The 46,565-nt window shown below is 40.5% G+C and carries 44 protein-coding genes and 6 pseudogenes; 22 read left to right on the top strand and 28 right to left on the bottom strand.

Features of this window, described 5'->3' with window-relative positions:
- The coding region (locus LC033_RS17305) for an IS3 family transposase (RefSeq protein ID WP_326847912.1) at positions 1–83 on the top strand (83 nt) is incomplete at its 5' end.
- Positions 84–145: 62 nt separating this feature from the next.
- Here the strand turns inward: LC033_RS17305 and LC033_RS11615 are convergent.
- The gene (locus tag LC033_RS11615; protein ID WP_226568583.1) at positions 146–733 is read right to left on the bottom strand and encodes a nitroreductase family protein; all 588 of its coding nucleotides are present in this window, start codon (positions 731–733) and stop codon (positions 146–148) included.
- A 265-nt stretch (positions 734–998) separates the two neighbouring features.
- On the opposite strand from LC033_RS11615, the gene LC033_RS11610 reads away from it, so the two are divergent.
- On the top strand, positions 999–2,243 hold the full coding sequence (locus LC033_RS11610) for a helix-turn-helix domain-containing protein (protein ID WP_226568574.1): 1,245 nt from the start codon (positions 999–1,001) through the stop codon (positions 2,241–2,243).
- Positions 2,244–2,289: 46 nt separating this feature from the next.
- Here LC033_RS11610 and LC033_RS11605 read toward each other — a convergent pair whose 3' ends face one another.
- The 3 genes from LC033_RS11605 to mprF form a co-directional block, all read right to left on the bottom strand.
- The gene (locus LC033_RS11605; RefSeq protein WP_226568572.1) at positions 2,290–2,757 is read right to left on the bottom strand and encodes a DCC1-like thiol-disulfide oxidoreductase family protein; all 468 of its coding nucleotides are present in this window, start codon (positions 2,755–2,757) and stop codon (positions 2,290–2,292) included.
- 316 nt (positions 2,758–3,073) lie between these two features.
- Positions 3,074–3,622, bottom strand: a complete 549-nt coding sequence (locus LC033_RS11600) for a thioredoxin family protein (RefSeq protein WP_226568569.1) — start codon at positions 3,620–3,622, stop codon at positions 3,074–3,076.
- Positions 3,623–3,723: 101 nt separating this feature from the next.
- Positions 3,724–6,285, bottom strand: coding sequence for a bifunctional lysylphosphatidylglycerol flippase/synthetase MprF (gene mprF, locus LC033_RS11595; RefSeq protein ID WP_226568567.1), 2,562 nt, complete (start codon positions 6,283–6,285; stop codon positions 3,724–3,726).
- Positions 6,286–6,453: 168 nt separating this feature from the next.
- On the opposite strand from mprF, the gene LC033_RS11590 reads away from it, so the two are divergent.
- Positions 6,454–6,933 (top strand): MarR family transcriptional regulator, encoded by a 480-nt coding sequence (locus LC033_RS11590; protein ID WP_226568565.1) that lies wholly within the window; start codon positions 6,454–6,456, stop codon positions 6,931–6,933.
- 66 nt (positions 6,934–6,999) lie between these two features.
- Here LC033_RS11590 and LC033_RS11585 read toward each other — a convergent pair.
- From LC033_RS11585 to LC033_RS11545, 9 genes and pseudogenes are all read right to left on the bottom strand, one after another.
- Positions 7,000–8,112 (bottom strand): annotated as a pseudogene (locus LC033_RS11585) (IS3 family transposase).
- A 79-nt stretch (positions 8,113–8,191) separates the two neighbouring features.
- Positions 8,192–8,482, bottom strand: a complete 291-nt coding sequence (locus tag LC033_RS11580) for a hypothetical protein (RefSeq protein ID WP_226568543.1) — start codon at positions 8,480–8,482, stop codon at positions 8,192–8,194.
- 39 nt (positions 8,483–8,521) lie between these two features.
- Entirely contained in the window at positions 8,522–8,836 is a 315-nt protein-coding gene (locus LC033_RS11575) for a DinB family protein (protein ID WP_312887869.1), read from the bottom strand.
- Between the two features lie 71 nt (positions 8,837–8,907).
- Positions 8,908–9,915 carry a zinc-binding alcohol dehydrogenase family protein gene (locus LC033_RS11570; protein ID WP_226568538.1) on the bottom strand — a complete coding sequence of 336 codons (1,008 nt, stop codon included), beginning with the start codon at positions 9,913–9,915 and terminating at the stop codon, positions 8,908–8,910.
- A 577-nt stretch (positions 9,916–10,492) separates the two neighbouring features.
- Positions 10,493–11,008 (bottom strand): hypothetical protein, encoded by a 516-nt coding sequence (locus tag LC033_RS11565; RefSeq protein WP_226568535.1) that lies wholly within the window; start codon positions 11,006–11,008, stop codon positions 10,493–10,495.
- Between the two features lie 97 nt (positions 11,009–11,105).
- Positions 11,106–11,273: pseudogene (locus LC033_RS11560) on the bottom strand (thioredoxin reductase); the annotation flags it as partial.
- A 140-nt stretch (positions 11,274–11,413) separates the two neighbouring features.
- Entirely contained in the window at positions 11,414–12,043 is a 630-nt protein-coding gene (locus tag LC033_RS11555; protein ID WP_226568533.1) for a rhamnogalacturonan acetylesterase, read from the bottom strand.
- Positions 12,044–12,337: 294 nt separating this feature from the next.
- On the bottom strand, positions 12,338–12,514 hold the full coding sequence (locus tag LC033_RS11550) for a hypothetical protein (protein ID WP_226568531.1): 177 nt from the start codon (positions 12,512–12,514) through the stop codon (positions 12,338–12,340).
- Positions 12,511–13,059, bottom strand: coding sequence for a VanZ family protein (locus LC033_RS11545; protein ID WP_226568519.1), 549 nt, complete (start codon positions 13,057–13,059; stop codon positions 12,511–12,513). Before LC033_RS11545 ends, LC033_RS11550 begins: the two co-directional genes overlap by 4 nt.
- Positions 13,060–13,228: 169 nt before the next feature.
- On the opposite strand from LC033_RS11545, the gene LC033_RS11540 reads away from it, so the two are divergent.
- The 4 genes and pseudogenes from LC033_RS11540 to LC033_RS11525 form a co-directional block, all read left to right on the top strand.
- Positions 13,229–13,807, top strand: a complete 579-nt coding sequence (locus LC033_RS11540; RefSeq protein ID WP_226568517.1) for a TetR/AcrR family transcriptional regulator — start codon at positions 13,229–13,231, stop codon at positions 13,805–13,807.
- A 75-nt stretch (positions 13,808–13,882) separates the two neighbouring features.
- Positions 13,883–14,227: a DMT family transporter gene (locus LC033_RS11535; protein ID WP_226568515.1), complete on the top strand. Its 345-nt coding sequence runs from the start codon at positions 13,883–13,885 to the stop codon at positions 14,225–14,227.
- A gap of 1 nt (position 14,228) precedes the next feature.
- Positions 14,229–14,543 carry a DMT family transporter gene (locus LC033_RS11530; RefSeq protein ID WP_226568513.1) on the top strand — a complete coding sequence of 105 codons (315 nt, stop codon included), beginning with the start codon at positions 14,229–14,231 and terminating at the stop codon, positions 14,541–14,543.
- A 55-nt stretch (positions 14,544–14,598) separates the two neighbouring features.
- Positions 14,599–14,908: pseudogene (locus tag LC033_RS11525) on the top strand (trypsin-like serine peptidase); the annotation flags it as partial.
- A gap of 95 nt (positions 14,909–15,003) precedes the next feature.
- Here LC033_RS11525 and LC033_RS11520 read toward each other — a convergent pair.
- The 4 genes from LC033_RS11520 to LC033_RS11505 form a co-directional block, all read right to left on the bottom strand.
- Positions 15,004–17,094, bottom strand: coding sequence for a glycosyl hydrolase family 18 protein (locus tag LC033_RS11520; RefSeq protein WP_226568511.1), 2,091 nt, complete (start codon positions 17,092–17,094; stop codon positions 15,004–15,006).
- Positions 17,095–17,147: 53 nt separating this feature from the next.
- On the bottom strand, positions 17,148–18,893 hold the full coding sequence (locus LC033_RS11515) for a glycosyl hydrolase family 18 protein (protein ID WP_226568589.1): 1,746 nt from the start codon (positions 18,891–18,893) through the stop codon (positions 17,148–17,150).
- Between the two features lie 413 nt (positions 18,894–19,306).
- The gene (gene chbG / locus LC033_RS11510; RefSeq protein WP_226568509.1) at positions 19,307–20,041 is read right to left on the bottom strand and encodes a chitin disaccharide deacetylase; all 735 of its coding nucleotides are present in this window, start codon (positions 20,039–20,041) and stop codon (positions 19,307–19,309) included.
- Positions 20,038–20,772 (bottom strand): GntR family transcriptional regulator, encoded by a 735-nt coding sequence (locus LC033_RS11505; protein ID WP_226568507.1) that lies wholly within the window; start codon positions 20,770–20,772, stop codon positions 20,038–20,040. The genes chbG and LC033_RS11505 overlap by 4 nt, the downstream gene beginning before the upstream one ends.
- Positions 20,773–20,934: 162 nt before the next feature.
- Here LC033_RS11505 and LC033_RS11500 point away from each other — a divergent pair, with 162 nt between their 5' ends.
- The 4 genes and pseudogenes from LC033_RS11500 to LC033_RS11485 all read left to right on the top strand — a co-directional run bounded on the left by LC033_RS11500 (position 20,935) and on the right by LC033_RS11485 (position 24,131).
- Entirely contained in the window at positions 20,935–22,272 is a 1,338-nt protein-coding gene (locus tag LC033_RS11500) for a 6-phospho-beta-glucosidase (RefSeq protein ID WP_226568505.1), read from the top strand.
- Positions 22,259–23,542 carry a PTS cellobiose transporter subunit IIC gene (gene celB / locus LC033_RS11495; protein WP_226568503.1) on the top strand — a complete coding sequence of 428 codons (1,284 nt, stop codon included), beginning with the start codon at positions 22,259–22,261 and terminating at the stop codon, positions 23,540–23,542. The genes LC033_RS11500 and celB overlap by 14 nt, the downstream gene beginning before the upstream one ends.
- 19 nt (positions 23,543–23,561) lie before the next feature.
- Positions 23,562–23,826, top strand: a pseudogene (locus LC033_RS11490) (PTS lactose/cellobiose transporter subunit IIA).
- 2 nt (positions 23,827–23,828) lie between these two features.
- Positions 23,829–24,131, top strand: coding sequence for a PTS sugar transporter subunit IIB (locus tag LC033_RS11485; protein ID WP_226568501.1), 303 nt, complete (start codon positions 23,829–23,831; stop codon positions 24,129–24,131).
- A gap of 111 nt (positions 24,132–24,242) precedes the next feature.
- Here the strand turns inward: LC033_RS11485 and LC033_RS11480 are convergent, their stop codons facing one another.
- From LC033_RS11480 to LC033_RS11465, 4 genes are all read right to left on the bottom strand, one after another.
- Positions 24,243–24,485 carry a hypothetical protein gene (locus LC033_RS11480; RefSeq protein ID WP_226568499.1) on the bottom strand — a complete coding sequence of 81 codons (243 nt, stop codon included), beginning with the start codon at positions 24,483–24,485 and terminating at the stop codon, positions 24,243–24,245.
- A gap of 783 nt (positions 24,486–25,268) precedes the next feature.
- A complete protein-coding gene (gene rlmD, locus LC033_RS11475; RefSeq protein ID WP_226568497.1) occupies positions 25,269–26,666 on the bottom strand; it encodes a 23S rRNA (uracil(1939)-C(5))-methyltransferase RlmD in 1,398 nt (465 codons plus the stop codon).
- Positions 26,667–27,432: 766 nt separating this feature from the next.
- Positions 27,433–28,224 (bottom strand): delta-lactam-biosynthetic de-N-acetylase, encoded by a 792-nt coding sequence (gene pdaA, locus LC033_RS11470; RefSeq protein WP_226568495.1) that lies wholly within the window; start codon positions 28,222–28,224, stop codon positions 27,433–27,435.
- A gap of 107 nt (positions 28,225–28,331) precedes the next feature.
- On the bottom strand, positions 28,332–28,523 hold the full coding sequence (locus LC033_RS11465; protein WP_226568493.1) for an SE1561 family protein: 192 nt from the start codon (positions 28,521–28,523) through the stop codon (positions 28,332–28,334).
- A 144-nt stretch (positions 28,524–28,667) separates the two neighbouring features.
- On the opposite strand from LC033_RS11465, the gene yfkAB reads away from it, so the two are divergent.
- From yfkAB to LC033_RS11435, 7 genes and pseudogenes are all read left to right on the top strand, one after another.
- Positions 28,668–29,789, top strand: coding sequence for a radical SAM/CxCxxxxC motif protein YfkAB (yfkAB, locus tag LC033_RS11460; RefSeq protein WP_226568485.1), 1,122 nt, complete (start codon positions 28,668–28,670; stop codon positions 29,787–29,789).
- Positions 29,790–29,796: 7 nt separating this feature from the next.
- Positions 29,797–30,642, top strand: a complete 846-nt coding sequence (locus LC033_RS11455) for a mechanosensitive ion channel family protein (protein WP_226568483.1) — start codon at positions 29,797–29,799, stop codon at positions 30,640–30,642.
- A gap of 161 nt (positions 30,643–30,803) precedes the next feature.
- Positions 30,804–31,523, top strand: coding sequence for a YebC/PmpR family DNA-binding transcriptional regulator (locus LC033_RS11450; protein ID WP_226568480.1), 720 nt, complete (start codon positions 30,804–30,806; stop codon positions 31,521–31,523).
- A gap of 484 nt (positions 31,524–32,007) precedes the next feature.
- Entirely contained in the window at positions 32,008–32,181 is a 174-nt protein-coding gene (locus tag LC033_RS17605) for an uberolysin/carnocyclin family circular bacteriocin (protein WP_512699440.1), read from the top strand.
- A 141-nt stretch (positions 32,182–32,322) separates the two neighbouring features.
- Positions 32,323–32,808 (top strand): annotated as a pseudogene (locus LC033_RS17295) (YIP1 family protein); the annotation flags it as partial.
- A 473-nt stretch (positions 32,809–33,281) separates the two neighbouring features.
- Entirely contained in the window at positions 33,282–33,542 is a 261-nt protein-coding gene (locus tag LC033_RS11440; RefSeq protein ID WP_226568478.1) for a P-loop NTPase family protein, read from the top strand.
- A complete protein-coding gene (locus LC033_RS11435) occupies positions 33,535–34,101 on the top strand; it encodes a stage II sporulation protein M (RefSeq protein ID WP_226568476.1) in 567 nt (188 codons plus the stop codon). The genes LC033_RS11440 and LC033_RS11435 overlap by 8 nt, the downstream gene beginning before the upstream one ends.
- 38 nt (positions 34,102–34,139) lie before the next feature.
- Here LC033_RS11435 and LC033_RS11430 read toward each other — a convergent pair whose 3' ends face one another.
- The 3 genes from LC033_RS11430 to LC033_RS11420 form a co-directional block, all read right to left on the bottom strand.
- On the bottom strand, positions 34,140–34,922 hold the full coding sequence (locus tag LC033_RS11430) for a YfkD family protein (protein WP_376776443.1): 783 nt from the start codon (positions 34,920–34,922) through the stop codon (positions 34,140–34,142).
- A gap of 67 nt (positions 34,923–34,989) precedes the next feature.
- Complete coding sequence (gene cax / locus LC033_RS11425) at positions 34,990–36,057, bottom strand: calcium/proton exchanger (RefSeq protein ID WP_226568474.1); 1,068 nt, start codon at positions 36,055–36,057, stop codon at positions 34,990–34,992.
- A gap of 65 nt (positions 36,058–36,122) precedes the next feature.
- Entirely contained in the window at positions 36,123–36,500 is a 378-nt protein-coding gene (locus tag LC033_RS11420; RefSeq protein WP_226568465.1) for an OsmC family protein, read from the bottom strand.
- Positions 36,501–36,575: 75 nt separating this feature from the next.
- On the opposite strand from LC033_RS11420, the gene LC033_RS11415 reads away from it, so the two are divergent.
- Positions 36,576–37,739 carry an MFS transporter gene (locus LC033_RS11415; protein ID WP_226568463.1) on the top strand — a complete coding sequence of 388 codons (1,164 nt, stop codon included), beginning with the start codon at positions 36,576–36,578 and terminating at the stop codon, positions 37,737–37,739.
- A 588-nt stretch (positions 37,740–38,327) separates the two neighbouring features.
- Here LC033_RS11415 and LC033_RS11410 read toward each other — a convergent pair.
- The 3 genes from LC033_RS11410 to LC033_RS11400 are packed head-to-tail and all read right to left on the bottom strand — an operon-like array spanning position 38,328 to position 39,693.
- Entirely contained in the window at positions 38,328–39,146 is an 819-nt protein-coding gene (locus tag LC033_RS11410) for a YihY/virulence factor BrkB family protein (protein WP_226568461.1), read from the bottom strand.
- Positions 39,147–39,164: 18 nt separating this feature from the next.
- Positions 39,165–39,497, bottom strand: a complete 333-nt coding sequence (locus tag LC033_RS11405; protein ID WP_226568459.1) for a YtxH domain-containing protein — start codon at positions 39,495–39,497, stop codon at positions 39,165–39,167.
- A 49-nt stretch (positions 39,498–39,546) separates the two neighbouring features.
- The gene (locus LC033_RS11400) at positions 39,547–39,693 is read right to left on the bottom strand and encodes a hypothetical protein (protein ID WP_226568457.1); all 147 of its coding nucleotides are present in this window, start codon (positions 39,691–39,693) and stop codon (positions 39,547–39,549) included.
- A gap of 218 nt (positions 39,694–39,911) precedes the next feature.
- Between LC033_RS11400 and LC033_RS11395 the strand changes: the two genes are divergently transcribed.
- Positions 39,912–41,267, top strand: coding sequence for an alanine/glycine:cation symporter family protein (locus LC033_RS11395; RefSeq protein WP_226568455.1), 1,356 nt, complete (start codon positions 39,912–39,914; stop codon positions 41,265–41,267).
- Between the two features lie 77 nt (positions 41,268–41,344).
- Complete coding sequence (locus LC033_RS11390) at positions 41,345–41,560, top strand: DUF1128 domain-containing protein (RefSeq protein WP_226568445.1); 216 nt, start codon at positions 41,345–41,347, stop codon at positions 41,558–41,560.
- 109 nt (positions 41,561–41,669) lie between these two features.
- Here the strand turns inward: LC033_RS11390 and LC033_RS11385 are convergent.
- Positions 41,670–41,927, bottom strand: a pseudogene (locus LC033_RS11385) (DJ-1/PfpI family protein); the annotation flags it as partial.
- Positions 41,928–42,136: 209 nt separating this feature from the next.
- Between LC033_RS11385 and LC033_RS11380 the strand changes: the two are divergent.
- Positions 42,137–46,417, top strand: coding sequence for a multifunctional 2',3'-cyclic-nucleotide 2'-phosphodiesterase/3'-nucleotidase/5'-nucleotidase (locus LC033_RS11380; protein WP_226568443.1), 4,281 nt, complete (start codon positions 42,137–42,139; stop codon positions 46,415–46,417).
- Positions 46,418–46,565: the final 148 nt, after the last annotated feature.

The following is a 46,565-nucleotide window of genomic DNA, read 5'->3' as shown; positions in this document are numbered from 1 at the left end:
ACATTTATTATTATAACAACATTCGTATTCAAACAAAACTAAACAACCAATCACCGATAAACTATCGGCAATTGGCTGTATAAAGGTGTTTTGATCCCTGTCTCAAAAACGGGGGTCAGACCCTTTTAAAAGGTCTGTTTTTCTTTTATTTGATTTCAGTAAGCAGACTTGATGCCTTCTGACGTGATTTTTCCTCAGGCACTTCTTCTGGGTAACCAATGTGAAGGATCGCTGCAAAACGCTCGTTTTCCTTTAATCCCATCTCTTGTTGAAAGTCTTTGTCGTACAAAATGCGACCGCTCTTCCATACCATCCCGATTCCTTGATCCCAAGCGAGTAGCTGAAGGTTTTGAATCAAAGCGCTCACTGCGGCAAAATCATCATTTCTCACCACTGGGTTCTCGTCTTCCTTTAAAACGACAAGTAAAAGCGCTGGTACTTTTGAAAAGTATTCTCTGTATTGATTGATTTTTTCTTCTTTTGCATTTGGGTTGTTTCGTTTAAAGAAAGCAATGAACCGCTCAACAAATGTCGCTTTTGCTTCATCTGTCGTGGCATAAAGAAAGCGCCAAGGTTCAGTAATTTTATGATTCGGTGCATAGACCGCATCCTCTAATAATGGCTGAAGCTGCTCAATGGTCACCACAGTTTCTTTGAATTTGCGAATCGATCGTCTATATCTGACAGCATCTCGAACCGTTAAGGCTTCTGTTTGTGGTTTTATTTCTGGCATATATGTCATCCTTTCAATCAATTTTAATTGATATTGATTCTCATTATAAACATCATATCGTGTTGTTGCAAATAGAGGATCCTCTTCATCTGCTAAAAAGTTGTTTGATTTTTTCAAGTAATGTTACAATCATATTACGTTTTAAACAAATTATGAGAAAATAGCCAATATGATGAAATTATTTAAGGTATTCCCATTTCGTCTCATTTGGCCATCTTTTCAAAAAGCTTTCAACCCATGATTGGAAGGGAGGCTTCTGAATGGAATGAAAATCAATATTGGGCAAATTATCAAGCTATATCGTTATAAACAAAATATGACCCAATCTGAATTGGCAGACGGGATTTGTTCTGTCTCTCATTTAAGTAAAATTGAAAATGGCTCAAAAGAGGCCAATCAAGATACGATCAATCTACTGCTTGAACGGCTTGGCATCAGCCAAGAAACGCTGTCGCAAAAGGCGCGTCACTTGCTGTCGTTGTTGGATGAATTTCAAATGAACATGTATTTCTATGCACTCGATCAGGCTGAACAAAATGCCGAAATGATCATTCATCACGAGGAACAGTTCTTTTCGCTAGATTTAGGGATTCAGTATCACTTGTCCTTATTTCAATTTTATTTATTAACGGAAAAACAGCCACTTGCCTTAGACACACACCGCGTGCTCAAAAAGTTTGAAAAAACCTTTATTGAAACGGAAAAAGAAATTTTTGAATATCTAGATGGAATTTATCAGATAAAAAATGGTCAGCTCGTAGAAGGACTGAAAAGACTTGAAAGCTGCTTTTCTTACGCTTCTGTTGAACAGAGTGACCTGTATTATCACTATGCAAAAGCACTTGGAAACATGGGCCATCTTGGGGACGCGCTTGAGGCGACTCATCAAGCGATGGATTTATATAGACAAAAGAACAATTTCAAACGAATCATTCATTGTACACTGATTCATGGGGTGATCTCGCTGGAATTAAAGGCCTTTCAAACAGCCAAAAAATATTTAAAAGAAGTGATTTTGCACACTTCGCTTCACCCTGATGCCTATATTAAAATGACTGCTTATTTTTATTATGGGGTTCTCTTAAAACGTGAAGGTGATTTCTCATCCGCTGTGCCTTATTTACTAGATTCACTCAATTACTTTAATCAAGAACAAATAGAAGATCATTACTGTGAGACACTATATGAAATTGCCACATTATATGCTGAATATGATCGTAAGAAGGCACTTCCCTACATACACGAGCTGTTAAAACAGCCTCGTATTCAGCCAAACTGTGTATATATGATTAAAATTTATAAATTGATGATTGAGGAGAATCCTCATGATTTGAAAACATATTTAGTCGAAGCGGCCATTCCTTACTTTGAACACAATCAGCTACACAGTGAGTACTTGTTTGCTCTTAGAACCTTGCTTTCTTATACGGCTTCTGAGCTTGACGAGCATGAGTATATGTCCTACACCGAGAAGCTTCTTGATCACTTAGCCTCATATGTTCCCTATTAAAAAAAGCATGACCTTCTGCCGATCGAAGGTCATGCTTTTTTATTGATTAGATGGTATTTTGTTGATCTGTATCAGGACGGGTGACTTGTTGGACAGAATGAATAGACCGTTTTCTCATAAAATAATCGTACGCATGTTGGCCAAAGCCTAGCCAAATGCTGAGCAAAATGAATGGGACCGTTCCCCATAAGACAGGGATGTTGCAAGCAATTCGCAACCAAGTATAAATCCCTGAATTTTTCTGATTTTTGGCTAAGGATATAGACACGATTCGTTTTTCTGCTTTTTTCTTACTTATTTTATTCAGTCTAAGCAGTTGTGAACGTCTAAATGATTCAAAGTGAATACGGTTTTTCCAATCGAGTGATTTTAACAGATCAATCGCTTTTGCACACGAAGGACTTTGTCCGTCATAAAACACAAGCAGCCTAAGTGATTTGATGGAACGCTGTTCTCTTTTTTTTGATTCAGAGAGCTTCTTTTTTTCTTGATCGAGATAAATGATTTTTTTCATAGATTGATCGTCAGTCCTTTTCTGTCATTGTTTTTTTAGTTCGTTCAAAGGAGATTACAACTAGATTACTATAGTTGCTAGGCCTCTTGTATTGGGAAAAAGTAAACCAACGTGCGTTATATGAGCCTTTAGATAAGAGCAAAATGGATGATTTCATGGCATATATGAGGTTTTTCAACTAAAAGTGGTTGGGAAAATCGTGGTGCTTTGCGGTTTTCTGCGGTTTTTCTACATCTTTATGCGGTGTTTTGTAGGTGAAACGCAAAAACAAGATAAAAAAAGACTACTTCCCATTGCGGCGAAGTAGTCTTTTGGTTTATATTTCTGCCAAAACTTCTACTATTTCTTTCTCAATATCTTTCCATAAGTAACGATCTGTCGTATAGTAATGTGCGGCTTCTTTCGCAAATACCTTAAATTCTTCTTCAAAATTTGGTGCATCTTTATCCGGTTTTTTCTCATCGACAAAGCGCTGGGCTTCTATTGAGCGAGGTCCCCATTTTCCCACTTCTTTCCCGTCCTGATCAATGATCACGATAATCGGAATTGATCTTGCGGTCCCGTTCGTTAAATACTGATCCATCAGGTCTAGATGCTCGTCCCGAATAAAATAGCGCGCATCAATAAGTGCTTCACTCGCGATACGCATGAAAATAGGTACATTGACCATCGCATCCCCGCACCAATCCGCTGTGATGACAAGCGCTTTTAGCTTTTTCTTTTGCAACCGTTGAAGCAGCTCTTTTTCCCTTTGGTGGATTGCGTACTGGTTGTACACCGTGAGTAAGTTTACACGGTTTTTCTCCATATTGTGTACATATGTACGTTCAGTTAATCCCTTTGTAAACCATTCATTTAATGTCATCCTAATATCCCCCTTACCCTTCAACCTTACCACTTCTGCTGTTCTTTTGTCTAAAAAAACCTTCACCTAGTGAAAGGTAAAAGTTTTTGAACTTATGGACGTCAGTTTCGATTTGGGTCCATCCCGATTAGTTTGGTAACAAGCACCATCGTGACGGGCAATGACGTATTCTTTTTATATGCCAGATATTTCCCGCGCCATTCGGGTTTGTATTTTTGTTTAAACGACCGTAAGCCGCTGAAACTATACATATATCTGACATTGTTGAAGATGACACTCGCCAAACGTTCTGTAAGAAATGACTGATGGAACGTCCCCACATTCGATAGAGGCGCCATCCCCATGTTAAAGAATTTGTATCCTTTTTCTTTCGCCCATTGAAACAGGTGAATAAACAGCGCATCCATCATCCCGTTTGGTGCATGATGCATATGACGCATTAAGTCGATGGATATCTCTCCTTCTTGATACATCGGCATTAACGATACAAAGGAAATGATCTGTCCTCGTTCATTTTTTAAGATCGCAATCGGTGCTTTTTGCAAGTATTCTTCATGAAAGTAGCCGAGAGAAAACCCTTTTTCTTTTTTCTTTCCAAGCCAGCTGTCGGAGATATGTTTTAAGGTAGAGATCAACTCATCTGAAAAAGGCGGTTCCACCACCTCAAAGGTATAGCCTTCTCGTTCAAACTTATTGGCAATAGCTCGTAAATTCGATTTTTTCTTTCCCGACAGAGAAAATGTTTCTAAATCGACCACTGCTTCTTCCCCAAGTTTAAAGAAGTGAAAACCTAAGTCATGATAGAGAGCCATTCCCTCACGTTCTACTTGGTAAAATGCAACACGATAGCCTGCTTTTTCGGTCTGCTGCAAAAACTCTTCAAGTACAAGCGGATAAGACGCTTGACATCCAGATGGATCACCGAGCACAATGACGCAGCGGCCAATTCGGCCAAACTGGAGCATCGCCTCTCCATCACTTGAGAAAAACAACTTTTTATCTCCTAAAAAGCCAAGATGACTGAGGGCATTTCCTCCCTTTCCTTCTAAAAATGCCTTTAATTTTTGTTTATCTGCTTCTTCTCCAATAGGAAATGCCTTTTTATTAAATATTAATTTACTAACGAAAAAGAAAAGCGGTACCCCGATTAAAGCAATCATGCTTATCATCGTGATATGCCGTTCATTATGCACCAAATAGTCTTTACTTAGGAAATAACCGATTTTCAACCAGATAAATTTACCAATGACATGATAGTTAAACAAAACGAGTAAGTATCCGGCGCCTGCTGCCACAAACTGATACAAGGAATAAGGCGCCTGCTGCTTCACAAATTGATTTCTTAGAGAGAAAAATACCGCCATGATGACTGGCAACATAAAGATCGAACTCAGATTAAACCCTTTTAGCAGGGTAAACACAAAGCCACCAGCTAGAGCAATCATCGTCAACACGTAAGACCTTTTTGTTCTTTTGTACACTTCAATGGACAAAATCATTAGAATGATCCCGAACATTAAAGAAAGACCATTAAATCCTGATAACAGAAAGCGCGGAATGCTTGTAATTACACCTAAACGATCGACAGGAAGCACAACGGAAGCCATAATTAATAGGCCGCTTCCAAACGTTAAAATGGATAAAGAACCATACAATAAACGGATTAATAGGGCTCGATGCAAGACTATTAACACGTTCGTTGTTTCAATGGCAGGTGCCATTTTGGGGTTACCTTCAAAACGTCTAAGAGTCGTCCCGGTTAAATCATATGCTGCAAGACATAGTCCAAGGATAAACGGGAAGATCGAGTACACGAAGCGATATAATACAAGCGCCGTCAGCACCATCTCTTTATCAAAACCAATGTATTGCATACTGAGTAAAAAGATCAGATCAAATGAACCAAACCCGCCTGGAACCATACTGATTAAACCGCCAATTGACGCAATGGCAAACACACCTAATACAATACGGACATCGACGTTCATTCCCATCGAGACGACAGCCATGTACATGACAAGACCAGCTGCCAGCCATTCCAAAAAGGATGCGCCGATATATGCATAGACCGGATGCTTCAGCCCATTTTCACCGCTCTCAATTGAGCTTTTTCGAATCGAGGCCATGATGATGTATATCGGTACAATACAGGCAAAGATAATCACAAATACCCACAGCCATGGCTCCTGACTGATAATACTTTCAACAGGCAGAACTCTAACCAAAATCAAATCACTGAAAATAGATAAACCCAAAAGGACAGAGGATGTCAAAAGGGCAATGCCTTTCAGCAGTTTTTTCGTATCTGATATGTATTCCTTGTATAAAAGTGTTCTGAGCCCTGCCCCAGATAAACCACCGAAGCCAAGTACACTGTTAAAGGAGTTGGCAATCCAAGAAATGCGAATCGTTTTCCATCCGCTGATGGGCATATCAAGGCTTCTTCTTAAAATAAAATCATATAAGGACATCGATAAAACAGCCACAAGTCCAAGAAAGACAAGAATAAACAAATCCATTCGATTCAAGCTGTCGATAATATAAAACGTCTTTTTAATGGAAAGGCCGCTCAGCTCCTGCTTGGCGACAAAAATCAAGACTAGGATGATCACGATCGGAAAAAGCATTTTTAAGATCGTCATACCCGTTTTTTTGTTCCACATGATTTTCCCAACTTTCTAGGTTACTTCATTTATTTCAACTGAACATTATTATACAACAAATTCCACTTGATTCTTGCAATTTCACAATCAAAAGCTTCGTGATACTTTCAATTAGAAGTAAAAATAAGTAACATAAAGAAAAGAGCCCCTTAAAGGAAGTGAACAAGCGTGGAATATAATATTCATGACACCACCGTACTAAAAGAGGAAATCCTATCTCCTGAGGAAAAAAAGACATGGGTGCTTTATATGAAAGTGCTCACTGCTGCAGGACTTGGAGATGTTTCTGAATGGATGAAGCTTGATATGAGTATGCCTCAAATGAAGGTGCTCATGCTGCTCAATAACCATGGCTCTCTCAAGGTATCCGTAATTGCTGAAAAAATGGGGGCTTCTTTGTCCAATATGACAGGCCTGCTTGATCGTTTAGAGCAGTCCAACTTTGTCGAGCGAAAACATTCTGAGCGAGACAGACGAATCATTGTCGTAGAATTAACAGAGGAAGCCAAAAATATTTTTCGAAGCATTTATCAAAAAGGACACGAAAAAATTAAAAATTCCCTGCAACGGCTAAATGATGAGGAAAAAGAAAAAGTAAATGAAGGTCTAGCCATATTAGAAAAGGCACTTCGTCCCGAACGTGGATAAAAGGAGGAAAGGAAAAAGACGGTCACTTGTGGTCTTACCCCTGTCAAGTAGACACATATAAACAGCCTACGCTGCCAGTGTGTGACGGTATTCTACCGGCGCACACTGGTTTAATTTTTTCTGGAATCGATCGTGATTATAGAATTGAATGCATTCTTCTATGCTTATGAAGCTCTTCTTTAGTTTGACACGAAGAAAAGTAAGTGTTCTCTGTTTTGAGATGAGAGAAAAATGATTCGATACATGCATTATCTAGGCAGTTTCCTCTTCGAGAATGAACTGCCCTTTAAACGTTTTCTAGTCGCTTTTGATATGCTTTTTTGTGTATTGGAAGCCCCTTCATGACCAGTTCAAGATGACAGTTTCCAAGCGACGATTTCATTGTTGTACAGATCTTGTATAGCAGAAAAATAATAGAAACGGTGCTGGCAAGCAATATAGGGAATATCAGTTACATATAACTGATTGTATTGATTGGTTTTGAATTCCCGGTTTAGTCTGTTTGGTTGGACAACAGAAACCTTCCTTCCAAAATAACGACGTTTTTTTCGAATGATTGATTGGATGTTCATCTCTTTCATCAACTTGTAGACACGCTTATGGTTGATGTGAAATCCTTCTTTCTTTAAAGCGACTGTGATCCGAGGATAGCCATAGAAGGGATGTGAATGATGAATGGCCATCATGTGCTCTTTTAAGAGTGGTTCATTCTTTTCCGTTCCATTCGAATCCTTTTATTCTTAAACCATTTATAATACCCCGATCGTGATACTTTGGCGATACAAACGAGCCATGTCAACGGATAAAGATTCTTTAATGCATGAACAGCTTCAAACCGTGCAGTCTTCAAAATCCGTCCTCCCCGTGCAGATTTGGAAAACGCTTTTTTAAGTATTCTACCTGTGCCTTTAAGTAGTCCCTCTCTTCTTCAACACTTTTAAATCTGGATTTAGGGCGTCCTCTAAAAGGATTTTCTGACTTTGTCTATTTTCCTCTTTGGTTTTCAAAAGATTGTCCCTCACGATGTTTTCTGACCCAATTTTTTAGCTGAGTGGCACTTCGGAGACCTCATTCTTCAGATAATGACTGATAACTTCTGTTTCCTTCTTCGTACATGTTGACAGCTTTCATCTTAAATTCTTTCGAATAGTGTTGAAAATGTTGTCCTTTTCTCGCCATAAAAAATCCCCTCCAAGTATAGTGTAACAGCCAAAATATGTTCTTAGGCTTTTTACACTGTCTACTTAGAGGGATCATATCACTTGAGGTCCGTCTTTTTTATTTCTTCTTTCACTTGTTTATCTGAGAGGATGAAGTTTTTTTGAATAATCCCCCTGTCATCCCATAAGAGATAGGCGCAACCAAGGATGAGAAAAATGATGCTGATCCATGTACCACCCGGCAGCACCTCTTCAAACAGTTGAAATTTATTTACCTCGTCATCAACACTCATTCTAAAATAATGAATCTCAAAAAGAACGTGTTTTGCTAGATAAAACAATGCGGCCATGCATATAAACATGGCACCGACAATTTTTCTACCAGTCATATTTCTACTCCTTCAACTCCACTTATTTCTGTTGATTAATTACGTCATATTGGCAAGATGATGCTGTGAATGCCAGACGTACATTCCTGTTACATCATATAAGGACAGCGTTTGTTGATCGGCAGCGTGATAATAAGAAGCGTTGAAATTTTCCTCTAACATCCCACGAAGTAAAGTGACCCACCGGTGATACAGACTGCTAATCAAAGGCAGCGGTAGGCTAATTGGTGTCATGCTATCTGGAAGTGAGGTAAACCCGTCCTGATAGAATGGACGTATATGCGGTGAACTTCTGTCAGAGAGATTGAATCGCAAATAAGCATTCAGATGAATATCCGCTACGTGATGAATCAGCTGTCTTATCGTTCAACCGGTTTATATAAACCAATCGTATATTGTAATGACGTCGTTTCCTGCCCCTCCTCTTAAAATCCTTCTAACACAAATTTTCCGATCATCTTCCCTTGTTCAAGCGTTTGATGTGCCTGTTTCAAATTGGCAGCATTCACAGGACTCAGAACCTTTGTTAAGGTATGCTTTAATTTTCCCTGTTCAAATAACTCACTTGCCTCTGTTAAAAGCTCATGCTGTCTGATCATGTCTTCTGTTTCGTACATTGGCCGCGTGAACATGAATTCCCATACAAATGCAGCACTTTTGTTTTTGAGCAATTGAATGTCTAGGTTGTGTTGATTTTCAACAATGGTACAGATCGTCCCTTGTGGTTTAATGGCTTCTGCCATGCCTTTGAAATGCCCGTCTGTATCATTTAAGCATAAAATAAAATCAACTTCACCAATCCCTTTTTCCTGAAGCTGTGCCAGGAGCGGCTGATAGTGGTCAATGATATGATCGGCACCTAATGACAGACACCATTCTTTTGTTTCTGGTCTTGATGAGGTGGCTATGACAGTTGCTTTCGCTAATTTGGCCAGTTGTATGGCAATAGAGCCCACCCCGCCTGCACCACCGATGATGAGCAAAGTCGATCCTTCTGCATTTCGCTTTACCCGCATCCGGTCAAATAAAGCCTCATATGCGGTAATCATCGTGAGGGGCATCGCCGCTGCTTGTGCAAATGAGAGAGTAGCAGGCTTTTTCGCAATAATGCGCTCATCAACAAGCTGGTACTCACTATTTGAGCCTTGGCGCGTGATATCTCCCGCATAGTACACGTGGTCACCAGGCTGAAACAACGTACACGCTTCGCCTACTTCAACAACCGTACCGCTTGCATCGTAGCCAAGAATTTTTAATTCTTCTTCCTTCTGATCTTTCGGTGCCCTCACCTTTGTGTCAACCGGATTCACCGACACAGCCTCTACCTTCACTAACACATCCCTGCCAGCTACTTTAGGCTTTGCTACCTCATGATCGATCAGGCTTTGCTCATCCTCAATAGGCAAGTACTCAAATAGTCCAACTGCTTTCACTCGCTCTCACTCCCTTTCTCCAACCTTCTTTTCCACATTTTATCATAATTTTCTGATGATGATCGTTTAAAGCAGTAGTTAATAAGTATGTTTGAGCCCATATGTGATTGAAGCAGCTTGATCTTGATCTAGCTAGGCCTCAACAAAGGAAGCTTAACGCTTACTTATGTTAAAAAGCTTTTCAATAAAATGAACATTAAAAAAGCAGAAAGCCGGAGCAACTACTAAATACAGAAAATTTCTAGGTCTAAATATATTATATTAATAGAAAAATAGACTAATAAACAGAATAATCACTGTATATTTCATTACACTTTTCATAAATATCTCCTCATATCTCTTTTCATTATGAAAAACAGATTTAGGCTACAATTAATTTAAGTCTTTTTTTTCTTAATGATTAAGGATGTGACCGAATATATTAAAAAAGGCATCATGCAGTATAAAATCCCCCAGCCAATATCATAATTTACCCTTTCAATACAAAAAAAATATACTAAAAGAATGATGCTACTTAAAAGGCCTATCAAAGGAAGGTACTTTACATATATCTTCACATTATTCTGAGTTGGAGTCTTCAACATGACTGCTCCCTTCTGATCGATCTAATTCGCTCCCTCACAATGTAAGAAGGACGAGCCTTTTGCATAGAGGGAACATAGGAGAACCCGTTTTTTGACTTAAAGAAAATTTGAAAGTAGTAAAACTGAACGTGATGTAGGAAAACAACCAATAATAGAAAAATAGATAGTGAGAGTGTAAAGATATCTGCTCCTCCATTTACCAATTCGCTGATCAAGAAAAGAACAAAACCGAGCATGATGAGCTGTTCGATCCTTTGCACGAGCTGAACAAAGACATGCCCCCGTTTCGATATATCCCCTGACTGGCGCTTCCCGATGTTTCTCGATTTATAAAACCAAATGATACTTTCTAATAGGTGATGAACAATAAAAAGTGCGATGATAGCGATCAATAAAGGAGACGGTACAAAAAAGACTTGTGCGATAAACGGAAACACCAAAAAGTAAAATGCCATAAATACGTGTCTAATAAATAAGAGAAATAGTTCTTTTTCTATGTATTTTTGCATATGTTTCACCTCTATATGCACTACGTCTCACTTGCCAAAAAGTTCCCTCTGCCTATCAAAAAAGGATACCCTTAAAAAGGCATCCTTTAATATTTGGCATAATCTCTGGATCGAATGTTTTCAACTGCGTCTCCAGCTGCTGAATCAGCTGTTCTACTCTTGTTGGCGACAAACCGCCCACATCCCACTATAAAAGGCGGTGTACATCCCTGCTGAACCGCCACCAATAATTTGTGACGTCAAACAATTCAAGCTGATCTGTCACTTGAGTCCCTCCAGCTTTTCATTGATCAATCTACTCATAAGTGATATTGATTATCATGTGTAATGTCTGCTCTGGTTCAGGGAATCAATCGCTTTTTTCAAAAAAAGAACCGGCAGAGCGTTCACTCGTCCTGTCATTCATCACACAATACTTAAACCAAGATCCTTTAGTTCTAGTGAAACAAGTCTTGCAATCGCATCTGCCCCTTCTTTTGTAAAATGCGTGCGATCATCAATGCCTGTCGACAGCATAAAAAAAGAGGTTGTCTTCTCTATACCACATATTTGATAAAATTGAAGACTTGCGGTCATTAAATCAACGAGAAGAACCTCTTCTTCATCGGCTAGTTCTTTCATAGCGGCACAGTAATCAGGGAAATCATTAATATATTCCCCATCTTTTTCATGAAAACGGCCTACAGGGGTTAATAAAAGCGGGGTTGCTCCTTTCTCTCTGGCACCATGAATATATTGAGACAAATAGCTTTTATACGTCGTAAAAGGCTCTGTATGCCGCTCGGGCTTTGACTTAGAAGCATCATTATGCCCCATTTGTGTGAAAAGCCAGTCCCCTGGCTTAATCTCAGCCAATATGTCATCAAGGCGTCCTTCTTCAATGAATGTTTTTGAGCTTCTTCCACCGATCGCCCGATTCTCGACTTTGACGCCGCGTGCTGTATAGCGGTGTAAAAACTCTCCCCATCCTCCTTGAACAAGACGATCTGGGTAAGATGAAACGGTTGAATCACCAGCTAAATAGATGGTTGTCATGTTCATACGCCCCCTTTTTCATTGAGCCACCTCTTCAAGAGCGATGCGGACATCCTAGTGGCTGCTGAAAAGATATAAAACCATTTACATCGCTACTTCAATTATTCTCTTTTTGATGATCAAAACCCTGCTTACTGGGAGATGTGAATTGATTATTGATGAGGATGTAATAAAGGGTCGATCACTTTTTACATTTATTTCTACCTGTATAACAAGCTCATCAGTGCGGAGAGGTTCAACGTGCGGTGTACCAAACGCCACATCATAATTTTCATGAACCATATCATCTTCCTTTTAAGAATCGTGCTTCGCTGATAAGACGAGCCGTCTGACAAAAATGTTTGAGCATAGCTTTTCGTATGCTGATGCAGCTGGCTTAAGTAAAAAAGTTTCGCCCGGCTTGCTTCCCGCCTCTGGATTCACGTCCCATATTTTCTTCACGCCACATGGAATCACACAAACTCTCTTCACCTAATTTTCTCCTTCCTTCGTCGATACATCTGATACACGATACAGCCTATCGCTGTGCCAAGTGTATTGAGGATGATATCATCAATATCACTGCTTCTTGTAATGATACCAGATTGCGAAAAAATCCATTGAAGCACTTCGATCATTGCTGACAAGATAAAGCCGGCTAGCACCGCCTTTTGCCAGCGCATTGTCCGAAACGTTTGATAAAGGAAAAACCCAAGTGGCACGAATAAAAGAATGTTTCCTGCCAAATTTAAAAATACAAGGTTTGGATAACCGTGGTGATAGGCGTGAAGATTTTGATCAATTGAGTGAAAAGGAATGAGATTGACACTCACTTGATCTCTTGGTGCGGAAAAACGATTTGGAAAGACCGTCAAATAGAATAAAATATTTGTATAAACAAACAGACAGAAAAGAACCATTTCTGTTCGCAAATAGATAAAGCGATTGTGCCTTTTTGCCTGTCTGTATCTCATTCTCATATATAGCGAGACGAGCAGAAGAAAATAAGCAATTGAAAACATGATGCTGGATGTCATAGAGGGAGCTACCCCTTTCTCACGTGATGCTTGACCATATTACAGCTTATTCAAGCCTGCCCACATCTATTCATCACTTATTCTCACAATGAATGATATGCTATATTGTCAAATCGTCAGTTTTCTGTTAGAATGACTGACATTCAGTCATTTTAAGGTCGGTGTTCATATGTCGAAACGAGAAAAGATTATGCTTGCTGCCATTGACGCGTTTAAAGAAAAAGGAATTGAAAAGACGACCATTTCGGATATTGTAAAAGCAGCAGGAGTGGCGCAAGGAACGTTTTATTTATATTTTCCCTCAAAGCTGTCTGTCATGCCTGCCATCGCAGAGCATCTTATTTTACAGATGGTACCTGCGATCGAAAAGGAATTAACCCAGCATGCGGATGTACACGATCAAGCAGATGCGCTTGTTGAATTTATATTCTCTTTTACAAGACAATACCGTGATGTCCTTGCCCTTACCTATTCAGGTTTAGCCGCAACTGAGCATTTAAAGGAGTGGGAAGATATTTATGAACCGATTTACAAATGGGTTGCCGCTTTTTTAGAAAAAGCAAAGCAGGACCAAAAAGTACGAACGAATTTGAATTGTCATTACGCTGCGAAGTTCATCATCGGTTTACTTGAATCTTCAGCTGAGCAAATGTATTTATTTACAGAAACAGATACAGAAGAGGTCCTCATTCAAAAACGAGAGGTCAAGCAATTTCTCCTTTATGCACTTGGTATAGAAACACCTTAACACATAGTACAGCACATGCTGTACGCTCTTTTTTGGCTTCAAAATGACGAATCGTCAATTTTAGGAGGAAATATCATGAAGAAAAGCTGGATGTATGTCGCACTGACTTGTTTATTCGAATTACTATGGGTGTTTGGTTTAAATAAAGCAGATGCTGTGTGGGAGTGGGCGATCATTATCTGCCTCATCCCAATTGATTTTTATTTTTTAATGAAAGCCTGTGAAAAGCTGCCAACAGGAACGGTTTACGCCGTGTTCGCCGGAGTTGGAACAATCGGTACGTCTATTATGGATTATGCGCTGTTCGGCGGATCTTTTTCATTGGAAAAGCTAGTGTTTATGGGGATTTTGGTCATCGGGATTATTGGACTAAAAGTGTCCGATGGAGATGCACATGAGCAGAAGGGAGAAGCGGTATAACATGGGCTGGTTTTTTGTGTTATTAGCCTCTGCCTGCGAAATCGGCGGGACCATTGGCTTGAATATGTTTAGTAAGAAAAAACAAATCACATCAGGGATACTATTTTTCGGCGGTTTTGCTTTATCCTTTTTGTTTTTATACGCGTCGTTCTCTTCCGTTCAAGTTTCCGTCGCCTATACGGTCTGGATTGGACTTGGAACCGCTGGCTCAGTCTTGTTTAATATGATTCTATTTAAAGAACCGAAAAACATGATTCGGATACTCAGCCTGCTGCTCATTGTGATTGGTGTGGTTGGGTTGAAATTGTTTGCGTGATGCCAAACAAACAGGCAGGAGATGCTCTCCTGCCTCAGGCTGTCGAGAAAATCGAGCCATCGAACTCAGTCAGCCAATTGGCAACACCGTCGGTTATTTGGATATTCATACACCCCTTCATCCCTCGTTGGGACAAGCATGACCGTTTCAGCGGCTATCCAGATGACAAACCATCGGGCACCCAGTGGCAGCATTAGGGATCGATCGCCGTAACAGAAACTTACAAACTGCAATATGCGATGGATACTTACGGAGGGCAATGCAGTTCACGGACGAATTGCAGCGGCCCATGCTCTCTTGAGGTTCATACGAATGGAGTATACGGAGGTTCTTCATACAACAGAGGCACCCGCATCAGTCTTTGATCATTCACAAACTGGAAGAACAGCGCACAATAAAGCAGGAACGGGCCTGTCTTCGTTTTTTGCTACAGCTATGCTTGCCGGAATAGGAGCCTCCCTCACTGGCCTTTCAGACTGTACTTTTTACCATCTATGGTTATGGTGAAATGAGATGGTCCGCTGATAGGCAAGTAATAGACAAGCTGAAACTCCTCTGTCTCGCCTGGTTTAATTGACCTCCAATTTGAAAGGGTCAGACCGATGCGGTGGAAATCTCCTGTCAGCCCGCCAATGTTCGGCCCTGTATGCCCTTTAGAAATGACTTCAACCTGGTCACCGCTCCAGCTTCCAATTCGGGGTGAAGTAGAGGTAGGCACATCAAATTCGATCACAGATCCTCCTGTTATGGTGACATCACTGTTATTCGTCAGCCTCATTTTCGGATGGATTGGGTAATTTTGATCTCCTAACGGATAATCGGTAAACTCGATATTGATATCAAGTGATTCGCCAGGTAAAGGTGACGTGCTGACCCGATTATCGTATGGTGTCGCTTCCGCAAATTTATGATATAAGGTTCTCGTTAATGTACTGCCGATACCATACTCTCCATTGTTGTCATTTCTGTCGGGATACCAGTCATAGTCACCGCTTAAGTCCCAAAACATGACACCGCCGATTCCTTTTTTAATGACATAATCGGCCTTTGTTTCTATTGATTCCTCATCTTCAGTAGATAGAAACACTTTCTTTTCGTCATTCCATAGCCAAGGTGCAGCAAGCGCTGAGTCATAATATCTAGTGTAAGAGCCTTTTAAATCGGCTTTGATTAGTCCATACCTTTCTAAATAAGAACCGGCAATGCCTTTTTCGAGATTTTTGGCATGCCACATCGGATTCGCTCCAGCTCCCAGTTCATTTCCCTGCTCATCTTGGTCATGCCAAATATTATCGATCCCGACTGCCCCGTCGCCGCATTTGGTAAGGCCTGGAGGGCAATTTAAACCTTTAGCCCTTCCCCACAAACCGTTTACTCCTCCGCTCACGTTTTTCCAGCCTCTCGTATAATAAGGAACGCCGATATTGATTCTGCCTGCCTCCATCGCTCCCCTAAAATAATGGTAAGCCCAGTCTGTATTTAAATATCCGATCCCCCCATATTGCGGGGTGCTGTATATGTTGGACTGCTTTAATTCCTCATCCTCGCCGTTATCATATAAGGAAGCGTTAGGACCGACAAACTCATTCCAGGCTCCATGGAGATCATAGGACATGATGTTGACATAATCCACATATCGGAGCGGTTTAAAGGTTTCCATCCCTCTCAGCAAATAGGCTGATGATGGTGCCGCAATGGTGAGCATGTAATATTGTTCATCTTCAGCAGATGCTTGATCAAGTTTTTCTCTTAATGTTTTCATCAATACATCAAAGCTTTGATTTAATCCCTTTCGTCTAGGGTTGGAAATGCTCCAATCTAACGGATTGCCGGCATCTTGCATGGTTGTGGGATATTCGTAGTCAATATCAATGCCATCCAATTCATATTTTCTGAGAAACGCTACGACAGATTCGGCAAAGATGTTGATTGCCTTGTGGTTCACAGATCCATCACCATTCGTTGTCATAGAGTAAAAGCCTCCGCTTGGTATTCGGTTCCCATCCTTATCAACATAACCGCCGGTTTCAGCCCAGCCGCCGACTGCCGCCAATACTTTTACATCAGGGTATTTCTTTTTAAACTGGTGAAGAAGGTTAAAATGGCCTTTATATGGCAATGTTTGATCCATCTTTATATCGGGATACTCCGGCCAGGTCATCCCTAGAGACGGGTTGTTCGCATCCGTCTCGCTCCCGATTGAAACTCGATGATCCTCCCCGATATGAGCAAATGCATAATTAATGTGGCTTAAGTACTTCCATGGGATATCCTTTACTAAATAACGATCTTGATAGCCTTTCCCCGTACGCCAGCCCGTAAAATAGCCGATCATTCTGCGGTCTAAATCATTGGCCAGCTTTTCGCGCCCCTCCAGATCGTACACATCACAATATGGAATATTTGCAATACCCGAATCCCACAGCCCTTCTGGACGACAAGTCTGTTTTTTGTTTGGAGACTCTGCGGAAATGTTCTGGAACGGGGTCAAAAGTGACAGGAGCAGCATCGATGACAAAGTAAATAAAGCGATTCTTTTCACTTCAATCATACTCCTTTCTCATAAAGAGAGATGGGAGCCCACTCTCTCTTTATCGTTTTCTATTAAACTGATTTTTTGCAATCACCGATTAATTTCCATACACCCAACTCACCAGCCTGATCCGGCTGCTCTCCTTTCGTCCACCATTTCGCTTCATACACTTTGCCGTTAAAGACGACTCGGTCTCCGCTTGTGTAAACGGCTGTATCTTTCCATTCGTTATACCCACATGTTTGATCAGAGTTTGTTGCTGCTTCTATCGTTGGACCTGTATGGAGCTTTCCGTCCATATCCTTTGCAGATACTGTAAATGAGTATGTCGTATTCGGCTTTAATTTCCCGATTGTCGCCGATGTTTCCTTGACCGATACGGACCCGCCTCCATATGACAGCACATACTCTGCGATGTTTGCTCCGTCACTCGGTGCATCCCACGCCAGACTGATACTGGTTGCGGTTTTTTCGGTCACACGCAAATTACTTGGTACAGATGAAGGCGGCTCTGGATTACCCCCACCCGGAGCGAACCCTAAATCGGCTGCTAGTTTGTTGAGCAAAGTCTGATTTGAATCACCGCTGAAATCCCAAAACATAGCCCCGCTTAATCCGTTTGATTGAATAAAATCGGTTTTGTATCCATATGATTTTTCATCATCGTAGGTAATGAAGTTTCCATTCTCTGCATTATACAAATACGGCACTTTTGCTCGATCATTCCAATATTTTTTATATCCGTTTTTATTGATGTAGTTCTTTTCAAGATCTGAAAAATCAAATACCCCCTTTTCCCACGTCCCTTCATTAGCCGGTCCGCACTTTTGATATTCTCCGTCATCTGCAGATTCACAACCGCTCCAGCCTCTGCCATAGAACGGAGTGCCAAGCACTAATTTGTCCGCTTTGACACCGGCTTCCTTGTAGCGCTTCACGGTGCTTTCAATGTTAAATGTCTCAGCGTTTGGAACTCCCGTTTCTTTCGCTTTTGGATCATAGAATAATGGGGCGTTATGAGCGCTTATATTTTGCCATCCGCCATTAAAGTCATAGGTCATAATGTTAATCCAATCAACGGTTTTAGCAATTTTATTTAATTCAGTGTTGCTTACATATTCAGGGCTGGCGCCAGAGGCGATCGTCAGCAAGTATTTCTTGCCATCCTTCGCTTCTGCAACGTCAAGCTTTTCGCGCACATCCTGCAAGAGTAGCGTGTAGTTTCTCTTATCGTCCGGACGGGTGCTGTTTCCCGGCAGCCCTCCGCTAACCGGATATTCCCAGTCAAGGTCGACTCCATCAAACCCATATTTTCTTAAAAAATCTACTGCTGAAGCAGCAAAATTCTCTCTTGCCGCAGGATTTGCCGCAACATCTGAAAAACGATTTGACCAAGTCCATCCGCCAACTGATATGAATGTTTTCAAATGAGGATGGTTCTTTTTCAGCTTCAATAGTTGTTTAAAGTTGCCCCGAATCGGCTCATCCCAAGTATCTCCGGGATTTGACTTTTGCGCATCAATCCATGGGTCCCCCATAACGATTGATCCATTTGGAACATCAATCACTCCGTTTTCATCCTGGCAAGACCATGTCTGGGGATTCGGGCCTATCGGATCAGGGTTTCCATGCCTCCCCTCCCAGCAAATATCAGCAAATGCATAATTAATGTGGCTGACTTTAGAAACATTCATGTCCCATACTTGAAAATTCCTTCCATAAGCTCCCCAGGACGGATAGTAGCCAATCATTTTATAACTTTTGTCAGAACTGGCTTTTGCACTTTCCCCATTAAAAAAAGATAGACTGAAAAGCATCGCAAAAATGAAAGAAAGAACGAGAAACTTTTTGTTTGAAAACACTTTTTTTCATCTCCTTTTCATCAATTTTTTTGACTGTTCATCAATGAAACTTATTTTGTTCACCCCCTTTTTAATAGGTTTATAATCGCCTTGTCATAACCTAGAAGCTGATGACACGGAAGACAACAGTAAGAAAGCGCTTACATTATTAGGTTTCATATGCCGCTTCAAACCGTATGTGTGGACCTTATTTGGCAAAAATAGCTTCAAGCAAAAGCTTGATGACGCATAAATTTGTTGTGACAAGGTTATGAATATTCTGAATTACCCATGCTGTTTTTGCATTAAATGCTGGAAATGCCTTGGACAAGACTTTGAGAACGGCAAGCTGATAATAACCATGAGCCCTTTACAAAAGAATTGTAGATTTAAAGACTGGCATAAGAAATAAGGCGAATATCCGAACATTGTATTAAAGCCGCTTTCAACAAAGGGTCTGTCAACAATGAAAGTTCATAGACCCGCGGATAATGGAATGAAGATTTTTCGAGCAGTAATTTATCAACATAAGCCGGATGGCACATGACTTCAATGACTTTTGCGTCTTGATGAAGATCAAGGAAAGATGATAAGTCTTTCAGTCGATCCACTTTCAACTCAAAGGCATCATTCGATCTCACATTCTGCCACAAGGAAGGACGATGATCGTTCACCTTTCTGCAGGGAAGATCATACTCTTTTGCCAGCTTCACAAACACCTCGGGAAGATTTCCATATGTATGGATATGATGGTGGCTGTCGATATGCGTCGGATGCAAGCCGCAGGAAAGGGCTTTTTCTATCTGTGCTCTCCATTCCTGATACACTTCATCAAGATCGATGTCGAAAAAACCTTGATAGTATGAAAGCTTGCGAAAATTCCCATCTTCATCCGTAACCGTTTGCAGGCCGCTGAGAAGCGGACGTCCTGCTGTCAATGTTAAGTGAACGCCGACCCCAAGTTCATGATTTTCCTTTGCAAGTAAGACGGCATGTTCCATTTCTAGCATATTGGTCATGAGCGTAGTCGATGTGAGCACACCGCGCTGGAACGCATCAATGATGCCGAGGTTGACTCCCCGTGAAAATCCATAATCATCGGCGTTTATGATCAAAGATTTCATCCTTCATCCCCTCTTTCTTCATAGTCACGTTCTATGAAGAATTCAACGCGGTCTCCGCGGAAATAAGCCAGAGAAAACTCCACGACTTCTTCAGACACCAAAAATGTTTGTGTTGCAATCTGGAAGCAAGGCGTACCTTGTGTGATATTCAAATGCTGTGCAATTTCTTCATCCGAAATAAAGATTTTGATTTGCTCTTCTGTTCTTTTAATCGTATTTCCTTGACTGTTAATACACTGGTACAGTGAAATATTGGCCATTTCTTCTGTTATCTCCGGCACGATATCGGCTCTGATAAAGGCCATTTCAAACTGGATTTCTTCCTCATCCGCATACCGAATCCTCTTCACCTGATAGACCATTTGTTCACCATCAATCCCAAGGCAATTTTGGATCTTTTTGGCTGGTTTTAATTTTTGCAAATCGACAACTTTGATTTTCGGTTTAATACCTTGCGCTTTTAATTGATCTGCATAGCGAAGATTGCTGGAACTTAAAATCTGCTTTACTTTTCCTTTGGCGACAAATGTCCCTTTCCCCTGTTTGCGGTAAATAGCTCCTTCCATAAGCAAATGGTTCAAGGCGGTCCGCAGCGTTGTTCGGCTGACATCGTACATTTTGCAAAATTCGGACTCCGTCGGAAGCAGGCTCCCAGGCGGGTAATAGCCGCTCTCTATTTTATCTACAATATCTTGTTTAATTCGACTGTGGAGTTGTGGTTGCTTTGCCATTCATTTTCTCCTTTGGAGTAAATTATTAATTATAGAATAACACAAAAAGTTCTCAAAAAAAATAATTTATTATAACAAATATGTATAGACAAATTTGTTACTACATGTTAAATTCCAATTGTGTAAAGCGCTTTCAAAAATAGAGATTTGAGGAGGAGGATTATGGCGCTGAAGTTAGTCATTATAGGCGGGGGATCAAGCTACACACCAGAAATCATTGAAGGTATCATCAAACGATATCCGCATTTTCCAGTGAAAGAGATTGTCCTCGTCGACATTGAGGAAGGGGAAGAAAAAGTACGCATCACTTCAGAACTCGCGAAGCGAATGATCAAGCATGCTGATGTTCCGATTGAATTGATCTATACAAAAGATCGTGCGAGAGCGCTTAAACATGCGGATTTCGTCACGGTTCAAATAAGAGTCGGAGGATTGAAGGCCAGAGCGCTGGATGAAAGAATCCCGCTCAGCCATGGTCTTATCGGCCAAGAAACAAATGGAGCCGGCGGTATTTTTAAAGCTTTGCGGACCATTCCCGTCATGCTGGATATCGCTCGCGATATAAAGGAGATTTGTCCAGAAGCGTGGCTGATCAATTTTACAAATCCAGCAGGCATCGTGACTGAAGCTTTATTGAAACATGGATTCCATCAAAAAGTCATCGGGGTTTGCAATATCCCTTATAACATGAAAAACAGCATTGCAGAGATTTTCGACGTGAATGTGAACCGTGTCATGATTGAATTCGCAGGGCTTAACCATTTTGTCTTCGGACAAAAGGTATGGATTGACGGAGTAGACCGCACAGAAGAGGCAATAGGTCATCTATTGAATGACACAATAGACTATTCTCCTTCCAATATTGCGATGCTACCTTGGAATCGCCAATTTTTACGTTCTTTGCGGATGCTTCCGAATCCGTATCATCAGTACTATTATCAGTATGAAGATGTGCTCGCAAAAGATATCGAAGCATACAAAAACAAAGGGACACGCGCAGAAGCCGTCATGGACGTTGAAAAGCAGTTGTTTGAAAAATACAAAGACGCAGACATCCATGAAAAGCCTAAAGAATTGGAAAAACGCGGCGGGGCTTATTATAGTGAATCAGCCTGCTCATTAATGAACTCGCTTTATCATCATTCGATGGATATTCAGACCGTTAACACATGGAATAAAGGAAGCATACCAGACCTTCCACATGATGCGGTGATTGAAGTCAACAGTGTCATCACAAAAAGCGGCCCCATACCGCTGACAGTAGGAAAACTGCCAGATTCAATCAGCGGGGCAGTGATCTCTATGAAAAAATTCGAACAATTAGTCATCGAAGCAGCGATCACGGGTGATGACAACATATTATATTCCGCTATGATCATGAATCCGCTGATTCTATCTGATCATAAAGCCCAATTAGTGATGAATGAAATGCTTGAGGCTCATAAACGTTATCTCCCCCAGTTCTTTGAGGAGGAGGCTGTACAATATGAAACAAAATAAAACCATGGTGTTCATCGAATCTAAAATCATGCCGATCGCTGGAAGAATTGGCTCCCAAAGGCACTTAATTGCCATACGCGATGGATTCATTGCCATTATGCCTTTAATCATCATCGGCTCTCTTGCCATACTGATCAATCATTTCCCTATACCGGCATTTCAAGATTTCATGACGGGTCTTTTTGGAGAAGGATGGAAGGCTGCCGGCGGAGCTATATGGAATGGATCATTTGCTATATTAAGTCTGCTGGCTGTTGCAGCTATCAGTTTCAAGCTTGCAGAGTCTTATAAGACTGATGGTCTTTCTGCCGCATTAATCGGGGTCGGGGCATTTGCCGTACTTACACCGACGACAGAAGACTTTGGTTTTTCAATGACTTGGCTGGGGGCTCAAGGTCTTTTCGTTGGATTAATCGTGGCTTTGCTATCAACGGAAGCATTCAGGCTCTTCTCTCAAAATGAGAAACTTAAAATCAAAATGCCTGATGGTGTACCTGATGGCGTTACAAAATCCTTGAACGCTTTATTACCGGCTGCTGTGATATTGGCGATAGCAGGATTACTTAACACGCTGATCGTTTATTTTTTCGAACAAAGCATCCACGAGCTAGTCTTCAGCTCGATCCAGCAACCGCTGCAAGGCCTTTCCAACACGATTGGATCAGCTTTGATTTTTACTTTTTTAAATCATTTGCTTTGGTTTTTCGGTTTGCACGGAACAAATATTCTTGGACCGATCATGGAATCCATCTATCTTCCCCTCATTCAGGAAAATCAGCATTTATTCTCACAAGGAATGAGCGCTTTTGAAGTGCCTTATATCGTGACCAAACCCTTCTTTGATTCTTATGTGTTTATGGGAGGATCAGGGACGACATTGGCTTTGCTCGCTGCTATTTTCATCGGCGTGAAATCGAAGCACTACAAAACAATCGGAAAGGTATCCTTCGCACCTGGCCTTTTTAACATTAATGAACCTATTCTGTTCGGCCTTCCTATCGTATTAAATCCGATTATGTTCATTCCATTTTTATTGATTCCATTAGTTTTAACGGTTACGTCGTACATCGCTTTAGCCTGTGGACTCGTTCCGAAAACTGTAGCCATTCTCCCGTGGACGACGCCGCCGATTGTCAGCGGTTATCTCGTAACCGGAGGATCAATCCGGGGAGTCTTTCTGCAAATCTTCAACTTGGTGCTGGCTGTCTTGCTCTACCTGCCATTCATTAAAGCGGCAGAACGATCCGCTCTGTATCAGGCAACAAAATAATGAAACAAGGGGGAATTTCATGGCGGACACACTACACTTAGAACAGGGCCCATTTGAAATCATCTTGCATGCTTGAAATGCGCATTCATCTGCAATGGAAGCTTACAGCATGTGAAAAATAACGAGTGTGATTCAGGGAATCAAAAGATCCAAGAAGCACAAGGGGAAGGCCTTTCACCCCATCTTTTAATCCATGCACAAGACCATTTGATGACGTCAATGACTGTAAAAGATGAGCGAAAGAAATGATTCATTTATTCAAGAAACTGAGGAGTGGAAAATAAATATGAAGATAGCACTTGTATGTTCTGCCGGCATGTCGACCAGCATGCTGGTGAAAAAAATGAGAGAAGAAGCGGAAAGCCGTGAAATAGTCGCTGAAATCAACGCTTATGCTGAAGCGGATTTACAAAGCCATATGAATGATATTGATGTCATATTGATCGGACCGCAAGTCCGCTATTTAAAAACACAAATTGCAGAACGAGCGGAACAATACCAGACATCGGTAGATATCATTGACCAAATGGCATATGGAATGATGAACGGAGCAAAAGTTCTGGACCAAGCCATCAAGCTGACACAATAATGCCTTCTCTTTACACTAAAAACATAGGTTTCTCTACAAGCTGAGGCAGGAGATGCTCTCCTGCCCTTCTTTTTAATGAAGTACTATCTGTTCATTCATCAAATCAATCGATTAAAGTGATTGCTCATGTTCATCTAACAGAAGAGATACTTTGAGCAGAGCAGCTGTTTGACCTGTCTGCTGTGTGAATAGCACACAAGTGAATTTTTCAATCCCTTCTGGCAGCTTGCTTTTCAGAAATAGATGAAGAATAGGAGAGATTCGAAGAGTATCAACATCTTTTAGCCAAAGCTCATTTTGTAACGCAGGATAATGGTCAACCAAAAACTGACGAAACACTTGCAATGTAATCAAGGTGGATATCCTCAATTTCTTCTATCGTGACTTCAAACTCACCTAAAAACAAACGTTATCAAACTCATCATAAGGTCTCGACCTACGTATTTTCGATACTACCTGAGACATGTTTTTCTCTCTTCTTGGAGATTAATTGTACTGACATGAATGTTTATTGATCTAACTATTTCTTCTCATTGAGTCAACCACGATGCTTCGTGATGAAACGACAACACCCTTCTACAATATTCCATTTTTCTTCAAAAAAATAGGTTAAATAGACAAAAAAAAGAACAGCTCTTCACTGTTCTTTAAAAAGGCGTAAAGTGCTTTTCTTCATTACTTCTTTCAGATTAAATGTCCTGTAATGGAATCACTTCACCACTGGCTGCATCCACACCATAATGGCAATCCAGCTTTCCGCATAAAACATATTGTTTTTGCGCAAAGTCATAGGAAAACTGTAAAGATTCAGGCAGCTACACTGCTCCACATATATCAATATAAAAGTGCTGTCTTGTGAATTATAAATATTGTTAACCTCTTCTAGAATATCCGTTAAACCGAGACAACTGATAACATCTTCTTTACTTTCTTCTTTTTATACCAAAATAGTTTTTATAATCAGTTAAAGTATACTCCTTGCCATTAATATATATGGGTTTCGAATTATCAAGTATTCAACCACACCCCAGATTAAGTACCACCGAAACAATAATGTGATCTTTCATTACCTTATTTCTAGTTTTTGCACCATTTTCTAAAAAAAATGCTTGTGAAAGTGCTTAAAACTAAGGATTTCTATAAAGTTTGGCGTTGTAGCAACACCACGCACTCCACATGCGCTGTATGCGGAAACATGTCGACTGGCTGAATGTAGTCGATTCGGTATTCATTTGACATGTATTGCAGGTCTTTTGCTAGTGTGGATGGGTTGCAAGAGACGTAAACAAAGCGTTTTGGTTTGACTTGTTTGACAGTGTCTAAGAAGGTGTGGTCGCAGCCTGTTCTTGGTGGATCAACGACGATGACGTCAGGACGGAATCCTTCTTTAACCCATTTTGGCAGCCAATATTCCGCTGTTCCTGTCACATAAGTCGCATTTTTCAAGCCGTGCTTTTTGCCATTTTTTTTGGCATTATCAATCGATTCTTTGATGACATCCATTCCTCTTACTTCTTTTGCGCCATCTGAGAGCCACATGCCAATGGTGCCAACGCCGCAATAGGCATCGACGAGCTTTTCTTTCCCTGTCAGTTTGGCGGCTTTTTCCGCTTCATCGTAAAGCTTTAACGTCTGCTTCGGATTCAATTGGAAAAATGCACGGGCACTTAGTTCAAATGAGACGTCTCCTAAAAATTCTTGGATGACCATGTTGCCTGCTACGTGTGATGTCTTATGGCCAAAAATGACCGATGTTTTTTCACCATTGATATTGTGCATGATGGATGTCACTTCCGGCAGTCGTTTTTGAATGGCTTCCGCAATTTCTTTTTTCTTTGGAAATTCTGGTTTAGCTGTAACAAGTACGACCTGTACCTCGCCTGTTTCAAAACCAACTCGCACGACAATGGACCGCACGTCGCCTTTTCTTGTCCGTTCATTGTAGACCGATACGCCGAATTTCTCTAAAATTTTGCGGACAACGCCTGTTGTTTTGTTCGTTTTTGGATGCTGGACGATACATTCCTTGATCGGTACAAGCTTATGAGAGTTCAGTCCGTAAAGCCCTGCGATGATGTCTCCGCTATGAGACCGTCCTACTTGGAACTGACTTTTGTTCCGGTAGTGCCATGAATCTTCCATGCCGATCGTTGGCCTAATATCAAGCTTTTCGACCGATAGTTTTGTATGTCGTTCCATTGATTGAATGACAATATCACGTTTTTCCTTTAACTGCTGCTCGTACGCCAAATGCTGAAGCTGACACCCTCCGCACTCCTTATATACTGGACATGGCGGTTTCACTCGATGCTCTGAGCGCTTTCGTACTTTCCTGACTGTACCTTCTGCATATTTCGCCTGTACATTTGTTGCTTCAACAACGACTTCCTCACCAGGAAGCGCACCTGGGACAAAGACCACTTGCTTTTTAAAATAACCGACCCCTTCACCATTAATACCAAGGCGTTTAATGGTAAGCGGGAACTGCTGTCCCTTTTGCAGAATGGTACCTTGCTGTTTTTCTTTCACGTTCATTCTCTCCGTTCTACCTCAAACCTTTTTAGGTTGTCCTCTTTTTATTCCATCTCATTAGTATATCACGACTTGGACAAAGAGAGAAAATGCGTTTCATTTTTTTGTCTGTCTTAATACTTCACGTTGACTTGCCTAAAAAGCCGACAAAAAAGGAGATGGCACCTTATTAAGCAAGGGTATTTAAGCTGGATTAGGCAATCGTTTGTTTCTTCTTACAGGAACATATTTATCTCATTGATTACCCGCTTCACCTAGTTTCACGCTTTAAATGGGCTGTTGTGAAAGATAAATGAAGCGGACAGTTTACCAATCAACAAATTATGGATAATTACAATATAAGGAATGTGTCTCAGATTAAAACATGGATGAAGTGGTATCGATAAAATCGGTTATATCGATTCGATCAGCCAATTGGAAAACAATATAGCTTCGGGCATGGATACGACAATGTATCCAAAGAGGAAAAAGTGAATAGGCAGGTTGAACACCTTAAGTATGTCCAGACGAGGTAACTGCTGGGATAACGCAGTAATTGAATCATTCCATGCAAATAAGAGGAATTTATGTTTACAAAGTTCAACTCTATATCAGAAAAAGATGTCAGACAACGAATTGACCGTTACATCAAGTATGATAATGAAGAGCGTATCCAAGAAAAATTAGGCTACCACGCACCAAAAATATTATGGTACCATGTCAGCCTAATAGTGTGTTTTAATTGTGTCTCATTCTGCTATGTCAGTCTAATCTTCTGCAAGCTTTTTTTCTATAGCTGAGGCAGATGCCATACTTTTTCAAGCATAAGATCGTCTAAGCTTTTAAAAGAGTATCCTTGTTTTTTCAGAGATGTGATGGCATCATCTAGGGCCTCGGCATTGTCCCTTGAGACGGTGTGAAGTAAATAAATCGCACCGGGGTGTGCCTGCTTCATCATTTGATCGTAGGCATACTGTTTTCCTTTTTGATGATGGATATGCCAATCCACAAAGGCCACTGACCAGAAAACGGTTTGATAGCCGAGCTTTTTTGTCTCCTTTAAAACTCTTTCGCTGAATACCCCACGTGGCGGACGAAGATATAGGTTATCTTGTTTTCCCGTGATTTTGTACACAGCTTCATTTACACTGTCTAGCTCTTCTTTGATTTCTGTCATACTCTTTTTCGTTAAATCTGGATGGTGATAGGAGTGGTTACCAATGATATGTCCTTCCTCTGCCATACGTTTCACAAGTTGCGGCTGGTCCTTTACGAAGTGCCCTGTCACAAAAAAGGTGCCTGGTACTTGATGCTTTTTCAGCACATCTAAGATCTTGGGCGTATATCCATTTTCGTAGCCATTGTCGAATGTAAAATAAATCACTTTCTTTTTCGTGTTTCCTAAATAGAATGCATCATACTTTTTTAAGAGTGCCGTCAGTTCCTTGCCGGCATCTGCTGGCTTGTGCTCTTTGTTTTTAGCAAATCCCCAGTAAATGGGCTTGTTGGACACGGCTGCTGCTTCTGACAAGGGGGTGGAAATAAAAAGCGCACACAAACAGATTAGCATATATTTTTTCATTTTCGTCACTTCCCAGTTTTTCTTCTATTGTGCAGAATATGACCGGTACTCATACACCTATTTACCTGCCAATTTAAAGAAAAAATCCCGCATTGCGCGAGTACGAGCTATTCTTTCTTCCAATCGTTTTTAAACCGTTCATATTTCGCTTCTAGGTCGTCAATCATCTGAATCAGTCTGTCTATATCCTCAACGTCTGTTGATTCGGGATCTAATGAATCAATCACATTCAAAAACATATCTAATCGGTTCTTTAAATAATCAACCTGCTGCTCTTTGCTGTCTGCTGCCTTGCCCATAGATACACTCCCTTTAGTATTTGTTTATAGCTTATCTTTTTCTCTTGTAAATCAATTGTTTCCCCCTTGCGTATAACGGTCATGGAGCTTAAAATTAACTGTTGGCGGGTCTACGTTTACCCGAATGAAAAGGAGATAGATACCATGACTCAAAAAACAGCACTTCGTCCGATCACACCTGCATACGACCCTTGGGAAGCCTATCTCGATGTGCAGGATTACGGAGAAATGAAGCTGACAAATATTGAATTGACGACAACGACTTTATGTAACATGAGATGTGAGCACTGTGCGGTTGGCTATACTTTGCAGCCTAAGGACCCGAATGCACTGCCACTTGATCTGCTGCTTCGCCGTTTAGATGAAGTACCGCTCTTGCGTTCCCTTAGTATTACAGGCGGAGAACCTGTGCTTTCTCTCAAATCTGTGCGGGAATATGTCGTGCCTGTATTAAAGTATGCCCATGAACGCGGCGTCCGTACACAAATTAATTCAAACTTAACACTTGATTTGGCGAGATATGAAGAGATTATTCCATACGTGGATGTCCTCCACATTTCACATAACTGGGGCACTGTCGAAGAGTTTGCAACGGTCGGCTTCGCGATGATGGACAGAAAACCAACCTTTGCACAGCGTGAAACATTATTTGATCGAATGATCGAGAATAGTCAGGCACTTGTAAAAGCTGGTGTCACGGTATCCGCTGAAACCATGCTGAATAAGCGTACGCTCCCTTATATTGAACACATCCACCGTCAAATCGTGGAAGAGATGAAATGTCAGCGCCACGAAGTTCACCCAATGTACCCTAGCGATTTTGCTAGCGTAATTGAATCGCTAACGCTTCCGCAAATACGCGATGCGATTCATCAATTGCTTGATATTCGTGATGAAAACACATGGATGCTATTTGGTACCTTGCCATTTTATTCATGCAGCACAGATGAAGAAGATCAGCACCTTCTAAAGCGATTGCGTCAGGCGAAAAATGTCACTGTACGAAATGACCCTGACGGCCGTTCTCGGTTGAATGTGAATATTTTTAATGGGAATATTATTGTAACAGACTTTGGGGATACACCACCACTTGGAAACATCGAAACCGATACATTGCAATCTGCATATACACGCTGGATGGACACGAAGTTAGCGAAAGAGCTAAATTGCCATTGTCCAAGTGTACAATGCCTTGGTCCAAATGTTCTTGTAAAAAACAGCTATTACCATGATGTTGATTTTACTTCTCGTACAGCAAGGGGGTAACCGATAAATGGACGATACATTTCTGTCAGTGGTCAAGAACAAATACATTGAGATTCTACTTGTTGGACTCATTCTTTGGCTTGCCGTCTTTATGATTAATAAAGCCCTTCAGATTTTCTTTAAACGAACAGAATTTATTGAAGATAAGAAGAAGAAAACGATTGAAAGCTTGATCAAATCTGTCACCAAGTACACAGCTTCTATTTGCTTTGTTCTGTATGTCATTTCTCTCTTCTTTCATGACTTTGGAAAAATCCTAGCGGGAGCTGGTGTTGCCGGGATCGTTATCGGATTTGGCGCCCAAACGCTGATTCGCGATATTTTAGCAGGTATCTTTCTGATCTATGAACGCCAGATTCATAAAGGTGACTATGTGACTGTGAATAATCTCTTTAATGGAACCATTGAAGAAATTGGTCTTCGCTCTCTGCAAATTAGAGAATGGAGTGGCAAACTGTTAACCATTTCTAATGGAGACATCCGGCAAATTCAAAACTACAACATGCATTACATGCGTATTACAGAGTCTGTGTTAATTAGTGCAAATCAGAACCCGGACATCGCCTTTCAAGCGCTCGAATCAGCTTGTGATCAGTTGAATCAAATGCATCAAGATTTTCTTAAAAAAGATGAATTCCAAAACGCGATCGAACCATTTCAGGTTCATGGAATTATGGGCCTCAATCAACTCAATCGAGGGATTGAAATCACAGTGAAAGGAATGGTCGAAGATGAAAAATACTTCGACGCTGCCCTCGCTGTGCGTAAAGAAATGATCAAACAACTTCATCATCACGATGTCAAATTGCTTGAAGATCTCGTTTATCCCCAGCCTGCAAATAAAGAAGCATGAGACGCTTGAACAGCTTGAGCACATCAGCTAAGGAATTCTCGTCATTTCAGCCCTCTTACTTCTATCCCCTTGACTGATTCATGTATAATAGAAAGCAGAGTGATGTCATGCAGCATGGGGACCCTCATACTGTGTATTTACTAAGAAAGAGAGTGAATAAGATGGGTCGTAAGTGGAACAACATTAAAGAAAAGAAAGCATCAAAGGATGCCAACACAAGTCGTATTTACGCAAAATTCGGGCGTGAAATCTATGTGGCTGCCAAGCAAGGTGAGCCAAACCCAGAATCAAACCAGGCACTACGCTTTGTCCTAGAACGTGCCAAAACATATAGTGTCCCAAAACACATTGTGGACCGTGCCATTGAAAAAGCCAAAGGTGGTTCAGAAGAGAACTTTGATGAGCTGCGCTATGAAGGATTTGGTCCAAACGGTTCTATGGTGATTGTCGATGCACTCACCAATAACGTGAACCGCACAGCTTCGGATGTTCGTGCCGCATTTGGGAAAAACAGCGGAAACATGGGAGTGAGTGGATCTGTTGCTTACATGTTTGATCAAACCGCTGTCATCGGTGTCGAAGGCAAAAGCGAAGAGGAAACGCTTGAGCTTTTAATGGAAGCAGACATTGATGTACGTGACATCATGGAAGAAGATGAAACAGTGATTGTATACGCTGAACCAGATCAATTCCATCAAGTGCAAGAAGCATTTAAACAATCCGGTGTCGAAGAATTCACCGTCGCTGAAATCACCATGCTTCCGCAAAACGAAGTGACATTAGATGATGATTCTAAAGCACAATTTGAGAAGCTAATCGATGTATTAGAAGAGCTTGAAGACGTGCAGCAGGTTTATCATAATGTGGATTTAGGGGAATAAAAGGAAATTTTGCCATAACATAAGTTTATTTAAATAAACTTATGTTATGGCTTTTTTATTTAAAACTCATAATATCTTTTGAAAGCAAAACTTTATATTCAAATTAGGAAAAGCGTATCTTAATAGAGTAAAGTTAAATATTCTATTATTATGTAAAATTTAACAAAAAAAGGTTTGCAACTCCTTTGTCTAGTTGTATTATAGTGATTACGAGAAATAATACATAATTTTATATATAAAAGTTAGGTGGTGTTATTATTTTTAAAATATGGTGGAAACAATATTTTGGATTTATGATCATACCATTTATTTCTATGGGGTTTATCTTTAACAACTTCTCTCACTTTACAAAAATTATCTATTTCATTTTCCTTGCTTGGTTATTATTTAATGTTATTGACTTTTATAGAAGTGAGGTAAGAAACAAAAAGGACAAAAAGTCATGAAAGGGGGTGTAGACGTTGATATTTGAAGTAGCCACGAAATTTTTTTAACTATTGGAACAGCAACGGAAATAGTTAATGCTGTAAATAATGGTTTAGGAATTCTAACGATAATAGGACTTGCTGGTGCTACGTATGGCTGGGGAGCAATTGCTTACCCAATTATTAGAGGTGCTGTAGCAAAGTGGGGAGTAAAACAGGCAATAAACTGGTAGTATACTAGATTTAACAAAGAGGAGAGGATTCTCTCCTCTTTTAATGAAAGGTTGTTCTTACGTTATGAGATTTTTCAAGATTTTTTATCAGCCATTAGAATTGATGTACTCTCTTAATAAAAAACAGCTCTTCCATTATTATTTTCTGCTTTAATACCCTTACTTTATATTCAAGTCATTTTTGAACGCTTTGAACATGTGGAAAGCAAGTGGTTATATTTAATAGCTTTAGGTATGAGTTGTTTTTCATTAATGACTTTTTTCATTACTTCTTTTACCATCTATTTGTTATTAAATACTTTTATGTTAGATAGAGAAATCAGTTTCAAAACGACCATTTCAATTTATGGATTTAGTCAAATGCCAAAAACCTTTTTTGCCATCAGCCTTTTATTCTTTCCATTTTTAGATAACACCAATATATCTCAGTATGATCATTTTCTAATAGCCCTTGCCATCTTTATCATAAATCCCTTTAATATCTGGAGATATATGTTGTTAATATGTGGATTTCATGTACTAATCAACATGAAAATAAAAAAATTAATTGCTATTGCGATAATTTTCGTCATCATTGAGGTATGTATTATATTTTTCGGAAGTGATATAACTCATATTTTTAGATAAAGGAGAATCATTTTTCTAATGAGAAATGTACTAACATATATTTATTTTAGACAAAAATCTTTTTTTTACTATCGACTTCCAAAATTAAAAATAAAGAATGACTTATTTGTTTATGTCGCTCTATCCGTCATTCTTTTATTCAGCGCAGTTTTTACCACTATAATGACTCAATTATATACCAATCATTTATTTTCACATAACGAGATCTTTTACATATCAACTTTCTTCATCATTACTTTTTTATTAACAGGAATTCAGCAATCCATTACAAATACTGTTTATAAAACATCTACAAAAAATGACCTGAAATTATTAATTGTATCACCACTTTCTTTTCACGAGTTGTATCAATTTTGTTTCTAGACTCTACAACAAAAAGTTAGACTCAACAGAAGTCAATACTATGCTTTCATTCTTTGAACTTGACTACCTGTCCAACAAATTAATTAGAGACTATTCTAAAGGAATTAAAAATGAAATTAGCTATTTCACTTGCTCTTTTATTAAAACCTCGATTACTTATTTTAGATGAACCCTTTAATGGGCTAGATCCATCTAGTTGTATTAAATTAGTTCAGAAGCTAAAAGAATTTCTTCAATTTGGAAGTGTGCTTTTTTCATCACATACTTTAGATTTTGTTGAAGAGCTCAGTCACTCTACATATCTTCTTCGGAATCAGCAATTAACAAACGTGACGACAGAAAATTTAAAAGAGCTGTTTACTGATGAGTAAAGCAATTAAGAGTTACTTAAAAGATTTTTACCATGCTTTAAAAGTGCTTATTTTACCTTCTATTTTCTTCATAACAATTGGAATGGTCATGGGATTTTATATGACAAACGGAGATTATTCAGAGGATATTGTTAGAATAAATGATCAACGTCATTTTTTTGATTATTTCTTTCAAAATTTATCTATATGTATCATGATGATAGTTGGAATGGTTACTTTTGGTTTATCTAGAGTATACATATTGTTTATCAATGGATTAATGATTGGTGGAGCTTTTAAAATTTCGATTCCGTATTTAATGCATCCTTTACAATCATTACTTCTCATCTTACCTCATGGTATAAGCGAATTGATGGCTATTATGATTTCTGGTGGTATTGGTTTTATCCTTCTGAAAGAGGCCATCCTTTTATTGTTTGGTAAAAAGAAGAAAATAAATTTTAAAAATATATGTAAAATTACTTGTACAGGGCTTGTGCTAGTAACTATACTATTATTTTTCTCGGCCATCATAGAGTTTTATATCACGCCTGACATTAATAACTTTACGACAAATTAAACCCCCTCTTCTATAGTGAAAGAGGGGGTTTTATTATGTTAATTCATCCCTTGAAACCCAAACGTTAGGTGATCTTGAACAGGAATCCATGCGCCAATTCCTTGTGAGGTCACGTTTTTCACGACGAGTTTTCGTTTATTTCCTTTTAGCACAAGGTACACTTCACCGTATGTGACCTTCCCTTTTTCATTAATGGCTGGAGCGTAGGCATGCAAGGATGCTGCTTTTTTCGGGGACACATGGTATGACTGATCTCGTTTTGTTCCTGCGCCAATCACTGTGTCAAACGCTAGGGGCAGCTTTGTTTTTTGAATGGCTTTTTGCATCATCAATGATTTCACATCTTCTGGGTTTGGTACTTTCGCTGTAAGTCCACCGCTCACTTTTACTTGCTGGTTTTGGACATATTTACCAATTGTTGTTTTGTTGCCGCCTCTGTTATCAATGTGATTGGTGTTCACTTTTTTATATTCCCAGTTGGCGACTGTTTCGTTTGAATCGTAGCTTAGTGCCCACCTTCCGAGGAAAATGGTCGCCCGGTATCCAACAGCTAGTGGAGTACCTGAGATGCTGGATTCATTCAGCATTTTAATCAAATGTGTATTTTCAATCGGTACATTCGTTGTTTTAAATAATTCGGCTGTCAGCTCACTCGGCTGGAGCAGCGGCTGATCCTGTGACGCGTTTGGATACGTATTTTCCTTTGAGATACTGGCGACAGAAGATGGTACCTTAAATGGCTTTGCCGCCTCTGCAGGAAAGCTGTATAGAAAACTTAAGGATAAGAGAACTACAAACATGATGCGGGGTATCTTTTTCATATCATCACTCTTTCTCATTCATTTTTTCATAGTATTTTCCGCAAAGACGTCCCTTATCCACAAAAGATTATAAAAGGAAAAATCCAATTGCTATAATAAAATAAGCAGCGAGTAATGTTGCGCCTTCAAACCAGTTCGTATCACCATCATTCGAGATAATGACCGTCAGTAAAACAGAGGATGCCATTGCAATCAGTTCTGGCAAAGAAAAAATCAGCGGCATCTGCTTGTCGAAAAAAAGAGAGCTGATCACAAGGATGGGCGCAACCATCATGGCGACCTGAAGCGTGGAGCCAAAGGCAATTTCAACCGCCAGATCCATTTTGTTTTTATATGCCATGATGACAGCAGAAGCATGTTCCGCTGCATTTCCGACGATAGCGACAATGATGACCCCGATAAACAGCTCACTCCAGCCGAACTGTTCTCCTACCGTGTCAAATGTATGAACGAGCCGCTCTGAAATATACGCAACCGCAATGGTCGCAAGGAGTAAAATCACTGTGGCGAACTTCCCGGACCATTCGGGCGTTTCTTCTTCCGCTTCTGATTCACCGCTCATGCTCTCCTGCTTGGTGACGTAGACACCGCGGTGACTGACCAATTTGAAATAAAGCGCTGCGAGATAAAGCAAAATCATCACAATGCTAATTCCAATACTTAAAACAAATTGTCTCTTCTCTGCCATCTCCACAGAAAACACTTCGGGAATAACAAACGCCACAATGATGGCAAACATGAGCAAGCCAGAGTTATGACTTGCATCGTGGACACTGAACTCTTGCCGTTTAAATTTTAACCCGCCAACGAAAAAAGACAGCCCTGCCACAAGCAGTAAATTCCCGAGGACAGAGCCGGTTAATGAAGCAAGGACGATGGCAGTCAGCCCTTGCTTTAATGCAAAAAATGAAATAATTAACTCTACTGCATTTCCAAATGTAGCGTTTAATAGTCCACCGATTCTTGGTCCAGCAATGATGGCGAGGCTTTCTGTGGCCCTTCCCATAAAACTAGCAAGACCAATAATGGCGATACAATATATGACGAACATGACGGCTTGCGGGAAATGAAGAAAGCTACCAATCACAGAAAGAGGAACACCGATCGCGACAATCACAAGAAACAAACGATTCATACAGCCATTCTCCTTTACATCATGTCTGACTGTTATTCTTTCGTGAGTGCCGGCATCATATACATTTAGATTCGTTCGTGTGATATGGTCATGTCGATACTTCCTTTTACGGATTGCACCATGGAACAATGTTTCATCGCAAGCTTCTTCACTTTTTCTATTTGTTCATCAGATGTATTAAGGCTTTCAAAGATCATACGTAAGTGGATTCTGGAGATTTTGTTTGCCGCCCCTTCTCTTGTCGTTTCAGGTGTGATGGTCAGCCCTTGATAGGATATTTGTTTTTTTCTGCATACATGAATGAACATTTCTCCAAAACAGCCTGCAATGGCTGAGACGAACAATTGATTTGGCCGGTATCCCGCTTCTTCTTTTCCTGAAATATGTAGTTGCCCGTTATCGGCATTTGCCACCCATCGATCATTTTCATATATCAGCTTCATTCCTTTTCCACCTTTCTATTGAAACCCCTATTGTTCCATTGTACGATGAAAGCATGAACTTGTAAGGAGCTTCTTATGTCGAGAATTCACTTTATGATTTTAATTTTACTCGTATCTGTATCCGGTTTTTCACAGGGAGCGTTACTGCCTGTCATTTCCATTATTTTCGAACATGCTGGCACACCCCCTACGTTAAACGGACTGCATGCCACAGGCTTATATCTCGGCGTGCTGCTTGTGTCCCCTTTTATGGAAGCGCCGCTTCGTCGGTTTGGCTTTAAGCCGTTAATTGTGATTGGAGGCGCTGCTGTCTTTTTAAGCCTGTTTAGCTTTGTCTTTATCGAATCTTATGTCGTCTGGTTCTTTCTGCGGCTCATGATCGGGATCGGTGATCATATGCTGCATTTCTCTACACAGACGTGGGTGACTTATGCTTCGTCATCGAGAAATCGCGGGCGAAATATTTCATTGTATGGGTTATCCTTTGGACTCGGTTTTGCTGCTGGACCTTTTTTAACACCACTTATTGAGATCAATCCATCCTTGCCTTTTATTGTGTCTGGTGCTGTTAGTTTATGTATTTGGCTACTTGTCTTTGTTTTAAAAAATACATATCCAGATACAGGAGAGGTTCAGACGTCAGATCAATCAAACAGTTTAAAGCGCTTCAAAAAAGCCTTTCAATTTGGCTGGGTGGCCTTTATGATGCCTTTTTGCTATGGCTTTTTAGAAACGACGCTCAATAGTAACTTCCCTGTATATGCACTAAGGAGCGGAGTGACCGTAGAGGCTGTTGCGTTTATTTTACCTGCGTTTGCGATTGGGAGTATTGTCTTTCAGCTTCCTCTCGGGATGCTCAGCGACCGGTTTGGCAGACGGCGGATTATTTTATGTGTCACACTCGCCGGATCAATCTTTTTCCTTTTGGCAGGTATATTCATTCAATCCGTTTTGGCTGTTGCGATCTGTTTCTTTATTGCCGGAATGGCTGTAGGCTCTACATTCTCACTTGGGATTAGTTATATGACCGACTTATTGCCAAAGCATCTACTTCCTGCTGGGAATTTGATGTGCGGTATGGCGTTTAGTGCAGGGAGTATTCTTGGTCCGGTTCTTGGAGGATTTTTTGTTCAAACGTTTGAGGGTGTGAATTTACTTTACCTTGTCAGCCTCGTTATTTTATTCGTGTTTTTCTGTGTTCGATTTGGGAGAACGGCGGAAGTGCTTGAAGGTCATTAAAATAGGGAACGATTGCTTGTTTACGTAGAATATCACAAATGAATTGAAATTGGAGATTCTACAATGAGCTAGAATAAGACTCACTTAGGAGAGTGGCTCCCGTGAGTTATCACTGTAGAAACATAGAAGCGTTCCGCATGACCTTCCAACGGTTACTGGATTGATCAATCTGCACAAGGCCAAGGCATCGTACCAAAACAGTGAATATATGACAAAAACATTTGCTCATGAAGTAGAAGTAGATGGATTTGAAATTTTTTGTCCTGTTGGCATATTGGGAGTGAATATGTAGCAAAAAAGCTTGATTTCAGCTCAATCCTCGTTATGTTCCAGCACTTGATACAGATTTTGTTTTAAGGCGGTGGATGCTGAATCAAAAAAACTCCCCTGCCTTCTGTGCAGAGGAGTTTTCTTTCATCTAATGATACCCATTCTGGCCGTTCGCACTTCCGCTTGTTTTGTGCTTTGGCTGATGGCCTTTGTTTTGTTTTGTACTGCTTCCGCCTTTTTTCGATTGTTTGGACATATGTGATTCCCCCATCCATCAAGATTGAACAAGTCGTTCTTCTTTAGGATGCCCTGTTTTCTTTATAGCTTTCCTGGTACGATTTTACGCTTATGTAAAAGTGCATTTAGCTCGCCACCGAGAATAATCATGATGCCGGTTAAATAAAACCAAATCATTAAAATAATAATCCCCCCAATGCTACCATACATCGCACTATAGTTGGCAAACTCGCCTACATAAAATGAGAACAGCGTGCTCACAAGAATCCATCCGACAGACGCAAATATGGCCCCTGGCAGCACAAATTTCAATTTCAGCCTGATGTTAGGGGCAAAATAATACAACGATGTAAAAACAATCAGTAAAATCAATGGACTAATAATCCATCTCATAGCTGTCCAAATGGTGAGAAACGCATCTGACTGACCAACTAATCCGGCGACAAATAAACCAAGCTCTTTTCCAAAAACAGGAATCATCAAGGCGAAAATAATCGTAAGAACCATCGCAATAGTTAAGATGATCGATGTTAAACGTACGAGAATGTAGGAACGATTTTCCTCTACTTCGTAAGCGTGGTTAAACGCTCTGACGACCGCATTAATGCCGTTCGATGCAGACCAAAGGGCGGCAATAATCCCGAATGACAACAATCCGCCGTTACGGCTATTGAGCGTCTCTTCTGCTATGGATTCAATCATCGAAAGTGCCCCCTCTGGCGCATAACTAGAAATGACGCTCAGCACATCCTTTGACGTCAACGGCAAATATCCGACCAGCGTGAGCACGAAGATGAGAAATGGAAATAATGAAAGCAAAAAGAAATAAGCAAGCTCGGCTGATTTCGCCGGTCCTTCATGTAGTAAGAAGCGTTCAATTAACGCTTTAACAAAACTCATACGCCTCAGCTCCAATGATCAACCTTTCTGTTTAGATCGAAAGTGATCCTTTGTCTCTTCAATAATCTCTAATACTTTAGGGGTTGTTTCCTTTAACTGATTGACCTGTACATTTAAAAATGACAAATCATCTGAGACTGTTCGCATTAGCTCCTTTGTTTCTTCCATTTTTTCTTTCACGCAAGCAGACATTCTGCCTGGCTCCTGGCGGTATTCGTCCAGCTTTTGCTGGCAGTCATTCCACTTGTCCTTTAATGCAACTCTTGTTGGACGGTGAAATAGTGTCAGCAATATGCCGAAGACTGCTCCTATAACAGCTCCTCGAAGCATGAGTTGATTTTTCTCTTTCATCTCGTCTGATCTCCTTTCAGTTAAAGGTTTTTCTCTTTCTTAACATACGTCAAAAAACGATCAATTCCTTTTCAATTAAATCTTGTACTTCCTCAAAGTTCCCAGTGTAATAAGAATCTGGCACATCATCTCGATGCTTGTTGCCACCTGCCAATGCCTGCTGAATCAATGACAAAGTACTCGCTAATCCCCTCATCTTCTACTCTTTTTCTAAACTGCCATCGGTGACCTGCAAATATTGCCACGAATAATGCATGAATCATCCTTCAATTCTCTCTCCTCCTACCTTTTCTCTATTATATCAAGACCATTTTTTTTTTGAAACTTAGCAAGAAAAACCCTCATTGGCATTGACAAATTACACAAAAACAGGAGAAACTTTAGGAGAATTACACAAACAAAGGGGGATATTTGATGGGAATAATTGAGCAGTTTGTCACGACGATGAACAATTTTTTGTGGGGACCTCCCCTGTTGATTTTAATTGTTGGTACTGGAATATACCTCACCTTTCGCGTTCTCTTCATTCAAATTAGATTACTACCTTACTCTTTAAAGCTTGCATTTTCTAAACAAGACAAAACGTTAGAAGGGGATATTTCCCATTTTCAAGCGTTAATGACGGCTCTTGCTGCAACTGTTGGCACAGGGAATATCGTAGGTGTTGCTTCGGCAGTGATAGCTGGTGGACCTGGTGCTGTATTCTGGATGTGGTTTGCCGCATTTTTTGGGATGGCTACTAAATTTGCGGAAGCCGTTCTTGCCGTTAAATACAGGGTCAAAAATGAAAAAGGCGAAATGTCTGGTGGACCTATGTACTATTTAGAGCATGGCTTGAAGCAAAAATGGTTAGGGTTGCTATTTGCTATTTTTGGTGCTTGTGCTGCCTTTGGGATCGGGAACCTGGTGCAGTCTAATTCAATCTCAGGAGTCATGAATTCTACCTTTCAAATTCCAACATGGGTGACAGGCATCATCATTACTGCCTTTACGGCACTTGTCATTTTAGGCGGAATTAAAAGCATTGGCCGTGTGACATCTATTTTTGTACCAGTCATGGCTTTATTTTACGTCATTTGTGGATTCATCATTCTTTTTATGAATGCTGATCTTGTTCCAGGCGCAGTTGGGCTCATTTTTTCTGATGCCTTTACTGGTCAAGCCGTGGCAGGAGGTGCGATTGGAACTGTCATTCGCTGGGGTGTGGCACGTGGAGTATTTTCAAATGAAGCTGGTCTTGGATCCGCACCAATTGCAGCAGCTGCCGCCAAAACAGATATGCCTGCCCGTCAAGCTCTCGTGTCTATGACACAAGTATTTATTGATACAATCATTGTTTGTTCCATTACTGGCATTACCATTGTGATGGCAGATATGTATTTAACAGAAAAAAGCGATGCGCTAACCTCTTTATCATTCGCTCATTTCCTTGGTCCAATCGGTGCAAACATTGTGGCAATCGGTTTACTCTTGTTTGCCTATTCGACCATTATTGGCTGGTCGTATTATGGAGAAAAATGCTTTACGTATTTGGCGAAAGATTCATACGTCATGTATTATCGCATCGTGTTTGTTATTGCTGTCTTTTTCGGAGCCGTTTTTAAGAATGACTTTGTATGGGGCGTGGCAGATATGCTAAATGGGCTTATGGCCATTCCAAACTTAATTGGCCTCATCGGTTTATCAGGGGTTGTAGTATTTGAATCAAAACGAATCGTTGATAAGATCAAGCAAGAGAAAAAGGAGAAAAACACCTCCGTGTCGTCTTAATTTTCCTTTTATTCTTTTGCATTTCTGTTAAAATAGATATATTATTCGACACATATGCAGGAAAGGACGTGCCGCCCTTGTCAGAGCAAAAAGCGGCTGAAGTCAATCAGCTGATTGAAGACATTTCGCAAAAGTTAAACATGCTGAACATTGGAGTCATCAAAGCCGATGACTTCAGTCCAGACAAGTACGAAGATATTGAATTTCTTCACCAAATGGTGATGAAAAAATCTTCATTCAGCCCAAGTGAAATGCAAGCCATCGCAAGTGAGCTGAAGAGCTTAAGAAAATAATCATGTAAAAGGAACGGCTCTGCAGTCTACGAGCAGTTTTCCTTGAATCATGCGCAGAAAAAGCCAGCCTCCTAAGGGACTGGTTTTTTTATGTTGTAAGAACTAATGCTTATTTCGCAAGCAGTTTTAAAGATTCACGGTTGAATACCGGAATGTCATCTGTGTATGGCTTGTCCAAGTTGGTCCTGACTAACGACGAGTTTTTCATCTTTGAATCTTAGCGCCTACGTTTTCCATATCCACTTAAATGGATGTATAACCAGTCGCTACTCCTTCTAGCATCTTCTCTGTAATGAGCAATTGCGGTCCGTGGCAGATCGCAAATAATGTTTTTTTCGTCCATAAATGCTTTTGTAAATTGGACGTAACCGGTGTGTTGAATTCAAACATCCTACCCCTATGAGAAAACCCTCTTCTGATGAAATAAGCATTTCTGCTCATTCACATTCCCTTAACAAGGTAATTTGTATGATTTGTGTTATCTTTTCAATAATCTGCAAAAAATAACTTCAAAAGTTAACGAAACATTTCTACAATAGATATAGTGGTCAAAAAAATTAGAAAGGCGGAAACCAGGTGAAGAAGCAAACAAATCGGTCTAAACAAAAAATAAAACTGTCTATTCTGCTCACTTCCATTTTGATAATTAGTCTCATTCTCCCAGAGGCACCTATTCATGCAGAAACAGAAAGAGGCAGTGCCGTAAAGGTCAGCATCTTAGCGACAACCGATATTCATGCGAACATAATGAACTACGATTACTACAGCGATAAGGAAACAAATGAATTCGGATTGGCGAAAACAGCCGAGCTGATTGAAAAACACCGTTCACAAAATCCTAATACACTCCTTGTTGATAACGGAGACCTGTTTCAAGGAACCCCTCTTGGAGAATACATTTACAAAAATGAGAAAGACAGCATCATCAATCAAACAAAGGTTCACCCCATTATTCATACACTCAACCAACTAAAATATGATGCAGGAACAATTGGCAATCATGAATTTAACTATGGATTATCTTTCCTTGACGGTACCATCGCTGGCGCAGACTTCCCTATTGTCAATGCAAACGTCAAAAAGTTAAATGGTGAACATCGATTTACTCCTTATGTGATCCAAGATAAAACTTTTAAAGATGCAAACGGAACATCGCAAACAGTGAAAGTCGGTTACATAGGATTCGTACCACCACAAATTATGACATGGGATAAGAAACATTTAGATGGACAAGTTCAAGTACAAGACATTGTCGAGTCCGCCAATGAAACCATCCCTGAAATGAAGGCTAAGGGCGCAGATATCGTTGTCGCTCTTGCCCATGCAGGAATTGAAAAAACAGCTCAACCTAAAGGATCAGAAAATATGATCTTTGACCTTGCCACTAAAACGAAAGGCATCGATGCCATTGTGTCTGGCCATCAGCATGGGACATTCCCAAGCGATGATTATACCGGTGTAGACAAATTCAATGTCTCAAAAGGAACCATCAACGGCATTCCAGTCGTCATGTCGAAAAACTGGGGAAGCTACCTCGGAGTGATTGATTTAACATTAGAGCCTGACGGCAGCAACTGGAGGGTCACAAACGGCACAAGCAAAATAGATTCTATCGCTCAGGTCACATCTCAAAACAGCACAGTGAAAGATGCCATTCAAACCACTCACCAAAAAACGGTTGATTACGTCAGAAAGCCTGTTGGAAAAACGGAAGCAGACATTAACAGCTTTTTTGCTCAAGTGATGGATGACCCTTCAATTCAAATTGTGACTGATGCACAAAAGTGGTATGCAAAAGAAAAAATAAAGGACACTGCGTATAAAAACTTGCCCATTTTATCAGCGGGTGCGCCATTTAAAGCCGGCGGCCGAAATGGTGTAAATTATTATACAAACATCGCAAAAGGAGATTTAGCGATAAAAAATATTGGCGATCTCTATCTTTACGATAACACCGTACAGATTATGAAACTCAAAGGCAGTGAAGTGAAAGATTGGTTAGAAATGTCTGCTGGACAATTTAATCAAATCAAACCCAACCATTCAAACGAACAGTCTATTTTGAACGAAGAATATCGCTCGTATAACTTTGATGTGATCGATGATGTTACTTATCAAGTGGATGTGACCCAGCCTGCAAAATATAGCACAACAGGAACACTTGTAAATGCGAATGCGAGCCGTATCAAAAACCTGTCTTACAATGGCAAACCAGTCACTGACAGTCAAGAATTTTTAGTCGTGACGAATAACTATCGTGCTTCTGGCGGCGGAGGCTTCCCGCATCTGACGCAAGATAAAGTGGTATTTGCCTCTGCAGATGAGAACCGTGAAGTGCTGATGGATTATATTATCGAACAAAAAACCATTAACCCAAGCGCGGATCAAAACTGGTCCATTGCACCAGTAAAAGGCGCAACAGTCACCTTTGAATCTTCTCTGCTTGCAAAACCGTTCGCAGAGAAATCAAGCAGCGTAGACTTTGTTCGTAATGCCAGCACGGACGGACTTGGTGTGTACAAGCTAGCATTTAAAGACGATGGTACAACAGAACCGCCTGCAGCAGACAATTGGCATTTAACGGTCATGCATACAAACGATACACATGCCCACCTTGATGATGCAGCAAAACGCGCAACCAAAATCAAAGAAGTTCGTGCACAAAGTGAGAACAATATTTTATTAGACGCTGGGGATGTCTTCTCTGGTGACCTATACTTCACAAAATGGCACGGACTTGCTGATCTAAAGCTAATGAACTTGATGAAGTACGATGCCATGACGTTTGGTAATCATGAATTCGACAAAGGTCCAACTACCCTTCGTCAATTCCTGACAGGAGATGCATCGGACGTAGACGCTAGTAACCGTCATCAATTTGAAAAGCCCTACTTCCCAATTGTGTCATCAAACGTTGATGTCTCTAAGGAAAAACAGTTAAGAGATCTAGTGAAAAAACCAGCCACGTTTAAAGCGGGTGAGAAAAAGGAAGCAGGAATTTATCCTTATATCCTGCTTGATGTAAACGGCGAAAAGGTAGCCGTATTCGGCTTAACAACTGAAGACACGGCCATTACATCCAGTAGCGGTCCAAACATTCAATTTAAAGATGCATACAAGAAAGCAAAAGAAACCGTCAACGCCATTCAAACAGAAGAAAAAATTAATAAAATCATTGCTATAACACACATTGGCTATAACCGTGATCTTGAGCTTGCTCAAAAAGTAGACGGCATTGATTTGATCATTGGTGGTCACACTCATACCCTTGTTGAAAAATTAAAGGTCGTCAACAAGAAAGAGCCGACAATTGTGGCTCAAGTGAAAGACTACGGACAATTTTTAGGAAAAGTGGACGTGGCCTTTGATCAAAAAGGGGTCGTACAGACAAAAGAATCTTCTTTTGACCTCATCGCCATCGATGACTCTGTAAAAGAAGATGCGAACGCAAAGTCCATCCTCGATCAGTTTAAGGCAGATATACAAGATTTAAAAACAGAAAAAGTCGGCTATACCGATGTCCTTTTAGACGGTCAACGTGAGCACGTCCGTGCAAAGGAAACGAATCTTGGGAACTTTATCGCCGACGGCATGCTGGAGAAAGCGCAAGAATCTGCTGGTGCTGACCTTTCCATTACAAATGGCGGCGGTATTCGAGAAAGCATTGAAAAAGGAGATATCAGATTAGGTGATATTTTGACGGTCATGCCTTTTGGAAACACGCTTTATGTAGCAGACTTAAAGGGCAGTCAAATTAAAAAAGCGCTCGAACAAGGGTTATCAGGCATTGAGGAAGGTGGAGGCGCATTCCCTCATGTGGCTGGCATTGAATTTACATTTACACTCAGTAAACCGGCTGGCAACAGACTGATTGATGTCAAACTCAAAGATCAAGACGGCAACCTGTCTGACATTGATGATCAGAAAACATACCGCGTTGCGACAAACGCGTTTATTGGCACAGGCGGTGACGGCTACAGCGTCTTTACAGAAGCGTCATATGGAGAAGACTTAGGCTACGTTGACTATGAACTTTTTAAAGAGCAAATTGAAAAAGCGGACGGTCATATTTCTCCTGTCATCGACCATCGAGTGAAAGAAGTGTTCCTTCCTCGTGCAAAAGGAAAAGGAGACTATGACATCCAAGATGATGAGAAATTCCAAACGTATGTACAGCACACGAATAAAGCATTGCTCTATTTAGACAAAGCGACCGAAGCGAAAAACGTTCAATTGTCTCTATCCAAAGCACAAGTAACCGAGTTGAAGAAAAGAGAGCAAGATCCAAACGTCACCATCTATCATGACAAAGTGGGATTAGAATTACCGCTTTCCAATTTGTCAGAGAAAAGTGCGGATATACAGATGGCGAAAACAGGCAAGGTGAAAAACACCTTAACCGGCACATACGATTTCCAAATCAAACAAGATCAGAAAAGTGTGTCTACCTTTAAAGATCCTGTCACACTCTCTTTTACATTAGATGAGCCAGAAAAAGCGAAGAAGCCTGCCGTCTATTATGTCGATCGAGAGAAAAATCGCTTCTCTCAAACGAGTAACGGTACGTTTGAAAGCGGGGTCGTAACAGGTGAAACCAAACACTTTAGTGAATACACGGTGCTCAATCAAAGTGAAGCAGTTGGAACTTTCCCAGATCAAACAGGTGAAGACGCCGGTACATCAGCCCCAGACGGAACGGATTCAAACCAAGATGGAACCGGCCTTCTAGGCGGTACACTACCGAATACGGCAACAATGATGTATACGGCTGCATTGATTGGCTTACTCATGCTCTCCTCAGGGGGTATCCTTTATTACTACCAGCGTAAGCGCACAAGAAACAAAGTGTCATCCTAAAAAATGGACAGAGCCCTATGCTCTGTCCATCAGCTTGTAGACAAAGTCTACAAGCTTTTTTGTATAATAAGGGTAATAACACAATTCTGCGGGGGATGAACATGTTATCGAAACGTGAAGAAGAGAGAAGAAATCAATTAGAAGTAGT

It is taken from the genome of Bacillus stratosphericus, assembly GCF_020524495.1.
GTDB classification, from domain to species: domain Bacteria; phylum Bacillota; class Bacilli; order Bacillales; family Bacillaceae; genus Bacillus; species Bacillus stratosphericus_B.
Note: the sequence above shows the minus strand (reverse complement) of the source record. Positions and strands in the feature narration are given on the sequence as shown.

Bases quoted from the DNA above. Each gene is read 5' to 3' on its own strand.
- LC033_RS11540 (WP_226568517.1), top strand. From the start codon at position 13,229: ATGTCGAAACGAGAAAAGATTATGCTTGCTGCCATTGACGCGTTTAAA.
- LC033_RS11450 (WP_226568480.1), top strand. From the start codon at position 30,804: ATGGGTCGTAAGTGGAACAACATTAAAGAAAAGAAAGCATCAAAGGAT.
- celB (WP_226568503.1), top strand. From the start codon at position 22,259: ATGAAACAAAATAAAACCATGGTGTTCATCGAATCTAAAATCATGCCG.
- LC033_RS11505 (WP_226568507.1), bottom strand. From the start codon at position 20,772: ATGGCAAAGCAACCACAACTCCACAGTCGAATTAAACAAGATATTGTA.
- LC033_RS11435 (WP_226568476.1), top strand. From the start codon at position 33,535: ATGAGTAAAGCAATTAAGAGTTACTTAAAAGATTTTTACCATGCTTTA.
- LC033_RS11455 (WP_226568483.1), top strand. From the start codon at position 29,797: ATGGACGATACATTTCTGTCAGTGGTCAAGAACAAATACATTGAGATT.
- LC033_RS11515 (WP_226568589.1), bottom strand. From the start codon at position 18,893: ATGCTTTTCAGTCTATCTTTTTTTAATGGGGAAAGTGCAAAAGCCAGT.
- LC033_RS11395 (WP_226568455.1), top strand. From the start codon at position 39,912: ATGGGAATAATTGAGCAGTTTGTCACGACGATGAACAATTTTTTGTGG.
- LC033_RS11535 (WP_226568515.1), top strand. From the start codon at position 13,883: ATGAAGAAAAGCTGGATGTATGTCGCACTGACTTGTTTATTCGAATTA.
- cax (WP_226568474.1), bottom strand. From the start codon at position 36,057: ATGAATCGTTTGTTTCTTGTGATTGTCGCGATCGGTGTTCCTCTTTCT.
- LC033_RS11615 (WP_226568583.1), bottom strand. From the start codon at position 733: ATGCCAGAAATAAAACCACAAACAGAAGCCTTAACGGTTCGAGATGCT.
- LC033_RS11580 (WP_226568543.1), bottom strand. From the start codon at position 8,482: ATGACTGGTAGAAAAATTGTCGGTGCCATGTTTATATGCATGGCCGCA.
- LC033_RS11600 (WP_226568569.1), bottom strand. From the start codon at position 3,622: ATGACATTAAATGAATGGTTTACAAAGGGATTAACTGAACGTACATAT.
- LC033_RS11605 (WP_226568572.1), bottom strand. From the start codon at position 2,757: ATGAAAAAAATCATTTATCTCGATCAAGAAAAAAAGAAGCTCTCTGAA.
- LC033_RS11520 (WP_226568511.1), bottom strand. From the start codon at position 17,094: ATGATTGAAGTGAAAAGAATCGCTTTATTTACTTTGTCATCGATGCTG.
- LC033_RS11485 (WP_226568501.1), top strand. From the start codon at position 23,829: ATGAAGATAGCACTTGTATGTTCTGCCGGCATGTCGACCAGCATGCTG.
- LC033_RS11565 (WP_226568535.1), bottom strand. From the start codon at position 11,008: ATGCAAAAATACATAGAAAAAGAACTATTTCTCTTATTTATTAGACAC.
- chbG (WP_226568509.1), bottom strand. From the start codon at position 20,041: ATGAAATCTTTGATCATAAACGCCGATGATTATGGATTTTCACGGGGA.
- LC033_RS11410 (WP_226568461.1), bottom strand. From the start codon at position 39,146: ATGAGTTTTGTTAAAGCGTTAATTGAACGCTTCTTACTACATGAAGGA.
- pdaA (WP_226568495.1), bottom strand. From the start codon at position 28,224: ATGAAAAAATATATGCTAATCTGTTTGTGTGCGCTTTTTATTTCCACC.
- LC033_RS11430 (WP_376776443.1), bottom strand. From the start codon at position 34,922: ATGAAAAAGATACCCCGCATCATGTTTGTAGTTCTCTTATCCTTAAGT.
- LC033_RS11405 (WP_226568459.1), bottom strand. From the start codon at position 39,497: ATGAAAGAGAAAAATCAACTCATGCTTCGAGGAGCTGTTATAGGAGCA.
- yfkAB (WP_226568485.1), top strand. From the start codon at position 28,668: ATGACTCAAAAAACAGCACTTCGTCCGATCACACCTGCATACGACCCT.
- rlmD (WP_226568497.1), bottom strand. From the start codon at position 26,666: ATGAACGTGAAAGAAAAACAGCAAGGTACCATTCTGCAAAAGGGACAG.
- mprF (WP_226568567.1), bottom strand. From the start codon at position 6,285: ATGTGGAACAAAAAAACGGGTATGACGATCTTAAAAATGCTTTTTCCG.
- LC033_RS11465 (WP_226568493.1), bottom strand. From the start codon at position 28,523: ATGGGCAAGGCAGCAGACAGCAAAGAGCAGCAGGTTGATTATTTAAAG.
- LC033_RS11555 (WP_226568533.1), bottom strand. From the start codon at position 12,043: ATGACAACCATCTATTTAGCTGGTGATTCAACCGTTTCATCTTACCCA.
- LC033_RS11610 (WP_226568574.1), top strand. From the start codon at position 999: ATGAAAATCAATATTGGGCAAATTATCAAGCTATATCGTTATAAACAA.
- LC033_RS11420 (WP_226568465.1), bottom strand. From the start codon at position 36,500: ATGAAGCTGATATATGAAAATGATCGATGGGTGGCAAATGCCGATAAC.
- LC033_RS11440 (WP_226568478.1), top strand. From the start codon at position 33,282: ATGAAATTAGCTATTTCACTTGCTCTTTTATTAAAACCTCGATTACTT.
- LC033_RS11500 (WP_226568505.1), top strand. From the start codon at position 20,935: ATGGCGCTGAAGTTAGTCATTATAGGCGGGGGATCAAGCTACACACCA.
- LC033_RS11545 (WP_226568519.1), bottom strand. From the start codon at position 13,059: ATGACATCCAGCATCATGTTTTCAATTGCTTATTTTCTTCTGCTCGTC.
- LC033_RS11415 (WP_226568463.1), top strand. From the start codon at position 36,576: ATGTCGAGAATTCACTTTATGATTTTAATTTTACTCGTATCTGTATCC.
- LC033_RS11400 (WP_226568457.1), bottom strand. From the start codon at position 39,693: ATGAGGGGATTAGCGAGTACTTTGTCATTGATTCAGCAGGCATTGGCA.
- LC033_RS11530 (WP_226568513.1), top strand. From the start codon at position 14,229: ATGGGCTGGTTTTTTGTGTTATTAGCCTCTGCCTGCGAAATCGGCGGG.